This window comes from Paenibacillus sp. J31R30 (assembly GCF_059692115.1).
Map to the genome: position 1 here is coordinate 346,028 of NZ_JCAUAV010000004.1, position 57,671 is coordinate 403,698.

51 protein-coding genes and 1 pseudogene (2 of these 52 running past the window's edge) are annotated in these 57,671 nt (G+C 45.6%); 20 read left to right on the forward strand and 32 right to left on the reverse strand.

Annotated features, from left to right (window positions below):
• On the reverse strand, positions 1-134 hold the 5' end (the start) of the coding sequence (locus tag AC58QO_RS18430; protein WP_497268037.1) for a DEAD/DEAH box helicase. It extends 1,312 nt beyond the left edge of the window; only the first 134 of its 1,446 coding nucleotides appear in the window; it begins with the start codon at positions 132-134; its stop codon lies off the left edge, out of view.
• Between the two features lie 227 nt (positions 135-361).
• Here AC58QO_RS18430 and AC58QO_RS18435 point away from each other — a divergent pair, with 227 nt between their 5' ends.
• Positions 362-1,108: an ABC transporter ATP-binding protein gene (locus AC58QO_RS18435; protein WP_497268039.1), complete on the forward strand. Its 747-nt coding sequence runs from the start codon at positions 362-364 to the stop codon at positions 1,106-1,108.
• Positions 1,105-3,072, forward strand: a complete 1,968-nt coding sequence (locus AC58QO_RS18440; RefSeq protein WP_497268040.1) for an FtsX-like permease family protein — start codon at positions 1,105-1,107, stop codon at positions 3,070-3,072. Before AC58QO_RS18435 ends, AC58QO_RS18440 begins: the two co-directional genes overlap by 4 nt.
• A gap of 5 nt (positions 3,073-3,077) precedes the next feature.
• Here AC58QO_RS18440 and AC58QO_RS18445 read toward each other — a convergent pair whose 3' ends face one another.
• The 4 genes from AC58QO_RS18445 to AC58QO_RS18460 all read right to left on the reverse strand — a co-directional run bounded on the left by AC58QO_RS18445 (position 3,078) and on the right by AC58QO_RS18460 (position 5,964).
• Complete coding sequence (locus AC58QO_RS18445; RefSeq protein ID WP_497268042.1) at positions 3,078-4,070, reverse strand: sensor histidine kinase; 993 nt, start codon at positions 4,068-4,070, stop codon at positions 3,078-3,080.
• On the reverse strand, positions 4,067-4,741 hold the full coding sequence (locus AC58QO_RS18450; RefSeq protein ID WP_497268044.1) for a response regulator transcription factor: 675 nt from the start codon (positions 4,739-4,741) through the stop codon (positions 4,067-4,069). The genes AC58QO_RS18445 and AC58QO_RS18450 overlap by 4 nt, the downstream gene beginning before the upstream one ends.
• Positions 4,742-4,898: 157 nt before the next feature.
• Entirely contained in the window at positions 4,899-5,534 is a 636-nt protein-coding gene (locus AC58QO_RS18455; RefSeq protein WP_497268046.1) for a histidine phosphatase family protein, read from the reverse strand.
• On the reverse strand, positions 5,527-5,964 hold the full coding sequence (locus AC58QO_RS18460; RefSeq protein WP_497268048.1) for a GNAT family N-acetyltransferase: 438 nt from the start codon (positions 5,962-5,964) through the stop codon (positions 5,527-5,529). The genes AC58QO_RS18455 and AC58QO_RS18460 overlap by 8 nt, the downstream gene beginning before the upstream one ends.
• 169 nt (positions 5,965-6,133) lie before the next feature.
• On the opposite strand from AC58QO_RS18460, the gene AC58QO_RS18465 reads away from it, so the two are divergent.
• Positions 6,134-7,006, forward strand: coding sequence for an AraC family transcriptional regulator (locus tag AC58QO_RS18465; RefSeq protein WP_497268050.1), 873 nt, complete (start codon positions 6,134-6,136; stop codon positions 7,004-7,006).
• A gap of 466 nt (positions 7,007-7,472) precedes the next feature.
• Here the strand turns inward: AC58QO_RS18465 and AC58QO_RS18470 are convergent.
• From AC58QO_RS18470 to AC58QO_RS18485, 4 genes and pseudogenes are all read right to left on the reverse strand, one after another.
• Positions 7,473-7,589 (reverse strand): annotated as a pseudogene (locus AC58QO_RS18470) (SDR family NAD(P)-dependent oxidoreductase); the annotation flags it as partial.
• A gap of 8 nt (positions 7,590-7,597) precedes the next feature.
• The gene (locus AC58QO_RS18475) at positions 7,598-8,470 is read right to left on the reverse strand and encodes an alpha/beta hydrolase (RefSeq protein WP_497268052.1); all 873 of its coding nucleotides are present in this window, start codon (positions 8,468-8,470) and stop codon (positions 7,598-7,600) included.
• A 219-nt stretch (positions 8,471-8,689) separates the two neighbouring features.
• Complete coding sequence (locus tag AC58QO_RS18480; RefSeq protein WP_497268054.1) at positions 8,690-10,762, reverse strand: Tat pathway signal sequence domain protein; 2,073 nt, start codon at positions 10,760-10,762, stop codon at positions 8,690-8,692.
• 16 nt (positions 10,763-10,778) lie between these two features.
• Entirely contained in the window at positions 10,779-12,242 is a 1,464-nt protein-coding gene (locus AC58QO_RS18485) for an MFS transporter (protein WP_497268056.1), read from the reverse strand.
• Between the two features lie 116 nt (positions 12,243-12,358).
• Between AC58QO_RS18485 and AC58QO_RS18490 the strand changes: the two genes are divergently transcribed.
• Entirely contained in the window at positions 12,359-13,597 is a 1,239-nt protein-coding gene (locus tag AC58QO_RS18490) for a helix-turn-helix domain-containing protein (protein WP_497268058.1), read from the forward strand.
• 45 nt (positions 13,598-13,642) lie between these two features.
• Here AC58QO_RS18490 and AC58QO_RS18495 read toward each other — a convergent pair whose 3' ends face one another.
• The 5 genes from AC58QO_RS18495 to AC58QO_RS18515 form a co-directional block, all read right to left on the reverse strand.
• Positions 13,643-14,671, reverse strand: coding sequence for a FecCD family ABC transporter permease (locus AC58QO_RS18495; protein ID WP_497268158.1), 1,029 nt, complete (start codon positions 14,669-14,671; stop codon positions 13,643-13,645).
• Positions 14,664-15,671, reverse strand: a complete 1,008-nt coding sequence (locus AC58QO_RS18500; RefSeq protein ID WP_497268060.1) for a FecCD family ABC transporter permease — start codon at positions 15,669-15,671, stop codon at positions 14,664-14,666. The genes AC58QO_RS18495 and AC58QO_RS18500 overlap by 8 nt, the downstream gene beginning before the upstream one ends.
• A 10-nt stretch (positions 15,672-15,681) precedes the next feature.
• Positions 15,682-16,689, reverse strand: a complete 1,008-nt coding sequence (locus tag AC58QO_RS18505; RefSeq protein WP_497268062.1) for an ABC transporter substrate-binding protein — start codon at positions 16,687-16,689, stop codon at positions 15,682-15,684.
• Between the two features lie 100 nt (positions 16,690-16,789).
• The gene (locus AC58QO_RS18510; RefSeq protein ID WP_497268159.1) at positions 16,790-18,385 is read right to left on the reverse strand and encodes an ABC transporter substrate-binding protein; all 1,596 of its coding nucleotides are present in this window, start codon (positions 18,383-18,385) and stop codon (positions 16,790-16,792) included.
• 343 nt (positions 18,386-18,728) lie between these two features.
• Positions 18,729-19,850 carry a serine hydrolase domain-containing protein gene (locus tag AC58QO_RS18515; RefSeq protein WP_497268064.1) on the reverse strand — a complete coding sequence of 374 codons (1,122 nt, stop codon included), beginning with the start codon at positions 19,848-19,850 and terminating at the stop codon, positions 18,729-18,731.
• A gap of 214 nt (positions 19,851-20,064) precedes the next feature.
• Between AC58QO_RS18515 and AC58QO_RS18520 the strand changes: the two genes are divergently transcribed.
• Positions 20,065-20,649 carry a P-loop nucleotide/nucleoside kinase family protein gene (locus AC58QO_RS18520; RefSeq protein ID WP_497268066.1) on the forward strand — a complete coding sequence of 195 codons (585 nt, stop codon included), beginning with the start codon at positions 20,065-20,067 and terminating at the stop codon, positions 20,647-20,649.
• 132 nt (positions 20,650-20,781) lie between these two features.
• On the opposite strand, the gene AC58QO_RS18525 is transcribed toward AC58QO_RS18520, so the two are convergent.
• Complete coding sequence (locus tag AC58QO_RS18525; protein WP_497268068.1) at positions 20,782-24,954, reverse strand: S-layer homology domain-containing protein; 4,173 nt, start codon at positions 24,952-24,954, stop codon at positions 20,782-20,784.
• Between the two features lie 87 nt (positions 24,955-25,041).
• Positions 25,042-26,580 (reverse strand): O-antigen ligase family protein, encoded by a 1,539-nt coding sequence (locus AC58QO_RS18530; RefSeq protein WP_497268070.1) that lies wholly within the window; start codon positions 26,578-26,580, stop codon positions 25,042-25,044.
• Between the two features lie 136 nt (positions 26,581-26,716).
• Between AC58QO_RS18530 and AC58QO_RS18535 the strand changes: the two genes are divergently transcribed.
• Positions 26,717-28,342 carry a DUF2339 domain-containing protein gene (locus tag AC58QO_RS18535; protein ID WP_497268072.1) on the forward strand — a complete coding sequence of 542 codons (1,626 nt, stop codon included), beginning with the start codon at positions 26,717-26,719 and terminating at the stop codon, positions 28,340-28,342.
• On the opposite strand, the gene AC58QO_RS18540 is transcribed toward AC58QO_RS18535, so the two are convergent.
• Complete coding sequence (locus AC58QO_RS18540) at positions 28,299-29,393, reverse strand: acyltransferase domain-containing protein (protein WP_497268074.1); 1,095 nt, start codon at positions 29,391-29,393, stop codon at positions 28,299-28,301. The genes AC58QO_RS18535 and AC58QO_RS18540 overlap by 44 nt on opposite strands.
• A gap of 220 nt (positions 29,394-29,613) precedes the next feature.
• Between AC58QO_RS18540 and AC58QO_RS18545 the strand changes: the two genes are divergently transcribed.
• Entirely contained in the window at positions 29,614-30,069 is a 456-nt protein-coding gene (locus AC58QO_RS18545; protein ID WP_497268076.1) for a putative endonuclease domain-containing protein, read from the forward strand.
• Positions 30,070-30,673: 604 nt separating this feature from the next.
• Positions 30,674-31,582 carry an ArsR/SmtB family transcription factor gene (locus tag AC58QO_RS18550; RefSeq protein WP_497268078.1) on the forward strand — a complete coding sequence of 303 codons (909 nt, stop codon included), beginning with the start codon at positions 30,674-30,676 and terminating at the stop codon, positions 31,580-31,582.
• A 73-nt stretch (positions 31,583-31,655) separates the two neighbouring features.
• Here AC58QO_RS18550 and AC58QO_RS18555 read toward each other — a convergent pair whose 3' ends face one another.
• From AC58QO_RS18555 to AC58QO_RS18570, 4 genes are all read right to left on the reverse strand, one after another.
• On the reverse strand, positions 31,656-32,837 hold the full coding sequence (locus AC58QO_RS18555; protein ID WP_497268080.1) for an MGDG synthase family glycosyltransferase: 1,182 nt from the start codon (positions 32,835-32,837) through the stop codon (positions 31,656-31,658).
• The gene (locus AC58QO_RS18560; RefSeq protein WP_497268082.1) at positions 32,834-33,508 is read right to left on the reverse strand and encodes a phosphatase PAP2 family protein; all 675 of its coding nucleotides are present in this window, start codon (positions 33,506-33,508) and stop codon (positions 32,834-32,836) included. Before AC58QO_RS18560 ends, AC58QO_RS18555 begins: the two co-directional genes overlap by 4 nt.
• Positions 33,509-34,176: 668 nt before the next feature.
• On the reverse strand, positions 34,177-34,938 hold the full coding sequence (locus AC58QO_RS18565; protein ID WP_497268084.1) for a hypothetical protein: 762 nt from the start codon (positions 34,936-34,938) through the stop codon (positions 34,177-34,179).
• 54 nt (positions 34,939-34,992) lie between these two features.
• Positions 34,993-35,847, reverse strand: a complete 855-nt coding sequence (locus tag AC58QO_RS18570) for a hypothetical protein (protein WP_497268086.1) — start codon at positions 35,845-35,847, stop codon at positions 34,993-34,995.
• Between the two features lie 144 nt (positions 35,848-35,991).
• Between AC58QO_RS18570 and AC58QO_RS18575 the strand changes: the two genes are divergently transcribed.
• Positions 35,992-37,977 carry a hypothetical protein gene (locus tag AC58QO_RS18575; RefSeq protein ID WP_497268088.1) on the forward strand — a complete coding sequence of 662 codons (1,986 nt, stop codon included), beginning with the start codon at positions 35,992-35,994 and terminating at the stop codon, positions 37,975-37,977.
• A gap of 74 nt (positions 37,978-38,051) precedes the next feature.
• Here the strand turns inward: AC58QO_RS18575 and AC58QO_RS18580 are convergent, their stop codons facing one another.
• Complete coding sequence (locus tag AC58QO_RS18580; protein WP_497268090.1) at positions 38,052-38,435, reverse strand: winged helix-turn-helix transcriptional regulator; 384 nt, start codon at positions 38,433-38,435, stop codon at positions 38,052-38,054.
• Between the two features lie 129 nt (positions 38,436-38,564).
• Here AC58QO_RS18580 and AC58QO_RS18585 point away from each other — a divergent pair, with 129 nt between their 5' ends.
• The 3 genes from AC58QO_RS18585 (at position 38,565) to AC58QO_RS18595 (ending at position 40,346) form a co-directional block, all read left to right on the forward strand.
• A complete protein-coding gene (locus AC58QO_RS18585; protein WP_497268092.1) occupies positions 38,565-38,918 on the forward strand; it encodes a DoxX family protein in 354 nt (117 codons plus the stop codon).
• A gap of 157 nt (positions 38,919-39,075) precedes the next feature.
• Positions 39,076-39,651: a DODA-type extradiol aromatic ring-opening family dioxygenase gene (locus AC58QO_RS18590; RefSeq protein ID WP_497268094.1), complete on the forward strand. Its 576-nt coding sequence runs from the start codon at positions 39,076-39,078 to the stop codon at positions 39,649-39,651.
• A 194-nt stretch (positions 39,652-39,845) separates the two neighbouring features.
• Positions 39,846-40,346 (forward strand): pentapeptide repeat-containing protein, encoded by a 501-nt coding sequence (locus AC58QO_RS18595; protein WP_497268095.1) that lies wholly within the window; start codon positions 39,846-39,848, stop codon positions 40,344-40,346.
• A gap of 72 nt (positions 40,347-40,418) precedes the next feature.
• On the opposite strand, the gene rpmF is transcribed toward AC58QO_RS18595, so the two are convergent.
• The 3 genes from rpmF to AC58QO_RS18610 form a co-directional block, all read right to left on the reverse strand.
• Entirely contained in the window at positions 40,419-40,595 is a 177-nt protein-coding gene (gene rpmF / locus AC58QO_RS18600) for a 50S ribosomal protein L32 (RefSeq protein WP_047680282.1), read from the reverse strand.
• 108 nt (positions 40,596-40,703) lie between these two features.
• Entirely contained in the window at positions 40,704-41,324 is a 621-nt protein-coding gene (locus tag AC58QO_RS18605) for a hypothetical protein (RefSeq protein WP_497268097.1), read from the reverse strand.
• A gap of 31 nt (positions 41,325-41,355) precedes the next feature.
• Positions 41,356-42,090, reverse strand: a complete 735-nt coding sequence (locus AC58QO_RS18610) for a class I SAM-dependent methyltransferase (protein WP_497268099.1) — start codon at positions 42,088-42,090, stop codon at positions 41,356-41,358.
• Between the two features lie 146 nt (positions 42,091-42,236).
• Here AC58QO_RS18610 and AC58QO_RS18615 point away from each other — a divergent pair, with 146 nt between their 5' ends.
• From AC58QO_RS18615 to AC58QO_RS18630, 4 genes are all read left to right on the forward strand, one after another.
• Positions 42,237-42,932, forward strand: a complete 696-nt coding sequence (locus AC58QO_RS18615) for a response regulator transcription factor (protein ID WP_497268101.1) — start codon at positions 42,237-42,239, stop codon at positions 42,930-42,932.
• Positions 42,925-43,935: a sensor histidine kinase gene (locus AC58QO_RS18620; protein ID WP_497268102.1), complete on the forward strand. Its 1,011-nt coding sequence runs from the start codon at positions 42,925-42,927 to the stop codon at positions 43,933-43,935. The genes AC58QO_RS18615 and AC58QO_RS18620 overlap by 8 nt, the downstream gene beginning before the upstream one ends.
• Positions 43,936-44,036: 101 nt before the next feature.
• Complete coding sequence (locus AC58QO_RS18625) at positions 44,037-44,798, forward strand: ABC transporter ATP-binding protein (protein ID WP_497268104.1); 762 nt, start codon at positions 44,037-44,039, stop codon at positions 44,796-44,798.
• Positions 44,788-46,731 (forward strand): FtsX-like permease family protein, encoded by a 1,944-nt coding sequence (locus tag AC58QO_RS18630; protein ID WP_497268105.1) that lies wholly within the window; start codon positions 44,788-44,790, stop codon positions 46,729-46,731. The genes AC58QO_RS18625 and AC58QO_RS18630 overlap by 11 nt, the downstream gene beginning before the upstream one ends.
• Before the next feature lie 176 nt (positions 46,732-46,907).
• On the opposite strand, the gene AC58QO_RS18635 is transcribed toward AC58QO_RS18630, so the two are convergent.
• The 3 genes from AC58QO_RS18635 to AC58QO_RS18645 all read right to left on the reverse strand — a co-directional run bounded on the left by AC58QO_RS18635 (position 46,908) and on the right by AC58QO_RS18645 (position 50,524).
• Positions 46,908-47,729: a squalene/phytoene synthase family protein gene (locus tag AC58QO_RS18635; RefSeq protein ID WP_497268107.1), complete on the reverse strand. Its 822-nt coding sequence runs from the start codon at positions 47,727-47,729 to the stop codon at positions 46,908-46,910.
• A gap of 290 nt (positions 47,730-48,019) precedes the next feature.
• The gene (locus AC58QO_RS18640) at positions 48,020-48,712 is read right to left on the reverse strand and encodes a hypothetical protein (RefSeq protein ID WP_497268109.1); all 693 of its coding nucleotides are present in this window, start codon (positions 48,710-48,712) and stop codon (positions 48,020-48,022) included.
• Between the two features lie 33 nt (positions 48,713-48,745).
• Positions 48,746-50,524 (reverse strand): hypothetical protein, encoded by a 1,779-nt coding sequence (locus AC58QO_RS18645; protein ID WP_497268111.1) that lies wholly within the window; start codon positions 50,522-50,524, stop codon positions 48,746-48,748.
• 201 nt (positions 50,525-50,725) lie between these two features.
• Here AC58QO_RS18645 and AC58QO_RS18650 point away from each other — a divergent pair, with 201 nt between their 5' ends.
• Complete coding sequence (locus AC58QO_RS18650; protein ID WP_497268113.1) at positions 50,726-51,052, forward strand: YnfA family protein; 327 nt, start codon at positions 50,726-50,728, stop codon at positions 51,050-51,052.
• Between the two features lie 8 nt (positions 51,053-51,060).
• On the opposite strand, the gene AC58QO_RS18655 is transcribed toward AC58QO_RS18650, so the two are convergent.
• The 3 genes from AC58QO_RS18655 to AC58QO_RS18665 all read right to left on the reverse strand — a co-directional run bounded on the left by AC58QO_RS18655 (position 51,061) and on the right by AC58QO_RS18665 (position 53,547).
• A complete protein-coding gene (locus AC58QO_RS18655; RefSeq protein ID WP_497268115.1) occupies positions 51,061-51,474 on the reverse strand; it encodes a hypothetical protein in 414 nt (137 codons plus the stop codon).
• Between the two features lie 435 nt (positions 51,475-51,909).
• Positions 51,910-52,947, reverse strand: coding sequence for a S66 peptidase family protein (locus AC58QO_RS18660; RefSeq protein WP_497268117.1), 1,038 nt, complete (start codon positions 52,945-52,947; stop codon positions 51,910-51,912).
• 42 nt (positions 52,948-52,989) lie between these two features.
• Entirely contained in the window at positions 52,990-53,547 is a 558-nt protein-coding gene (locus tag AC58QO_RS18665; RefSeq protein WP_497268119.1) for a TetR/AcrR family transcriptional regulator, read from the reverse strand.
• 252 nt (positions 53,548-53,799) lie between these two features.
• Between AC58QO_RS18665 and AC58QO_RS18670 the strand changes: the two genes are divergently transcribed.
• Positions 53,800-54,231 carry a hypothetical protein gene (locus AC58QO_RS18670; protein WP_497268121.1) on the forward strand — a complete coding sequence of 144 codons (432 nt, stop codon included), beginning with the start codon at positions 53,800-53,802 and terminating at the stop codon, positions 54,229-54,231.
• A 4-nt stretch (positions 54,232-54,235) separates the two neighbouring features.
• Here AC58QO_RS18670 and AC58QO_RS18675 read toward each other — a convergent pair whose 3' ends face one another.
• On the reverse strand, positions 54,236-55,201 hold the full coding sequence (locus AC58QO_RS18675) for an MBL fold metallo-hydrolase (RefSeq protein WP_497268123.1): 966 nt from the start codon (positions 55,199-55,201) through the stop codon (positions 54,236-54,238).
• A gap of 349 nt (positions 55,202-55,550) precedes the next feature.
• Between AC58QO_RS18675 and AC58QO_RS18680 the strand changes: the two genes are divergently transcribed.
• Together AC58QO_RS18680 and AC58QO_RS18685 are read left to right on the forward strand one after the other, a co-directional pair.
• Positions 55,551-56,810, forward strand: coding sequence for an amidohydrolase family protein (locus tag AC58QO_RS18680; RefSeq protein ID WP_497268125.1), 1,260 nt, complete (start codon positions 55,551-55,553; stop codon positions 56,808-56,810).
• A 20-nt stretch (positions 56,811-56,830) separates the two neighbouring features.
• A protein-coding gene (locus tag AC58QO_RS18685; protein WP_497268127.1) for a PucR family transcriptional regulator crosses the window boundary here: on the forward strand, positions 56,831-57,671 show its 5' portion. It continues 740 nt past the right edge of the window; 841 of the gene's 1,581 nt are visible here — the first part of the coding sequence; it begins with the start codon at positions 56,831-56,833; its stop codon lies off the right edge, out of view.

The following is a 57,671-nucleotide window of genomic DNA, read 5'->3' on the forward strand; positions in this document are numbered from 1 at the left end:
GTGAGGTCCCGCTCTTGCAGCGCGATTGGAATTACCTTATGCTGCACATCCGTCGGCTGCGTGTAACCTAGTGTGGTTAGCGCGCGAGTAATATCCTCACTTAGTTGATAATCATTAAAACTTCTTGTCGTCACGATTTGACTCCCCTTCTTGTTGCTGTGGCTCTATTCTACTACATCTTGAGACGGAAAAGAAAAAAACGACACATTCTTGTTCCTCATCTCCCTTATAAGAAAGGATTCTTGTTGGTCATGGCTGCGTCTCCAGCAACATGACAAAATTGTCACTTTAGACGTTGATATATCGATGGTTAGCTCACACATTAATCGGTATATTAAGGTCATGAAGGGATGGCGAAACGATGACTACTACTATTCAAACGAAGAACTTATCGAAGTCTTACGGAAAAACACAAATCCTAAAAAATATTGATTTGACCATCGAACAAGGGGAATTCACTGCGATTATGGGGCCATCTGGCTCCGGGAAAACGACATTAATGAATATGCTCTCCACGATCGATGCCTTTACCGGTGGGGAAGTATGGATCGAGGGAAAATCGCTGCTAGATTTGAAAAAGAAGGACCTCAGACAATTCCGCCAAAAACGAATGGGATTCCTTTTTCAAGATTACAACTTACTGGATACCCTAACGGTGAAAGAGAATATTTTGCTGCCGCTTTCGTTGCAAAAAACACCGGTCGCGGAAATGGAGCAGCGACTAGCCAAATTGATTGAAGCGTTAAATATCGAATCGATCCTGCATCAATATCCGTCTGAAATATCCGGCGGACAAAAACAGCGCACGGCTGCCGCACGGGCGATCATTACCAATCCTGCGATTGTGTTTGCCGATGAGCCTACGGGTGCACTTGATTCCCGATCCGCTACCCAGCTGCTGGAACAAATCCAGTTGCTCAATCAAACCTTTAAGGCAACGGTTCTGATGATTACGCACGATCCGTATGCAGCAAGTTATTGCAGGCGCGTGGTTTTTCTCCGTGATGGCAAAATCGTCAATGAAATGTTCAAAGGAGAACAGTCGGAAAAAGATTTCTTCGACCGAATCCTGACGATTCAAAGTGCCATAGGGGGCGATCGGCGATGAGCTTGTTTCAATTATCATGGCGCAACATTAAACGTGATTTCCGGCTGTATGCGATCTATTTTATCTCCATGCTGATCGGGGTTATCATTCACTTTACGTTCTCAGCGTTAACGTTCAATGCCGATATTTTAGCAGCCATTGAACAAAAGCGGAATTTCCAGCTCGGCGTGTCCATTGCATCTGTCGTCATATTTGTGTTCATTATTTTCTTCATTCTTTATGCGAATTCGTTTTTTATGAAACAGCGAAAAAAGGAATTTGGCATGTATTTGCTCTACGGCATGAGTGAACGGCAAATTACCTTCATGATTTTTCTCGAGACATGTTTTCTCAGCGCGATTTCAGTCGTCAGCGGGGTTTTGGTCGGGGGGCTGCTATCCAAATTCTTTGGCATGCTGCTCATGAATCTGATGCAATATGATGATGTGATTTCCTTTTCCTTCCCGATGGAGTCAGTAGGATCAACCATTCTTTTATTCGTCATCCTCATTGGTATCATTAGTGTGCAATGCTACCTCAGTGTACGCCGGGTACAATTGGTGGATTTATTTCATGCAGTGGCAAAAAAGGACAAGCCGCTTTCGTTTTCCACATCGCTTGCGTTACTATCTATCTTGCTCTTAGGCGTAGCCTATTTTCTCATTAGTCAGAAGGGCGACTCGGTTTTCTGGAAAGACTACCTCCTGGCTAGCATGATTGCCGTAACCGTAGGAATCATCGGTGGGACGTACTTATTTTTTCGCCAATTTCTTGGCTGGGTACTGGAGAAAATTAGCCGCGGGAAAACCTATCCTGTGGGCAACAAGATGCTGTGGATTTCCTCGTTGCGTTTTTCAATTCGTGGAAATACGTTGAATCTTACCTTCATTTCCTTATTTAGTACGGTGGTCATTTTCTTGGTTGGGTTCGTATCAATTAACTATACCGTTCAATTTTACTCAGCGGGTAAAGAATTTCCGAACCATATAGCCTTTGCCACGCAGGATGCAAACACGCAAAGGCAAATTGAACAATTGATCGAGGAAAATCATCCGATTACCTGGCATAAAAGGATCGAGGGACTATCTGTAAAGCCGATTACAGACCAGGCCAATACCTCTGGCAGTGCAGGTTCGTCTAAGTCTATAGAAGGAACCCTTCTGTTCCCAGAGTCACAATTTAATGACATCGTCCATATGCGCGGTGTTGAAGAGCAAGTGCATTTGCAGGATCAAAAAGCGGTAATTCTTGCACAAGGGGCTACACCGATCACGTTTACAGAAAGCAACCAGCCCCAACTAACGTTTAAACTCAAGGAAGAAACGACTTTCCAAGTTATTGAAAAGAAAGATATCGCTTTGCTTAGTAAAGCTACAGACGCAAGAGGCGACGTAGGTCCGAAACCTTCCGTCGTGATCATTTCGGATGAAGCCTTCGAAAAGCTAAAACAAGGGGAAGCCCTTGCCTCGTTCGACATCTATCAAATCAAAGATGCCAAAAATTCGAATGAGTTATCACATCAAGTTCATGCCATTGTTTCAAAAACGCCAGGAACGTACTATGCTGCGTTCGTCGATCTCTATTCCATTGATAGAGAAACTTCATCCTTACTGCTATTTTCAGCCGCTTTTCTTGCCGCCATCGCCGTATTCGCCTTGGGGAGCATCATCTATTTCAAACAATTGCGAGAAGCGATGGAAGAACAACGACACTACGCGATTTTACGAAAACTTGGCGTCGATGACAATGAACTGAAATGGGTCATTCGCAAACAATTGCTGTTTGTGTTCTTGCCTCCGCTCCTATTGGGCATGCTGCACAGCTGGTTTTTTACGTATTATCCAACCTTGCATGAGGTGAAAAATTTCCCGCAGCTAACATCCATTATTTCTGCGATATTGATCCTGTATTTAGTCATTTACTTCCTGTTTTATGTGTCATCCACGAGTGTGTACTATAAAATAGTGAACAAAAAAACGCAATGAGCTAATCATTGCGTTTTTTGCTGCACAAATAAGTAGGGATCATGATCCTTCGGAAAATGAATGATAAATTGGGTATATACGCCGACTTCGGACGTGCAAGTAATATAATGACCAAGCTTATTCGATAGTTGCTGCGCCAAATATAAACCCATTCCCGTCGACAACGCGAACGTTCGCCCCGTATCTCCCGTAAACCCGCGATTGAAAATTCGCGGAAGGTCTTTTTGGCTAATGCCAATCCCGCTGTCCCGTATCAGCAGCTGTTTTTCTTGCGGCGTTTCGAATACGGAAATCGTAATCTCGCCGCCGTGTTCTGTATATTTCAAACTATTCGTCACAAGCTGATTGACGATAAATTGCAGCCATTTCGGATCACTTTGAACCACAAGCGTTTCTGCTTGTAGGCCAATGCGAATTTTTTTGGAGAAAAAAGTTTTCGAATGTGCCTTCACGATCTCTTTAGAAATATGGATCATGTCACAATTTTGAATATCATAATCCTGATTAAAACTATCAAGCTTGGCGTAATAGAGCGCTTGATCGACGTAATTTTCAATCTTCGCAATCTCTTCCCTTAAACTATTAGCGTCCATATCGGTTTGCTGCAATAAACGAAGCACTGCGATCGGTGTTTTGATCTCATGGAACCAAGATACGATAAAATCATAATGCTCATGCTGCCTCTCCTGAACTTGATTCATTTCATGGATATGCTGCGTTTTGAGCTCCTCGATGTACTGCTGGGCGAATTCTCCTTCCAGCGACAAGCACTCATATTCCCCACTATTCATCTGTCGGATCACACGTACGTGCTGTTGGTAGCGAAATAATAAAAATCCCAATAACACAATAGCGGACAAGGCGAAGGCATAGAAGAAGGTCCCCCATGCCCAGTCGCCATGGCTATCGGTATAAAATACAGCAGCCGGGATTAGGAACCCAGCCAGATAGAGATACAAATAAGACTTTTCATAGGCGAGATAGCGCAGGAAGGTCATTCGATCAAATACCCCATTCCTTTCCGGGTGACGATGAATTCCTCCAGTCCAAGCGCTGCGATTTTCCTTCGCATCCGGTTCACGTTCACGGTCAGTGTGTTATCATCGACGAACTGCTCTTCATTCCATAAGACCTGCATCATGTCCTCGCGTGAAATAATTTTCCCGATATTACGCATGATCAACTGTAAAAGAATGAATTCATTCCGGCTTAATTCCGTCACTTGTCCTTTATATTCAATCGTGGAATTGGTTACATGTAATTTCAAACCCCTATGGACGAATTTAGGGCTCTCATCTTCCTGATAGGTATATTTCCGGCGGATCAGCGCACTGATTTTGGCGACAAGGATATCCAAATCAAAGGGCTTCTGGATAAAATCATCCCCGCCCATATTAATCGCCATAATGATATCCATATTCTGATTTCTGGAAGACAAGAAGATAATCGGCACCTTGGAAATCGCGCGTATTTGCTGACACCAGTAATATCCATCAAACACGGGAAGATTAATATCTACTAAAACGAGGTGCGGATCTGTCTGCTGAAACTCCTTGAGAACCTGGTCAAATTGCGTGACTTCCACCACATCATATTGCCACTTCTTCAACGTATCCGCGACAATCCGTCTAATCTTTTCATCGTCCTCAATGATCATGATTCGATACATACAATCCCTCATTATTTACAAAAGTGATCTACCTGCTTATAGCGTTACTATTACAGCTTTTTGCGCATGACATACCAACTATCTGTCTGTTCCGGATAAAACTTATGCTCAATGACTTCGTAATGCAACCGCTCATATAGCTTAGCTTCATCTTATTTTAGTCGATCGTCGGCGCTTCCTGATAATGACTAACGTCTGCATGCAGCATGATCTGGGTGCCGTTTGCGTTAGTGACAATTTTACTCAAACAAGTTGGATGAATATATGGTGGCTGCCAAATCTCTTGCATCAACCTTTGCTCAAAAAATGCCATCATCAATTTCACAACCACCGTATGAGTCACAATGGCAATTGTTTTCCCAGCGTGAGCTTCTTGGATGCGTTGCAGCATGGTGATAGCACGAACTGACACTTCCGCGAATGTTTCACTCTGAGGGACACGGAACTGATCTGGATCATTCCAAAAATGGTCAAATTGATCCGGGTATCCTTCCTTCGCGTCCTGTTGCAGCTTACCTTCCCAGTCGCCAAGGTTAATCTCTTTCAACTCATCACTTTCGATGATAGCAATGTCGCGATGACCACGAACGATTTCGGCTGTTTTAACCGCTCTAGCGCTTGAACTTGCGTACATCACATCGATCTCTTCATTCTGAAGAGAATCGCTTAACCACTGAGCCTGCTTAATGCCTAGTTCCGTTAGCGGTGAATCTTGATGACCTTGTAAGCGACGCTCTACATTCCAAGTTGTCTGTCCATGTCTTATGATATAAATCGTGGTTGATTCATTCATGCCGCTTCATATTCCTTACGTAATCCGGCATCCTACGCATAAACCGCTCCGCATCCGGCTCAAAATCATACTGCTTGTACAGCTCATGCGCATCCTTCGTGCCCAGCAGGCCCATGAGATCCTTATATTCATCAGAGTTGGCTAAACTTTCAACTAGTTTCTTGCCGATCCCCATTCCCCTATAGTCTTCATCGATAAATACATCGCATAAATAATACATCGTCGCATGGTCAGTGACGACTCTCGCGTAGCCCACCTGTTTGCGCCCCTCATACACGCCATAACATACGGAGTTCTCGATGGAGCGTAATGTCCGTTCCTCCGGGCGCTTATTCGCCCAATAGCTTCGCGAGAGGAATCCTTTGATAACATCTAAATCTAACAATTCTTTATTATCGCTAATGACAAATTGGTTCCACGTAATCTCCATCGGTTCTGCTCCTCTTCTTCATAGGGTTAATTATTTCCAACTATACTACATTCCATGGAATACCAGTATTCCTTTTTCGTCGCCCCTGAAAGTCCTGCATACTTGTGCACGAAATGTCGGATAGTCACCTGCAATTACTGCTATTCTATGAATATAGGAGGTCAGAACGATGGATTTGCTTAAAAACATGAACAGCGCGATCAAGTACATTGAAGAGAACCTGACGGATACGATTGACACGAAAGAAGTAGCGCGGCTAGCTTTATGCTCGGAATATCATTTTAAACGAATGTTTTCCTTCCTAGCAGGCATTCCACTCTCGGAATATATCCGCCGCAGGCGGTTAAGCCTTGCCGCTTTTGAGCTGAGGGACAGCAACGTGAAAGTTATTGATCTTGCGATCAAATACGGGTATAACTCGCCCGATTCGTTTACAAGGTCTTTTCAGAGTTTACATGGCGTGACACCATCAGAGGCTAGGCATAATGGGCAATCCTTAAAAGCCTATCCGCCCATGACCTTCCAAATCACCATTCAAGGGGGAAATGAAATGAATTATCGGATTGAGGAAAAAGAAGCGTTTCACATTGTCGGCATTCACAAACGAGTGCCCATTATCTTTAACGGCGTTAATCCTGAAATCGCCGCGATGTGGCAAAGTTTAAATATGGACTTAATTAACACCCTTAAACAACTTTCCAATGTCGAGCCCAATGGGCTGCTAAGCGCCTCCACCAACTTCTCAGAAGGCCGTATGGAGGAAAAAGGAGAGCTCGATCACTATATTGGCGTCGCCACAACGAACCCGTGTCCCGAAAATCTAACACAGCTTGATGTGCCTGCCTCAACGTGGGCGGTTTTCGAAGCCATTGGACCTTTCCCAGAAACGTTGCAAAACGTATGGGGACGCATCTACTCCGAGTGGTTCCCCTCCTCGGGCTATGAACAAATCGCAGGTCCAGAGATGCTGTGGAATGCCGATAAGGATACGACTTCGCCTACGTTTAGAAGTGAGATTTGGATACCGGTGTTGCGGAAGTAGGTACCTCTAACCGCAACTCTCCCTCGCTCCCCTAGATACGGAACGTGGTTCCCTTATTCGGGCTAAAATTAGTAATATCCGCGATAAGCGGAACAAGAGTGCGCTATTTTCTTCAAAACAGCTATTTTAGAGCTGATTTAGGCTGAATAGAGGAACGTCGTTCCGTATCTCGTGGCTTAGGGACTGACACTGCCTAATGAATGACTAAAAACCTCCTAATTCCAGCACTTTCGCAGGAATTAGGAGGTTTTTGATAAGTCAACAGCTAGATGCTGGCCGTCGCTTTCTCTTTACCAGCGCTTGGCAGCGCGACCCGATACGCCAGCAGGCTGCCGAGCAAGGCCACACCCAACGCAGAACCTAGTCGGTTCTGCACCTGAAAAAGCGTCGCCGCCTGCCCCATCTGGGGCGGCTCGATACGGGCAAAGGCCAGGAGCTGGATCGCTCCGACCGCATGCTTTAGCATATCGACGGCTGCAACTCTCGCGCCTTGCTCGGCAAAGGATCGGGCGATTGCCGCCCCAATGCCTTGAGCGGCTCCGGTTACGAGCACGATTTTGCCCTTAATTTCGTTAGGGATCATAAGCGCAATCATCCTCTTCGCAGGAAGCGAACGGCACGACTGACCAGTGCTGGAAGCACAGAAACATGCCCTTCGCCTTCGAACTCAATTAACTCAGCGTGAAGTTTCTCTCTTGGAACCAGCGCCAAACGCTCATACAACTCTCTCGCATTCTCGCTCATATTGCTCGGGTGCCCCTTCTCCTGCTCACCTATGGTCATCAGCAGCTTATGCGTGCTTTGTGCCGTCTGGAGTCCAGACACATACTGATCTTCCTGCTCGCGAAGCATCGCTTTGTTCCAATGTACAGATGGGCTGCCTGCGATATAGGTTTGAAACGTATGGGGCTGCGTGAACAAGGTTTGCAGTACGAACAGTCCACCCAGCGAATGCCCAAAAATCGCTTGCTGCTTCGTATTAATCGAATAATCGCGTTCGATACGCGGTTTAAGCTCCCCTTCGATGAAGGCTCGAAAGGCATCTGCACCTCCAACCTGTGGTCTAACGGCATCCTTGTTGCGTACCGGTAAAGCATCAAGCACCTCTTGTGGTGTCGGCATCGTAAAATCATAAAACCGCGAGGAGTCGAACGGCGCCTCTGTCGGATAACCGATGCCGACTACGACTGCCGGATAGACGCCCGTCTTCTCGGGGACGCGTGATTGTACGCGCAGGGCTTCAACCATCGTCGCAAAAAGCGCATTCGCATCCAGCAAATAAATGACTGGAAATCCTTCTGGCGGCGCTTCCTGTGATGGTCTGTAAACATAAATTTGATAGGGCTGCTGCCTACCTGCGCTATGAAGGAGATACTGCTCTGCATTCGGTAATGTAAAGGCCTGACGGTCAACTTCCGCCGAAGGCACAGTAATCTTAGTGGGTGGATGGGGTAAATGGGTCATTTGGTTTCCTCTCTTCTGACACCGATAATGATTCTCATTATTAATTATATGGGAATGTAACCCCCCCGACCATGAACAATATCCACATAATGAAATGGAGAATGTACAGATTTTGGATAGACGGCTAGTTTGTGGCGAGAATCCAGAATCCAGACCGTGTGATAGGCCAGAATAAATGAAAAAGAAGCCCGCAAAATTGCGTAGCTTCTTTTTCTTGAACTATTTAACCACAACACGTACGCGGCATAAGTTCAAAACTTGTGTATACAAGTCACTGCTATCGCCTTCTCTGTTTGACGCTGCGCGCAATACAGGGAAGTATGTGCCGGGTTTAGCGAATGTACAGGTCGCCTCGACAACCGCTTGTGCTCGCTCTTCGTTGAGGTAGCTGAGGGTCGCCTCGATCGGGAAAGTAGCATCCCCTTCAAAATCCCATTGAGCGGATACAATTTTTCCTGTATTCGGTGGGACTTCGATTTCTGCTATGAAGTTGACCGTTTCGCCAACCGAAGCTTCTGCCCGCTCGCCGCCGTCCACTTTCAGCGTAATAACGGGCTGAATGCCCTTACGTTCCGCAGCGTTGGACGGTACGACAACCTGACCGTCGATAACTTCGTAGCTGGTATTGGCAGGTGGGGCAATACCTTTTTCTACCCATGTGCTTAAATCGCGAAGCGCCTGATGCAAGGCAGGAATGTAAGATACAATATGGAGCCCATCCAATTCATTGTTCGAACTTGTATCCGCGTGCAAGGCGTGATCCACATACCAAAGTCTAAACCGATCATCTAGCTCTTCTCCTAGGGATTCCTTAACTTTGGTTCGATACCAATCGGCTTGCCATGGGAACGCACTCTCGTCCATCAACGTCTGAACGACAATCATCTTCCCTTCATATCTGCCGCTTTGAACGGACCCAGCCCCACCGAAGGCAACGGCAGGCCCTACCAATAAAGGACGCTGCGGATACAACGGTTGCCCGTCGTCGTCCCGGTACTGATCCCATACGGCGTAATCGCGAGTGGGAACCTGGTGCCGGTGATAGGTTTGAAGCGCAATATAATCCGAGTTGTCCAGCACGATCTCGTCGCCTGGCTTAACGACATCCAAGCCCTGAGCAGATGTGAAAAATCCGAATGCTGACCCGACAGTGACGATGTCTTCTTTAATCTGGCCAAGCGGGATTTTCAGACCTGCAGCTTCGCCACTGGTAATCTTGATAAAGGCTCCATCCAGGTAGGCATCATCAGGAGGAAAATGATCCAATTGGAAGGCAATCAGATTCCCTTCACCCTCCGTAAGCATTTTCCAAGCATCATCGACGCCCATATTCATTGATTTATCCGTTTCCGAAGCGCCTTGCGTTCTGGGACGAATCACCTCTTTGATCGCGCTTTTGAATGTGAGACGTGCCCGTGAAGCTGAACTTTCGGGATCATGGCCTAGGTAGCCAGGAAGCGTCCAGAAATCTTCAAAATAGGAGGGATCCATCATCATCACAGCGGGAGCCAGTACCGTAAGCGCGCCATCACCAATTTCTTTATGGGCAAACCATGCCTTCGGCGGGAAACCCATTCGGGTCACTTCTTGAAGTGCTTGTCTTTCTTCTTCATTTAACCCAGCATACAAATCGCCACTGCCGCCCGGCTCAATCGCATCCAGGATTGCTGGGAACTTATCCTTCAGGAGTCGCATTGCGTGAACGCGCACTGTGAACACATTCGGAATCGCCATGGGCGATCCGATGACAAAAGGCACCGCGCCGTCCCATACGCCTGTCGTGTTCTCAATGAAGCTGATGGTTTTGAAACCACCACCGCTTCCGCCGTAAATATAACCATAAGGGCGGTGCTGCCCATATAACTCCGCTGCTTTAACTCGCGAGTACTGCGCTACCGCAGCGCTCGCTCGATACACAAGGGTCGGATCAGACGACATTCCGCCCATATTGGTTTCTACCAAATAGGCGCCGCTCGCAATGGCAAAGCCAATTTTGTTATCCACACCGTCGGTGTGGCTTTGGGCAGCATTTTCACTGCCTTGGACAGGATAGACAGGTTGGAAAAAGCGTCCCTCATACCCCTCTTTGGCTGGGAAATAAAAAGAAAAGCGGTTATCGTTCCCCTGAAATCCACCGTGAATGTATCGATGACGCACAGGCTCATCTCGCCACTCATCGAGGTCCACATAGGGTTGTTGGAACTGTGGATCTTGTACCTGCTGATCTTGTACCCCATCACGGTTCGTGCTCGCATTTACTGGTTGTGTATGTTCGGTTTCATGAATAGACATGGAATCTGCCTCCGCTTCAAATTGTGATTCTATGTTTTCTTGTCTCTTCTATGACGATATCTCCATCACCATCGCCAACAAGGGCAGTTTTCCTTCTAGCTTCCAGATCGCTAGCGATTTGGGCTTGTTTTGCTTCGGTAAGATCAAACCAAATGACGCATAAGGTAAGTGCACCGAAAACAGCAGGAAGTACGCCGATGATTAACCGAAGCCCAAAAAGAGTTGAACTGCTTTGCTCTACGCCTGGTACGTATCCAATAAGACTTAGCGCACCTGCCGCTATTGCACCTGAAAGTGCTGTTGCAAGCGTTTGAGCAAATCCATTAAAGGAGCTCATAAAGGCATTCAAGTTCATCCCCGTTTTCCATTCGGTATAATCGATAGCAGCCGGCATCATAGCTCCTTGAGCAGGGCTGCCAAATCCACCGACTATACAAGTGATGACGGTTACCACGATATGAATAATGAGTCCCGTGTTATTGGCTGGAATAACTAACATAATGGGACATGTTGCTAAATTTACGATTACACCAGCGATTAGGGTGGTTTTTAGTCCAAATCGCTTGATAATCGGTTGACTGAAGGCTACGCCAATCAGTGTTGGAAGCAAGGCAACGATCCCCATAATCGTCATTAAGCCCTCATTGTTGAAAAAATATTTATAAAAATGAATTTGAACACCAGCTCGGATCCCTGAGGATAGCGCAGTTGCAAACAAAAATACATAGACGATGACAGCGGCTTTATTGGTAAAAGTAGCGGAGACCATTTGTTTGACTGAAGGTCTCTTCTCATCTTTATTTTTTTCTACGACGTGTCTTTCCTTCACTTTGATCCATTGATAGATGGATATTAGGACGGTAAGGACAGCGGCCGCGGCCATAAATAAGGAGAAGCCTCTAGCATCATTCCCTCCACCTAAAGCTTTGTATATAGGCACTGTGCCTACTTGAACGATCAAAGCGCCTACGAGAATAAAAAGGAAACTTAACTGACCTATGGATATTCTTTCGTCCATTCTTTTGGTAACGGCTGGTATGGCTGCATTGCCTGGTATTGTGATAATTGAGGAGAAAATACTATAAACCGTATAGGTGACAACCGCATAGACTAACTTTCCTGTGGAGCTTAGATCAGGAACTGTGAAGGTTAGCCATCCGAAAATGCCAAATGGTACGCCTAAGATGACGAACCAGGGTGTGTATTTCCCCCATGGTGTCTTAACCTTATCCATCAAAGCTCCAAAGAACGGCGCAGCGAAAGCATCGACAATACGAACAACTAGAAATAACCCCGCTACAAACGCTGGATTTAATTTCATAAAGTCTGTGTAAAAAAATAACAAATACACTTGAATAATTTGATAATGAAGTGTATTGGGCGCGTTCCCGATGACTAGAGCTAGCTTTTCACCTAATTTAAGCTTTGGATGTTCGTTCTCTGTGGCGACCATCTGTGGGACCGCGACTTTAGTTGCCATACTATCTCCCCTAGCTAACCGTAGTTTGTAAGCACTTACATCTGTATTATGACATACACTCACATCTAATTATGGTATGATATTTAGAAAAATTGTATGGAATCGAGTTGCGAGAAATGTTCACGACGACTGAGTATCCTAATTTGTCTTATTTATGTAAATTGGTTCATGAAAGTCTTCAATTGCCGGTTTTCTGCAAAACGGAAGGGGATTCCCAGGAAGAATGGATCTGGAAAACGGGCCTGCCGATGCATCCCCTCGTTTCTGACGCCTATGAGCTTTTCCGTTCCGTCATTAGTCAAGAGAAGGAAATAAAGGGTCCTGTTCTTCACGAATCCAATTTCATGGAACAGTTTATCGTTGTGCCCGTAAGTCGAAACGGCCTGCGCCAAGCCGTCATTGTCATTGGCCCTGTTACCCGTCAAAAGCTGAACGATCAGTTGTTCACCGAATTCTTGAATGATTTTCCAGGTGAGGAACGGTCGAAATGGAAGGCGTACTGGGACAACTTGCCTTATATCAACCATCTCCGATTACTCCATATCTGTGTTTCGGCAAACTGGATGATTAATCAGGAGATTCTGGAGATAACGGACGTGTTCGAATCGAGCTTGAAAAGTGGACTGGCTATTCAAAAAAAGGAGAACGATCTTGCGCTTACAGAACGGCGAGAGTATGCCATCTTCCATGAAGGCACGGAGGATGCAAATCACATGCTTTTTTTAATCCGCAATGGGGATAAAACCGAGTTGATGAAGATGCTAGCCAACGTTAGGGATCATAGTCAAGCCGAGGGACAGTCAAGAAAGAGCTACATTCGAGGCGTGAAGAATCTGGCTATAGGCGGCATTACCTTAAGTAGTCATGTGGCCAAAGAGGGTGGCTTACATGAGGAGGTTGCTGCTACGTTGTGTGACTTGCACATTCAACACATTGAAGAGTTGAACGAACTAACAATGATACAGGCTGCCTCATATGGCGCATTTGTGGATTTTGCTGATCGTGTCGACCAGGCCCGCAAGGACAGATCTTCCAAACCGATTCAAGCATGCAAGGAGTTTATTTATCTTCATCTGTTCGAAGAAATTAAGCTGGAACAGCTTTCGGTGGTGGCTGGACTCAACACTAGCTATTTATCCCAATTGTTCAAAAAAGAAACCGGATTGACTTTAATGAACTATATCCAATGGGAACGCATCGAAGAGGCCAAGAAGCTGCTCGACCAATCCAATGACACGATTTCCATGATCGGTGCGAGACTCACCTTCTATGACCAAGCCCATTTCGTTAAAGTATTCAAGAAACACGCGGGCGTAACGCCCAAGCAATATCGAAACCGTAGTCGATGGATATGATGATAAAAAAGCCGCCCCCTTCCAAGGGGCGACCCGACCAGCATCTTATCTGCGATGCTTATTCCGATACAACAACCAAACAAAATACGGCACACCAATAATGGCGATGACGACGCCGACAGGCATCTCCACTGGCGCGAACGCCATCTTGGCGATGAAATCGGAGATCATCACCAGCAACGCGCCGACAATAGCGCTGACAGGCAGCAGCCGGCGATGCGTCCCGCCAACGAGTCGGCGAGCGATATGCGGCGCCATGAGGCCAATAAAGCCGATGCCGCCCGAGACGGATACGCAGGCACTGACAATACCGATACTACTCAGCAGCAGGATCGCTTTCTCTTTGTCCACGGCTGCGCCAAGCCCGCGGACGCTCTCTTCGCCCAGCTGGAACACATCCAGCACAAGGGATCGCCAGACAAGAACTGGTGTCAGCACAATCAACCATGGCAGCATGGAGACGATGTACTTCCAGTTCGCGTTATAAATACTGCCGGATACCCAGACGGCGGCCATCTCGAAATCTTTGGCATTCATTTTGAGCGTAATGAACACCGTTACTGCGGATAAGCCCGAGGCAATCGCGATACCCGTGAGCAGAAGTCGCTGCGAATCTAATCTTCCGTCCTTTTGAGAGAAAATATAGATCAACAGCGCCGCGCCAAGCCCGCCGACTAAACCCACGACAGGCATAGCCAGAATCGCCGCCCAACCGGTTCCTTTCACTTTCCCTTGAAAGAAGAATAGGAAGATGACCATCGCCATACCCGCTCCCGCGTTGATGCCAAGGATGCCGGGATCGGCCAAGTTGTTCCTAGTCAAGCTCTGCACGACCGTTCCCGCCATCCCTAATCCCATGCCCACCAGCAGGGCAATGACAATCCGCGGGAGCCGGAACTCTAAGATGACCAGATCATGATCATGCTGCGGATCTATCCGCAATAAGGTTTTAAACACATCCTTCAACGTAATGTCGAAGGCACCATTCGTCAGAGAGATATAGGCCGTTAATAACAAGAGGCCGATCCCGCAGGCTACATACAGCGCATAACTTCGATCACTTCTCTTATCGATGAGACTCCCCTCCTCGCGTGCGAATGAGATAGAGGAAGAACGGAACGCCGAGTATCGCGGTGACGACCCCGATCGGCATCTCAAACGGATAGTTGAGGAATCGACTCAGCACATCACACAGTCCCAAGAATACGGCACCGATAACTGCCGAACAAGGGATAATCCATTTGTAATCGATCCCCGTTAGAAACCGTGTAATATGAGGCACGAGTAAGCCAACGAATCCTATTTTACCTGCAATGGCAACAGATATCCCCGTTAGCAAGACGACACTTAATGTCGTTAATATTTTCACCTGCGTTGTTTTCTGCCCTAGTGATACGGCGATTTCATCTCCTAGAGAGAAGATCGTCACCGACTTGGACATCCATATGGCGAGTCCCAAGCCCACAACGGCAAAAGGAACCGCCAGCATAATCAGCTTCGGGTCCAATTGATGTAGACGTGCGTTATACCAGAAGCTAATATTTTGGGAAACTTGAAAATACATCGCAATCGCCGCAGACACACTACTCAGGAACGTCCCGATCAAGGTGCCTAGAATCGCCAATCGCACGGGTGTCAATCCCCCTGGCAATAGCGAAACCAGCCCGAATACAATGACAATGCTAAGAGCCGAGCCTGCAAAAGACGCCACGATCATCGCCATCATAGAGGAATAGGGGGCCATCACCATACACACGGTTACTGCGAAAGCTGAGCCATCGGATATGCCCATGATTGAAGGGGATGCCAGATAATTCCTGGTCATCCCCTGCATGAGAGCGCCCGACACCGCCAGGAAAGCGCCGACGAGCAGCGCCCCAATAACCCTGGGTAGTCTAGCATGCCTAATAATTTGATGATCAACATTGTTCGGATCAAAATGCACAAATGCCTCAATGATACGGCTAATATCAATACTTTTTGCCCCATACGTAATGGACAGCACGATCGTAAAAAGCACGGCGAATGGAGCTGCCAATAAGATGATGGTTGGTGCGGGAACTCTCCATTTCATAGCGTTACACTCACTTTGCTCCAACTAATTTAGAGCCATTAATCGCTTCTAGGAATTTAATTTTGCTGTAAGCTGTACCACCTTGTAAAAGCGGGTCTACGAGATTGGTATACAATTGGCCATTCTTAACGGCATTAATGTTTTTGAAAATAGGGTTGTTCTTCAGATCTTCAAACACCTTTGGTGTATCCTTGTTTTCTTCCTCAGAGAATTCAACGATCAAGTAATCCGGATTCATCTCAGAGAGCTTCTCAAGTGAAATATTGGCCTGTGCTTTCGCTGCTTTTACTTCCGCTGGAACCGTTGCACCTAATTCGGCATAAATGGATGGATTAAAGAAGACATCCTCCGGATAGATGAACAGGCTGCCTGAACGAACGCGAATAGCCAATACTTTTTTATCTTTGAAAATAGGACCGATTTTCGCTTTTAAAGCGGCAGCATCCGTTTTGTACTTATCCAGCACTTGTTTCGCTTTATCTTGCTTACCTGTCAACTCACCAAGTAAAGTCAAGTTATTCTCCCAATCTGTTGCGATATGGGAAACTGGAATGGTTGGCCCGATTTTAGAAATTTTCTCAATGGTCTCTGCTGGGAATTTCGTACTCATTAGAATAACATCCGGCTTCAGCTTCAAAATCGTTTCAAGGTTCGGCTGCGTTTTCTCGCCTACGCCTTCGGCTTTATCCGTGATTGGCGCGAATACCGCCGGGAAATTGCCACCAACCGTTAGCGCACCTACTGGCTTCACATCTAGAAGCAAAGCATCTTCCAAGGACTCAAGCGCGCCCGTAATAACGAGCTTATCCGCTTTAGCAGGAACCGTGTACTCTTTGCCAACGTATTTGATGACTCTTGGTCCTGAAGGTGTTGCTGCGGGAGCAGCTGTAGGTGCGGCTGTGGCAGTTGGAGATGTTGTGCCTGCTGCTGCAGGAGCCGTTTCTGTTTTCCCCCCGCCACATGCCGTCAACCCTAATAGAACCAATGTCGTAATACCGATTGTTGCTAACTTTTTCATTTTTATTAAATCCCCTCTCTATCCGTTAAAAATGATAATCATTCTCATCAAATTATAAAAGAAGATGCCCATGGCGAACATGGACAATATACGGAAGTTGTCATGTACGATTGTCAGATAGGAGTTCATGAATATCATGAACCATGCGCTCCATGGCATAAGCTGAGTACTCTCGCCACGGATCCGAGGAAATGAGATGAACGCGATTTCTCCGCACCACTTTCAAGTCCTGCCATAACGTAGAGTTTCTGATTCGTTCCCAATGCTGTAATGTCTCGGATTCCTGCCGTATATTGAGCAGCAAGTGATCCGCATCGAGATGCGCCAGCTGCTCCAGCGTCAAGCTTTGGTTAACAGGATATTGCTCTATCCCAAGAGGCGGCTGCAAGCCCAGGTCTAAGAACACATCTCTCATCCCGCGCGTCGGAAATAGGAAAAAGCTATCGCCCAATTGGCTGACCATAAGTACTTTGTCATTCTGAAGCTCATCTTGCAGTCGTTCCCGTACGAGTTTTACTTTGCGGTTGTAGCCGTCAATCCACACAACAGCTTCATCTAAAGCACCCACAATCTCCGCCGTAGCGTGCAGCTGTTCCTGCCAGCTTTTATCATAAAGAGGGACAATATGAACCGGAGCAATTTGCGCCAAGCGCTCCTTCTCCTTGGTTTCCAGTTGGTCCGTACTAATGATGAAATCCACCTGACTGTGCGCCAGGGCGTCCACGTTCGTCTCCCAATCCTCATTAAAACGGTAGCCGCTCAAGTGCAACGGAATATCCGTGCGATACTTGTTGTAGTAGTAGGTGCTCCATTTGGGGTGTAGAGGGGCAGCGTAGGGCATGATTTTGAGCGCCAGCAATTGTCCAAGTACCGCCACGGAATAAGCAATGATGCGTTGGCGGCGATTTTTCAAATAAACAGTCGGCGAGACACCAACCTCTTTCTTAAACATGCGGCTAAAATAAAACTCATCATTGTAGCCCACTTGATAGGCAACATCCTTCAAACGCACATCGGCTTGCAGCATAAGCTGCTTCGCCATGTTAACCCTTACTTCCGTCAAATAGTCGATGGCGGTTTTACCGTACGTTTTCTTGAATAAACTCACGTAATATTTCGGACTAATTTCGGCCATGCGTGCGAGCTGTTCAATCGTCATACTTTCCCGATAATGGGCTTCGATATAGCTCTTGGTGCGATCCATCGCGGCGCGTGAGTCGGATTTGGGATGCTGACGAATATGTGTCATCACCCAGTAAATCATTTCTAGAAATAACGACTGTCCCCGAAATCGCTCCAAGGCGCTTTCATTGCGGCTGCACAGACAGAGCTGCTCACAGTGCTGGGTCAACGTATTCTCAACATGAACTGACAACTCGCCTAGAAGTGGAAAATTCACCACACCTGCAGGATCACCATGAATATCAAAAGCAATCATATACAGCTCTGGCTTCTCTCCCGTTTCCTCACAAATCCCAACCGTTTGGCCAGGGGTCACAACATGAACTATATCTGGCTGCATGCGGTAGGTTTGCAAATCTATTCTTAATTGGCCTTCACCTTGCTTGACAACGAGCATGCAATAGGAAGAAATAAACTGCTGTGCCAATTTCCCCTCTTGAACGAGCTGCGCAGTACGGAATTTAAGCCATATATGGTCAAGGCAAAGGAACGTGTCGTCATCTTTAGCAAGCACTTCAGACAAGGTAGCAGGCTCCTTCCATTTTATGAAAATGAGAATCATTATCAATATAAAATTTAGCACACAAAGAGAAGACCTGTCAACGATTTACAGGTCTTAGCGTTGCTAAGATATGGCTTGGAGATACGCGTACTTGCTCTCAGAGACGGCTTCTGGGGGAATCGACGTAATAGGTAAACCATATGAACGCGCGATGGCGGTCACCTCATTTGTCATTCAAATTATCCATGTTACCCCACTCTCATTTCGGCCCACAGCCAATAATTCCTCCTTCTCCACACACACAAGAAAAAGCTGCCATCTCGCGATGTGCAGCTTCTCCTTGATCATCCATCCATTAGCAAAGTGGTGTTGCTCTGAATAATTGAATGGCTTGCTTCAATTGCATATAAGCACTCGGATTCTCAGCAACCATTTTGTCTGATCGAATAGCCTGTACAACATGGTACAACAGACTTTCTGGCAAATCGACATCCTCCGAATTGGCTGTCATCGCAACAATCAGATTCAAGTTCGGTATGACGAATACACGTTTACCGCCAGCACCAGAAGCATAGAAAACATCCATTTCTTTGCGATTTCCTCTAACCATGCCTTTGGCAAGTGTCTTGGACCACCAACAATAACCGTAGTTGCCTTGTGTACCGTTGCTATAATTCAAGACAACCCGCTTCGCCAATGATGTGCGGATCCAAGATTGGGGAATGATCTGCGTCCCCTCCCATTGTCCTTCTTTGAGATAAAGCAAGCCTAGCTTCGCCATATCCTCAAGTGTTAATGCCAATGCCCACGCACCAATTGTGATGCCTTGGTGATCATCGTTCCAGTTCACATTCGTAATACCAAGCGGTTCGAATAACCGGGACTTCGCATAATCGAACATGGACATGCCAGTAACCTTCTCAATTACAGCCGAGAGCAAATGCGCGTCTCCATTGCTATAATTAAACACATCACCAGGCTCATGCTGAGCTGGACGGTCAAGGATATAACGAACCCAATCCGATGCATGCATCATCTCATTTGTTGATTGTTCCTGATAATTATCCCATAAAAGGCCTGAAGTCATGCTAAGCAGATGCTTTAATCGGATCTTGGATTTTAAGGAATCCTTCTCTAACTCTGGGAAAAATGCTGCCAAACGCTGTTCCGGACTCTTTAACTTACCCTCCGCTAAAGCAATACCGATTAATGCGGATGTCACGCTTTTGGTCACAGATTTCATATCTTGCGGAACTCCCGCTGGAATACCTTCTTTATAGGCATCCGCCACCCATGTACCATTACGGATAATCGCTATGCTGTGAACACCTTGCATATGGAAAACTTCAAAAGTTTTAGCTAATGTAGCTGAGTATATACCTTGTGCCTCCGGCGTTGATGTTGGCCAGCCATGCGTAGGCCATTGAGCTGATGATTCGGACGCTGCTCCATTACCACTTCGAAGTGGTCTAGTCATATTTGTTAACACATGATCGATCCTTCCAGTATGGTTTAACCCCTCTTTATTAGTAATATACTGGAAAATTGTGAAGCAAATGTGGTGGGAATCTTAAAGGAATCTTAAAGAATCCTTAAGCAATCTGAAAGTTTCCTGAAAATCAGAGTTGTAACCGCTCTTATGTTACAATCTTATGAACGTCATATTTCGTCATGAAATTGGAGGTACCACGATGCGCAAATTAATCTTTTTTATCGGCCCTGCAGGTGCAGGCAAAACAACCTTAGCGAAGGCTTGGGTGCGCCGACATGGCGGGGCTTTTTTAGATATGGACACTTTGCTGCGGCCAGCCGCAGAAGCAATCATGACCCTTGCCGAGCAAGATCCGAGCGATCGGGATTCCCCTTTTTACAAGGCACATTGCCGCGATTTGGGTTATCGCATCACGATGGACGCGGCGCTGGAGCAGCTTGCTTTGGATCAGGATGCCATTGTGATCGGGCCTTTCACTAAGGAGCAGGGGGATCCGCTGTGGCTTGACGGAGAGTTAGCTCGAATTGGAGCTACGATACATGATGTTAGCGTTAGGGTGATTTATGTGTATTTACCGAGTGAGGAAGCTTACAAGGAGCGTATTCGTGTGAGAGGGTCGGCTTTGGATGTTTGGAAGCTGGAGAATTGGCAGCAATTTCGTTCCTCACTGCAGCGCAGAGAGGTCACTTGGCGGGTGGAGTCATCGTCACTGCTGTATTGGGATAATTCGGAGCCGTTATCGGATGCCAGGGAGGCAGAGTTAGCGAGTTTTATTCTAGCTTGATAGGAATCTACTGTGGAGGCTATACCCCTCGAATTTGGTCAGCGAGGTCAAAGATTCGTATTAAAAAAGGATCGCACAAAAAAAGGTGTCTCCAAATTGGAGACACCTTTTCATTTATCATTTTTGTTCCACTTAATTCACTGGCCACTCCGCATTTTGAAGCAGCTTATTAATCAATAGAGCGGTTTGCCCGCGCGTAGTCTTGGCATCCTTTTCAAAGGAGAATCCATTACTTGCATTCAAAATATTTCGTTTCAAAGTCAACGCTGCATCATCACTTGCCCACGCATCCACTTGCCAGGATAATTCTCTCATGCGTTTTACATATTGTGCACGCTCAGAATCAGCCAACTTCGTATCTGCATTAATAAATGTCAACGCATTGCTAATCATCTTAATTGCTTCTTGATGCGTAATACTTTGTGTAGGACGGAAAGTTCCGTCTTCATAACCACTAATGAGGCCAGAGCCTACTGCCGTATTGACAGCTTGGCTAAACCAATCTTTAGTGTTCACATCCGAGAATCCTTTATTCGTACCACTGACCGTCTTTATGCCTAATCCTCTAACTAAAAGAGTTGCAAACTCTGCACGGGTTACACTCGCATCTGCACGGAAAGAGCCATCTTCAAAGCCTTGAATCACATTGCTAGCTGCTAAAGATTCAATGTCCGCTTTGGCAAAGTAATCATCTTTTACATCGGCAAACTGTTTCTGTGATGTGTACACGGTATAAATCGAGTTTCCTTTTCTCCACAGTGTTGCATAGGATGGCTTACCGTCTTTATCCAAAGTAATCGTTAAAGGGACAGAAATCAACGTTTTGGAGGCAGGGTCCCATACGGCTCCATTCAGCTTTTCACCTGGTTTTAATTTAAAATCTTTAGGTAGAAGGATCACATGTCCAATAAATTCGGAAAATGAATCAATGGCTGCAACGGTTTTATTATTATCCACGAGAGAGAGCTCGTAGGAGAGTGCTTTACCTACACTTTCTCCCCCATTTGAAGCAATCGTTTTCTCCAGATTCAATTGGTCTGCCGCAGGCAGCTTATCAATGCTAATGAGTAGCCCCATTGAATCCTTTCCGCCGTTTGCTTTCACAGCTTCTTGCAGCACATCAAACGGGATTCGTGTGGTTCCTAATGTTGTATTGAAAACTAAAACAGCATCTTCTACCTTGTTTCCAATCTCATCTAGTATACCGGCATTGATTTGGAGGTCATAGCCTTCCGCATTCGTCTTTAAATCGATCGGAATTTCATTGTTGCCAGCTTTGGCTTGCTCTTCCACTAGCTTCTTCATCTGATCCGGATCGATGCTGGATACGATACGGATCGTGCCATTTTGATTGACGATGTCCCATTTGAACGACTCGGCAGGGCCCATCGGGCCGCCACCACCGCCGCCGACTACTACAGGCTCTTTGTCATAAGCTTTTTGCACTCTCAGGCTTGGGATAATATTGTTTCGCTGAAGCGTGAAATACAAACTCCCTGCTTCTTGGCCTAGTTGCGGAACATTGAAGGATATGGAGGTAGCATTGCCTTGCACTGAACCAGCTAAGATGGTAGTTGACGTATTAGCATCACGGTATACACTAACCACATCATTTGTCTGCAATCCGGTTATTGTGATGGTGTCTGCAGTGCCTGATTTATTATTCGTAATACTGATCTGGCTAGTAAGTAGTGATGGGCTGTAAGTTCCATCAGATAAATCCATTGTTGCCGGTACACTCTCTCCTGATGGCGTAATTCCATAGACAGCAAGCTTGGTTGCACCACTTGGCACCTTGGTATTCATAGGAATACTGGTTTGGTACTGTCCAAAATTGTTCTTAGACAAGCTCAAGATCGGCTTGATTTTCTGTAATTGATCATTAACAAAATAAACATGATAGTGTGAAATGAGTGAATTCCTTGCACTATAATCAGCAAAGAAAACAAGGTCCCCCCCTACTTCTCCCACTTCACCATCTAGATCTATATACCTGCTATGAACAAACCCTGGGAGTTGCTGATCAATGGGTACGGAACTAGCCACTTCCCCAAGAATATTGTCCGATAAATTATAAAGCTCCAGATCCAAAAAATTATTTTCTGCATTCACGGCCCGTAGTGCAATAAATTTAGTATTCGCTGGAATTTGATCATCTTGAATAGACACACTATAGCGCTGCTGCCCTTTATTAATTTGTGTCAAACTGCTTTCAAAATTGTCCCCAACGAATTGCACAACATAACCTACAATATTGCTTTCATTAAGCATAGGCTTCCAGTTTAAAGCACCATTGATATGGCCAGCACGCGTATCGGCATCTTCAAAATAATCATTCCCTAAAGTACCCGCGATTTGATCCCAGAATCCGAAATAATACCCCTGTGTACTTTCTCCTTCAGCGTTCTTGCCAAAAACACCTATTCTATGAGCCCCGCTTGGCATGACATAGCCCATAGGCAATATGACTTCATAGCTCGGCAGGTCAACACCTTGATAAATGCGTCTGAAGTCATTTATCGGTATTTCCGCAATGGGTTTCAACTTTGTATTGTTTGCATCGACAAAATAAATGCTGTAAGACGTAGCAGGTGAAGATGCAGTTGACGCATCATACCACAGGAGCGATCCACCTAGGCCCCAGAGTGTAGTATCTTGATCTTTGAACTGCATATCCCGAATGACGGGTGCCGGAATTGCCGCATTGTTTGTTGAATCAACAGGGCTATTGGTTGTATTATCATAAATTTGTGTACGCCACATTTCTGTCCCTGTATGACCGGCTAAATCTTTAGGATAGAGGTCAATATATTCAGCACCTGCTGGTAATGAATGACTCGGGATATCCACTTTATAGATAATATTTGTTGCTTCCTGCTTCGGAACGTCAATAGTTCGTCCTACTGCTGTGCCATTTGCATCAGAAAAGGTTAGTTGATATCCGGAGTAGTCCGGTTCTGAAGATGTCATCCAAGTTATTTTCGGAGAGATTTGTCCGCGAATTGGGTCTTGATCTTCAAAGATGTACTGAAAGTAACCCCCAGCGCCAGCTCCTGCTCCAGGGCCTACGCTTCCTCCTCCACCACCCGTTGCGACAGCTGTAACAATAATCGTATAAGTATAATGCATGCCATTATATTTTAATACAAATGTTGCTGCACCTGGATTAAGGGCTGTAATTATCTTAGTTGAGTGATCAAAAGAAATTGCTTTATGTCCTGCATCAGAAAATGTCAATGCTGCAATCTCATAATCCGTACGTTCCTCAGTCATCCCATCATCGTACTGTTGGAATAATTTTAATTCTTTCTCTACTCCGACAACCATCGAACTAGGATTCATCTTTAACTGCGAAGCAGTCCTAATCTGCACATTATTAAAGTAAGACGCACTATGACCTTCAAAATAATAAAAAATTGTTTGATCTACGAATTCACCCTTCACGATACCCAGCTCTACGCTAAAAGAATAAGTTCCGCTTACAGGCAGCTTTATCTCATCACTATTACTTGATAAAGATAAGCTCAATTCATAGTTATGACCCTCAATTAGCGTTTCTGAAGATTCTAGTGTTATGACACTGTTAAAATAACTATTAGGGTGTTGTTGTAGTGATTCATAGCCACTTAAATTATTCAGACTAGTTAATGTTACGGCAGCCCCCGCGGTAACATCTTTCAATACAAAGTCCGAAAGTGCAAGATGACTAGTATCTATTGCAGGCAAGTTACTATCAGTTGGCATATATAGCTGTATTGCGTTTGAATTGTTACTAGCAGGTATGAAACTCACAAGCCGTTTTTCTCTAGGAATGTATGTATTAGCACCTACATTAGAAATATTTTGCTCGCCTACTATACGATATAAACCAAGTCTAGTATTCTCAGCCAAATAACGAACATTTCCATCTGAGTCGGTTTCTTTGGTGAAACTCTGCATGGTCTGGCCATCAAAAGCTACAATCTCACTAGGTGCTGTATTAGCTGTATAGTCAAATACATTAAAATTAACATTCTTCATCTTACGATTAGCATTATCATAGCCATAGTAAATGCTATCATGATATGTTAATTTATCCTTGTCGTGATCATAAGTTATGGATGTTACGGATCCATTATTCGTTATGTCTACCTTAACCTTCGTCGGATCCTGCACATACACAAATCCTCTTAACTTCTTATCATCGGGTGTATACATAAAAAAACCGTTAAAAGCATATGAAACCGTGGGCAAACTAATTTGGAGAATAAATACAACAATCAAAGCTAAACTAATCTTTCGGAAAATATCTTTCCAATTTTTCATGCTACCGAGCCACCCTCTTCATGTATGATGCGATAAAAGCCAAAAATGATTATACCATAAAAGATATAATCATCTATTAAATCCAATTTATTCCTTCACTAATTTTTGATAAAGTTCGACATTTAACTGTTGATATAACTTCTCCTTAGGTACGCGATGTACAGCTTGTTCAACTTGTCCCTTGCCTTTCAGATAGTCATTTCGATTTCCTGTCTGGTTTCCAAGTAAAACATACACTTTAGCCTTGTCATAATAGGCAGATGCGGCCCATGGCATCCATTTTTGAGCAACTGAATACTCTTCTATGGCCGACTCCAGATCACCAGTAGCAACACTGTTCTGACCTTTCATCTGATAGTATTTCCCTACCTCCACCCAGCTTGTGAAAAATAACAAAACCGCTATACAAGTAGCTAGAATTGTTTTTACAAGCTTGTTGTGATGAATAACTATAGTGGCTTTATCGGGACTCTCCACCATAGTGAACTCAACAAACATAAGAAACACAGCGAATAAGAAGAGAAAACTAAAATCGAAATCAAATCCTGCATGCAGCAGGACAACTGTGCTCGCAAGCAAGACACCTTTTATCCATATCAATGAAGGTTCATCAAGTGTTGTTTGTACGGATCTAATTAATACAACGCTGCGATAATACAACAATACGGCTATGACAATAAACAGCAGTGGCCCAAAAACACCGATATCTAATGCCAATTGAAGATAATGATTATGCACAAATCGAACAAAATAATCCTCTGATTGATAATGTGATTGCAGTACACTCCACCCGCCGCCACCAGTTCCAAGCCACCAATGATCAGCAATCATAGATAAACTATCTTTCCAATAAATGAGTCTCATTCGAAACTCAGAGGTCTCTGGCTGGATGGTTTTAAGCCTTGACCAAAAAAAGAGAATATCTCTTTTTAATAGAGCCGTCACGACAAAACTAGTCAGGTGAGCAGAACCTATTCTGAGCCACATGTCTCTCTTTCGAAACTCGTGAAAAAATGTCAAAGCTGCTATGGATACAAGCCATAGTACCCAGACTGATCTGGAAAAGGTGAGCAAGAGACCTGTTCCTTGAATAATCATAAGAACGAAGTCAACCTTATTCGGTTTTCTTTGATAAAAGAAGACCGTCAACAATAGCGTAATCAACAAAAAAATAGCTAGTGCATTTGCATAGCCAAGGGTTGATTCTAGGCGATTCTGCCTTTCCATTTGAAACACGATGCCTACAACAGCAATGAAACTGCCTATGTACGGGAACCATCGAAATAGTTTCATAAATTGATCTTTGGTCAAGGTTGAAATCATAATTAAAAACGGAAGCAGCGCTGTTATTTTAATCGCTTCGAATATAGATTTTTCTAGATCAACCGCGACTAACGTACTTGCCCAGTACAATAAAATGAGTAGAAATAAAAGAAGATGTACCCGATGCAAGCGCACTTGCTTGAGAGTTAGGCTAAATACCAAAAATCCAAGCATGATCAAGCTATTAGCGAACAAATAATTCATTTCATATAGATAGCCTTGTTTTAGGGCACCAACCCCAAAAAAGAGTAGGATGACGAAATAAACAAATTGGTGAATAAACCTGTCCTCCGTTCGGTTCATTATGGTTCCATCTCATCATAAAGGTACTACAACAGATTAGTACTTAATGAAACCATCATAAACTGTTATCCTGAATTTATAAAACATTTGATCGAAAATGTCACTGAACTTAGGGGAATTAAGGGGAGATTTGGTTATGGACATGAATACTCGATTTGAGGATTTAGAAAAGAGAGTTATCGAGCTTGAGAAAGAAATCGCCATTTTAAAGCAAAGCAAACCAACTGAAAATAAAGCACGTCATCCAATTCCGGTTCACCAGATTGCACCCCCAAAACAAGAAGTAATCAAAGAAGAAACCGACTGGGAGCACTTGATTGCAAGGGTATGGCTGCCGAGGATTTTTATGTTTGTACTACTTATCGGTATCGTATGGGGATTCAAAGCGGCGGTTGACAGCGGATTCCTAACAGAGCCTATGCGCTGTGCGATTGGTTATTTGGTTGGCGTAGCCTTTGTCTTCCTCGGTTTCAAACAACATCAGGCCAATCGACCCTTGCTGTCACAGGTTTTATTAGGCGGCTCCATCGGATTGTTCATGCTAACTACCTTTGCGTGCCATCAATTATATGAACTCATTCCTGCACCGGCTGCGTTTACCCTGAATGTGGTATGGGTAGGTTTGGGTTTATGGTTTTCACACAAATTAAAGTCACAATCATTAGCCATCTTAGCAAGTGCCGCAGGCGTATTGACGCCCTTCTTATTGAATAGTGACAATCCATCAACGGTATTTTTTGTGAGTTATGAGACGATCTTGTTTATAAGTTTTATGATGTACGCGGTAAGAAATAAATTTGTCGCTTTATTTTACACTTCGTTCGGCTTGCTGCAATTGGCATTGTTCCTTTATGTCATCAGTGTAAATGGGGATGAAAAAGTTGCAGCTATTGGCGTGTTAGCACAACAAATCATTTTGCTCGCTTCTATATTTATAAAAAGCCCTACGATGCATCACCAACTTAGAATGCTGATTCCAAGCTTCGCATTTACAGCTATTTGGTTGAAAGTGGCCTACACGGACGCTCAATTCAATGTGTTGATGGTTGCAATTTTTATTGCGTACGCCTTGATTTCCTACTGGTTCAGCAGAAAAGCGCAAGAGAAGTTGCCCTTTACAATGACATTAGCATCCTATGCATTGTTGTTCTACACAGCTAACTACTTCAGCGCTGATGCTTTACCAGGTTTCTTGTTAGTTGAGGGAATGATTGCGTTGTTTCTTGGATTCGTAGTGAAGTCGTTCTTGCAAAAAATCAACGGCGCCATCATCTATCTACTCGCCTTCGCAACGGCATTAAATACAATCACAGAGGGTATGAGCACCATCATTTCAGTTGAAATGTTAGTATGGATACTATTATTAGGAACCCTGTCGTGTATGATCCGAATGGTTTCCCACTATGGAGTGGGCAGCACAACCAAGAACACGTTAGTCATTCTTAAATACGGACTTGGTCTATTGTTCTTGTTTTTCATTACGGAAGTCACACGAACACTCGCACACGATTTAAGCTCAAATATCCAACATCTACTTGTTTCGACGGCGTGGGTCGTATACGCGATTGGTGTAATTGCCTACGGTCTGAAGAAAGAAATCAAACAAGTAAGACTTACGGGTATCGCCTTGTTATTCCTAACTTTATTGAAGGTCATCTACATGGACTTGCCCAATGTCTCCTTGATCATCAAAGCCGTTTTATTTATCGGTCTTGGTTTCATCGGTATTTTGTTATCTCGCTTCTTCTATCAATCAAAATAAAACCATTCATTACACATAAATCTTTATTACTCTTTAGATGGTTGTAAACGGCTTGTTGCAGGCTGCTTTGTCTCGGCAGTTTCTCTAAATCAGGATTCGTGGTTCTGAACACAAAGAACAAAAATGACGAGTTTCTCACAACACCGCTTACGAGCTCAAACATGGAGCTGAATTTATTAATGTTGCTGTCAGCAGGCAATATTTCCTTGAAATGCGGCGTAAGAAGCCAGGAGTCACAAATGAATGCCTTATAGGTATAATCGTTAAAATACGTTTGGTAGAACACCAAAGCCTGATCAAAGGATTCCTTGCATTTCTCCGCGTTTAGCGGCTCGTAACCAGGTATGTGCACGTCCAAGACGTTATCGTTTTCACCCAAAACAAGCTCGTAATCTTCCTTGGCAATGGTTACATTTTTCTTAATCATGACTCCATTTTCAAGAATGCAATTCGAAGTAATAGCCTTATCGGTTTCCAGTAATTCAGATGCGAAGCTGCCAGGGAGCGCGGTAGTAAACCCTTCATCGTCAAACTGCACCTGATCATGCGGGATAATGACCATTTCACTAGTCACTTTATGTCTATAGACCCTCGCCTTCATATAATTTTTCTTATAAATAAATTGCAAACGCCCTACTCTGAAAATTTCATTTTTAAAATGGATTTTCAACCAACGAAGTTCTTCAAATCCATCCTTCTGATGTCTATCTTTATAGCCTCGAATCCACAAATTCACATCGCTAAACGTGTGCAGCAGAATCTCCTTGGGCAACTTGTGTTTTTCATAAAACGTTAGAACGTCATCGAATTTCTCCAACAGCACAATAAGTGGGAAAAAGTTTGCACCTTGCAAATGGTTTGCCACATTGGCTTTGACGTCTTCGGATAAATCATATAGGTTCTCTACAAAGATTTGATTCCGTGCGATTTCCAATTGCTCTTTCAAAAATTCGGAGCTTTGAATCTCATCAAAGCACTGTAGAATCAAATTCAAGTTATACTCATCAATTTGCAAATATTCGTTGATTTTTAAGATATATGTTCGATCCATGTGTGATTCCTCCTAGTGACTCTTCGAGCTAACTTTTTTTGTATGCCTAGTATACCATAGTTTTTCTAACTCGATTAATTAGCGAAATCTGGCTGTTAGCTACTAATAGCGTATATCACTTCCATTGTGATACACTATTTGGTAGACGAAGAACGTCCTTTTGCCAATTTGGCAGGGGACGTTTTTTTGTTTTTATGCAAAAGGAGGCGACGACTGCAATATGTCATTTGCTCATGCTCATAAGGCGTTTTTGGAGGATCACCTGACTCGTCGACACGGAGAACGTAAAGGGCGATTGCTCCGTGGGCACAACTATGCTGAGAAGCTGTTCCTTCAGCAAGTGTGGTGGCCTTTATTCGAAAACTTGGACAACCTGCACCCCGAATATGAGATTTATGACTGGAATCGAAAATCCCAATTCATTGACTTCGCTTACCTCACTCCGTCGGGGCGTTTCGGGATAGAATGTGACGGGTTCCAGAGTCACATCAAAGAGATGGATCGCGAAAAGTTTAACTATTCGCTGAACCGCGATACGTTCCTCACTGGGATGGGTTGGAGAATGGTTCATTTCTCCTTCGACGATATCCAGAACCGACCCGAAGTGTGCCAAATGTTGCTGCAACTAGTGATTGACCCCATCTCATTCGAAGCCATACTTCTACAACGAGGCTGACTTCGGAGGAAAAAGAAGTACTTAGGCTAGCCATCAACATTAGCAGACCAATCCGCCCGAAAGATGTCATTAGTCGTTTCGAGGTTAATTTTCGTACAGCTCGTAACTGGCTAAGTAGCCTTGTTACGAAGGGCGTCCTTCAGAAGAAAGCAGGTGATGGTGCCTATACGCGATATTATGAGCTGAGTGATGGCGCTTGGCAGCGATTGTTGTGAAGGGAAGTGGCCGACGCCCGTGAAGGGGGAGTTACTCCGCTACTGGGTGTTAACCCTCCTCTTCTCGTGGGAGCAAGTTGCACTTCGTACAACATTATTGCACGGAATAGCCGTTTTAGAGCCTCTATGTTGCATTTCATGCAACAATATTGGCGGTTTTGGTCTCGTTTCAGGTAACTGCCCTAGTATGTTGTATGAAATACAACATTGGGGTTATTTGTGCCTAAAATCACTTTTAATGTTGCATTTTATACAACATCGGCGGTTAATCACCTGAGGAACTAAGGGTATTCTTACAGAAATCCATTATTCCCTCACAATCAGGTTGTTTAAATAACCTACAGGTTATACAATAAAGAAAACTATGCCTGCAAAGTCGAGGTCCCCCTATGCAAATTGAGGTTTCATCCAAAAATATGTCCTTCCTGGAATGCTTCTCCTCGGAGACTCGCGTGAAGATGATTGAACTGCTCAGCGAAGCGCCGTTAAATATCAAACAGCTGTCCCAGCGGTTGGAGATTTCGTCGGCGATCGTGACGAAGCATATCCAGAAGCTGGAACAAGCTGGCATCGTACGTTCGGAGAACGTGACCGGTGTGCGCGGCACGCAAAAGATCTGCTACCTGCAGCTTGAACAAGCCACGCTTCAGTTTAAGTCGAAGAAGCCCTATGAGCATCCGACAACGACGGTTGCGATTCCGATCGGCCAATACTCGGCCTTCGACGTGAACCCAACGTGTGGATTGGCTTCTCCGACGCAGCTGATTGGCGTGCTGGATGATCCGCGGTATTTTGCGGATCCGCAGCATGTACAAGCTGGCATTCTCTGGTTCGGCAGCGGTTATGTCGAGTACCGCATCCCGAATTTCTTCCATAGCAACCAGAAGCTTCGCACGATGGAGATTTCATTTGAAATCTGCTCGGAAGCTCCTGGCTATAACGAGAACTGGCCTTCGGATATTTCCTTTTCGATCAACGACAAGCCACTCGGTCAATGGACCTGCCCTGGCGATTTCGGCAAGCACAGAGGCGTACTCTCCCCCGATTGGTGGGGAAATAGCAACACGCAGCATGGTCTGCTGAAAATTATTACGGTGAATCCACAGGGTTCCTTTCTAGATGGCACGCAAATATCGACCACCACAATTCATGACCTGAACATCCTATTCTCGCAAGATATTCATTTCCGCATTGCCTCTTTAGAGACAGCGACGAATTGTGGCGGTGTTACGCTGTTTGGCAAACAATTCGGCAACTACGCACAGGATATCATCGTGACGATGCAGGAGGATAAATAAGCTTATATGGTCAAAAAAGAAGACCCATTCTATCCTTGAAAAAGAGGTAGAAGGGTCTTCTTTTTATTTGCCACTAAACATTAGCATAGGAGAATTGCACGCCATCCTGAACAGGAAGGTAATGATGCTCCGTTTCCAGAATCGCATCCACCGTGCGGAGCACATCGGGCTGACGATGACTCAGCTGTGCATTCTTTTTCAGCTTGAGCAGAACGGATTGGTTCGCGATGACCTCGAGCAATTGGCTTTTCATCTCCGCTGCGTTCTTTACTTCAACAGCAGCGCCAATGCCCACTAGATAAGCGGCGTTCGCCTGCTCTTGGCCAGGGATCGGCTTGTACAGCATCATCGGTAGCTCTAACGCTAGCGCTTCGGACACGGTGAGCCCGCCTGGCTTCGTGACGATCAGATCGGACAGCGCCATCAGCTCATGCACATGATCGACGAACCCCGTCACCAGCACATGATGATGCGTATTCGAGCCGCCTAGCTCCTCTTCCAAATGCTGCTTCAGCTTCTCGTTGCGACCGCAGACGAAAACAAATTGCACAGGCACCGCCAATTCATCCGATTGCAGCACAGATTTGAACGACCTTCCGATCAGGCCATGTCCCCCGCCCATCACAAGCACGGTTGGCATGTCACGGTGCAAGCCGTATTTATCACGAAGCTCTGCACGATTGTACGTCTGTGTGAAGGGCATCCGAATCGGAATCCCCGTCACGACGATACGCTGCTCAGGGATCGCATACTTCAGAAGCGCCTGCTTCACATGCTCTGCCCCAACCAGATACTTATCCGTCCCCGGATGAATCCAGTAGCTGTGATCGGTGTAGTCGGTGATGACCGTCACGGTCGGCACGATTGTAAGGCCGTTACATTTTAGATAAGACATCGCTGCCGCAGCACCTGGGAACGTACACACGACTTCCGTGGGCGCTTCCTCTTCTAACAAATCCAGCATCCGGTCGGTGCTGAAGGACTTCATTCTTTTGAACATATGGGATAACGCGGTATCATGTCTTGTCTTGTGGTACAGGAAACCATACACCGATGGCAGGCTTTTCACCCATTGCATATAGCAGTATTTGCCCACCCCATGCAGGTACGGATGCGTCCACGCCAAATAATCGACCACTTTCACTTCCATATCCGGCCTATACATGCGCACGGCTTCAAGTATCGCTTGTGCTGCTTTATTATGCCCATCGCCAAGACTGCCCGTCAGTATCAAAAGCTTCCCTTTTCGTCTCATTGCTTTAGTCCCCTTTCGAGCTTATCCTGCCGCGCACCAGCAGTTATCGATCCTGTTAACCATGCTCTTCTACATCTCTCCACTACATAGACGACTCCTTCAGCAACAAGCACTGCACCTGCAATATCCATTAGCACATGCTGCTTCACGAACAATGTCGATACGATGATTAAAATGGACATACCCGCCGCTATGATTTTGTATCGCACCGCAATCCGTGTAGATCGAAGATATACCCTCATCATGAGATAGGCTGTTAACACGTGTGTACTTGGGAAACAGTTAAACGGTTGATCCGAGCGATACACCCACTGGACCGTCCGCAGCAGCCAATCACTGCCTACAATGTCTGGCCGCGGCACGGTCGTCTGATATATAGCATATACGCCATAGCACAAAAGCAAACCTATGATAAATTCCACGAGTGTTTGGATGTAGTTCACGCGATCTCGATACGCTAAGTACAGGAATCCTACGGCAAGGAAGCCGTACCAGGCTAAATACGGGACCACGAAGCCTTTGATAAAAGGAATCTGTCGATCCAGATCCGTCATTAAGCTGTACGCTGTTCCTGAATCTTGATTTAAATGTATATAAATGAGCCCTACCAATGGGATCAAAAGTAGTCCGCTGCAAGCCAGCAAATAGGACACCCAAGCTTTCGTTCTCATGCCAAATCCTCGCTCTCCTCTACGCTACCTCTATCATAAAGGAGTTAGGCCTTTTGCTGAACGCACCAAGGTACTGTCTTTCGTTAGCCAAAGGTCGTGAAAAAAACTAGACCAAAGGCGGAGTTGTCCACATCCTGAGGCGCATATAGATGATGTGTTACAAATATATTACGACAATGTTACAACATAATACAGCATACCAAATCGCACGAGGAAAAGCATCTCTTGGTCATTTCGGAGGGTTGCCACATTTCAGTGTTTTGCTTAGAGGGGCTTCTCTCTCCACCTGTGGATAAGATCGACTGTGGATATGTGCATAAAGATTGCAAAATATTATGCACAGCCTGATTTGTGGACATGTTGATACTGTGGGTAACTTTGGGGATAAGTGGGTGAGGTCTGGATTAGGACGGTGACAATGGTGGGTAAAAAGAGGGAGAGAGGGTTGGAGACGTAGATGGAAGGGATGAGGATGGAATGGTGTGGGCGAGGATTTGCGGTAGATAAGAGAAGCGTGGAAGACGAATGATGGAACTGAGGATGGTAGGTAGCTGGTGAGATGGAAATACGATAGTTGGATGGCGGGTGGACGAAATGAGGATGGAGAGGTAGATAGCTCCAGTCCCCAGCAAACTAACTGGATTTTCTCCATCGGCCGCGCACTCTGACTATTTTAAAAACTGATCCGTTGACCCTGTCGCCACAAAATCCTTCAACTTCAGAAGCTTCTTCTTCCCCATGTTGCCTTTTATCATGTGTGACGTGGGCTTCTCGGCCTTCGGATCGTCGACGATTCGTTTGACATAATCACCTGTGAGCAGGTTATAGTCTTCTTCGTCACCCGTCGTTTCTGTCATCGTACCCGTAAAGAAAGAGCCAACCGTGGCACCGATCAGGTACCAGTCATCATCTTGAAATCTGAACCGGTAATTCCCGTACCATCTGTAGTTACTTCCCCCATAAAAACGAACAACAACAGAGCCTCTGTCGATGGAAATACCAGCTAGTGGATCGCCCCAAACCCCGCCTTCGTCGGCTTTTAGAATCGCCTTATCAGCCATAGTGGAGAGCGTATAGGTATGATCTTTATTCCCAAAAGCAATGAGAAGTCCCCGTTCCGATGCCTCGCCTTGCTTGGCTTCTACTTTTTCGACGACAACGGCGACGTCAGGGATACCGTCATTATTCAAGTCACCTTCTACCTTGTCAGGGCCACCCTGCCGAGCGAGCTGCCTCCACCCCTTAGGAATAAGGGACGTTAGATCCTTAACCTCATTAACATTTGGGGTCGCTAACTCTTTTTTCACAACTATAGGAGCCGTTGTCTCTTCTGACATGGCACTCGAAACAACCGCTGTAGACTCAGTCTCTTGGCACGCAGACAATCCTACCAGTAAAGTTAATAGCATTACATAGTATGAAAACTTCAACAGAATTTACTCCTTTCAGCGGCTCACCTTCCGCATTCGTTTCACTTCGAGATATTATTGTGGAAATGTGCGAAATCCCTTCACTAGCCCGATGATAACGAAAATAAGTCCTACTAAGGCTGTGCCGAACGGGTACGCTATGGGGAAAAAGAGGGATGGCCAGCCGAGCAATATGTCGCTATGATATCCTACGTAACTCGGTGCAGTTGTCGTTATATTTATCATATTCACCCTCTGCGGAACCTCCCCCAGCTCATCAAATGTGAAGCTGTCCTCTTGAACCTGCCCCTTCTGATCCACATACAGGATGCGCCATGACAAATTCTGATTCGGAGTAAACGCCGTTCCGGAGACTCGTTGAATGACTGCGAACTTCTCTATCCCTTTCTCTACGACTGTCAAAATGCCAAAGTATCCATGGTACCGATTATCATCCAAGAAGTTCGGCCTAACTAACACAGGTCCTTCCACAGACCAATCCTTCTGATTGACCTTCACTTTTAAATTCGCTTCCTCACGGCTGCCTTCATTGAAAACACCTGCTTGGAATTGATCTGCAATTTCAATCGTCTGACCTGCCCACTTATACGTTCTAGTGTAAGTAAGTGGACTCGAATTGGCTTGTTGATTTATGCTCACGTACTCCGCCATCGTATGAATGGCTTTTGGGTCGCTGTCAGCAGATAGATAATTCTCAACTGAAATACGATCCACTGGAATCGGCGTACCTCTCCCTAGGATCTCCACTTTGCCTAATTCCATGAAATTTACATAAATATGATCAAATGTGAATGCACGGCCGACTCGGTTTCCGTAGACCATCTCTTTCCCCATCGTAAACAAAGGCTTTGCCGAGAACAGCAAAAGCATAGCACCTATACATAGTGGGATTAGTTTGAATAGTTTCATAAGACGGACGCCTCCCTTTACTTCCAAAAGGTTTCTCATTACCCCTTTCCCATATGTTACACCTATTTCAGAAACTTTTTGCCCGCACTTTACGTCTAATAATTGAAATATTTACCACAAATGGTGACGGGAAGTGGTTAAGAAATGAAATGGCGTGCAAGTTGGATGGTAACTTTGTTAGTGGTAACACTAGCGGGACTATTAGGTAAGCCTGCAGGAACCTCAGCGGATTTCATGGCTCAGGGACCCTATCCCCCTGATGGTTTACGTATTCCTAGATCGATTGAACTGTTGTCTGATACAGCGTACTATCCTGCAGCAGATACACCTGCCGATCAGCCCGAGGGATGGTTTTCTCCACAAAACGTCAACGTCATCGAGACGAATGGCGCTTGGTCTATTGGCGCAGCTACCTGGAAAATCGAAACGATGTTCGGCCCTCGTTGGATACGTCCAAACCCGTGGGAGATTGATATCGCTCCACCCGATCACATTTTGCTTTCCTCGGATACACCGCTTTATAGCAAAATGAACGAACGAGGCGGTTCAGTAGCAGTCCTCGCCCCGCAGGAAGTGAAGGTTGTGAGCGCAGAGAAGCAATGGTTCTACACGAACGACTCGTCCAGTAAAGCATGGATTCAAATCCATACTACCTGGCTGGGAGACTTGTGGGCGCACATCCCGGTGAAGCAGATTGGCACCATTCAAGACGTCAGCAAGCCTGTGTATTATCAAAGTATTTACGGCAATAAGGAACTCTTGCCCCTATTACAACAGGAGCATACTTCGATGGAATCCGCGTCTGCTGGCGAAACACACATCATCAAAGAGCATACAACGATTTATGATCGTTATTTCTTAGTTGAAACGGACGCGGGCCCCCTGTGGACTTGGCAAGCAGGTGTGACCATCGTCCCTTCCGATGAAACGCTAAATCTGACTACGGAGATTCCGCTATTCAATGACCCAGCGAACAAAGAAATTGCAGTACTCTCTGGCGAGAAGGTCACTGCCTTCGAAAAAATCACCCAGCCGTTATGGTACGGCAGAGGTCCTTACGATGTTTGGCATTTCTCTACTTGGTACCATGTTAAATCAACAAAAGGAACAGGATGGATTAATCTCTCGTATGGGGAGCCTGCGGACGCGGTGAACGTTCATTGGAAGGTATCTATTCGCGGTGACCGTGAGTTATTGCGTTATCCTGATGTGCACTATACGTCTTCTGTCCTTTTGCTGCGGAATCAGGATGTGGATGTCACCGCGGTATGGAGCCTTCCGAATGGCGCCACTTGGCTCAAGGTGAGTGCAGAAGGACATGCGGGGTGGATCCCTTTACAATCATGGAACCAAGACCGATTCTGGGACCTGGATACGGGTACTGAGCTACAGATTGAAACCCAATATCCACAGCAAGTTATTCTTAAGCCTGATAGCCAAGGCAATCTGAAGTGGAACGAGGAAGTTGACGCAGGCTATGTAAAAGAAGGCCTGGACGTTCTGAAGCTGGCGTTATTAGCCGAGCAATTGAAATACAAACAAGCGGATGTCGTAGGGGACAGCAACGCTGTTCGTTATTCGAAAGGCGACTATGCCTTCGTTCTACACAAAGGGGAACAGCATGCTGATATCTACTGGAAAGATATTTTAACCAAGTCCGTTGCCCTTAGCGGCATCCCCCAGCAACAAGAAGGGGAGTGGTACTTGGAACAGCCCGATGCGAAGCAGCTATTCGGCCTTTCCCCTATTCCTTGGTATGAAGGGCACGCCTACTATGAAGGAGCCTACAAGGTTGAACTCGGGAAGCTCCCTGACAAAATAGCTGGAACAACGGCTAAACTAGATGCTTTCCTTTACGATACACAGGTACAATGGACACAGAAAAATCTCAAAGACGCCATACAACCACGGTTATCTCTGGAAGAAAAGAATGATCTTGGCGGTAAGGATGCCGTCTCATCGATCGCGGTTGCACCCGCCAGTAAGACGGTTACCGCTGATACGGTCACGCCATTGTACCACTTGAGCACGTCAAGATCCCTCTCTCCTGGCCCTCACGACTTGAACATCATTCTTCGTGTAGGTGAGCGAATCGTGTGGATGCAGCCTTGGCATGTGGTGATGGAATAGTTGATTCACGGGAATGAACGCAAGAAGAAGCCTTGGGAAAGGCTTCTTCTTTTTGACTTCCTAGATATTTGCTTCTAGCTTCCTGTCACTTCATCCAATTTACTTTCGAAGGATTCCACGGATCTGTCTTCCCCGTATAACTCATTCAAATGGTTAACATGGGCCATTCCCCAGTCATTCATTGCCTGCAGGACCGTTGCCATACCTTTGCCGTATTCTGTAATGGAATATTCGACTTTAGGCGGGATTTGGTGATAAATCTCACGATGAACAATATCATGATACTCTAATTCCCTTAATTGCTGGGTAAGCATTTTCTTTGTTATATCTGGAATCGCTTTTTGAAGTTCACTGAACCTCATCGTGCCGTTTGAAAAAAGGTGAAACAAAACGACAGGCTTCCATTTGCCCACTAGGATTTCTAACACGGTTTCAAATTTACAATGGGGTGAGGACAATTTGTTCCCCTCCTTGTTAAGGTATCTTTTTAGATACTAGGTATATTATTAGTAACTACTTCTCATATGCGATCCTAGGGATTATTATACGTCTATATACTTACTTAATTCAAGGAGGTAATTTATTTTATGAATATCGCATTGTGGATCGCGCAAAGTGTTTTGGCATTAGCTTTTATTATGGCTGGTACTATGAAAGCATTTCAGTATGAGAAAGCCAAAGCTAGCATGCCTTGGGTAAAAGATGTTTCGAAAGGCATGGTAACGTTCATTGGGCTGTCGGAGCTGCTTGGGGGACTAGGCTTGATTTTACCTTATGCCACAGGAATTGCACCTATTTTGACACCAATTGCCGCATATGCGCTTGGTCTAATCATGGTTTTAGCTGCTATACTTCACGCGAAAAGAAAAGAAAATCAGGCGATCGGGATGAACCTCCTTTTCTTGGCGATATTACTATTTGTAGCTATCGGACGTTGGTAAGTTGTTAGCGCTTACCAAACCTAACGAATAAGAATAGGAGGTCCCCTTATGCTTTCACCTGTCTTTTTGCCCCACGGCTCGCCCTATACCATTTTCGAAAAATCCGAATTTACTGAGTTCCTGAACCGTTTCGGCAAAGAAAACCGCCCAAGAGCCATTGTCATTTTCTCGGCGCATTTTGAAAGCGAAATCACCCGCAAGAGGCTCAACGATCGTTGCTTCCATCGTAGAAGAGCGCCTGCGCCGACATCACATTCCGGTTAGGCAGGCGTATCGCGGCTTAGATCATGGCGTATTCCCTATCATGATGCATGCATATCCGGAAGCCGACATTCCCATCGTCCCCGTTTCAGTCAATCCGTTCTTGCCGGCTAGGCAGCAGATTGCCATTGGCGAAGCGTTGCAGGGACTTGAGCAAGATGGCGTTCTCGTCATCGGAAGCGGTTTTTTGACACACAATTTCAATGAAATTGACCGTGATAAAGACGCGCCTCCACGTGAATGGACCGTTCAATTCAGAGATTGGATTCGGGAGAAAGTGCTCGCCAGAGATATCGAATCCCTAAGCCAATACGAAACGCTAGCCCCGCATGCAGCAATTGGAGTACCACGTGCCGAGCACTTCGTGCCTTTGCTCATTGCGCTTGGCAGCGGAAGCCCTGGGCGAGATATTCGTGTATTACACGACACCATCGAACATGGTTCGTTAAGTACGCTGAGCTTTAAATTTTAATCTTATCGAGGTGAAGAAAACCCTGATCGGCAGTTGCTGATCAGGGTATTTAGGTATCTAATTTATTTTGCATTCGTTAATGCTCCATTTTCCGGTTGCAATAGGTTGGTTCCGTTCCACATCCCTTATGTCTACTACTTAATCTTCCATACTATTAAATTCAATTTTATGGTAAATTTAGGAGGCAATCAATCATGGGAGGGATACCAATGGCTGGGTGGACAACTGATACATTCGATTTGCAGAAAACTGATATTTCTGGTTCCAAATTTCAAGAGGTTAGAGCTGAAAAGTTAGATTTCGATAACGTGAGTCTAGCAGGAACGAAATTTAACAATGCTAACTTAGGCGGGCTGTTGTTCAACAATGTGAATTTATCTGGCTCCCAAATCAACGATGCGAATTTAAGCAGTGTCAAAATAACGAATGCCAACTTTAGCGAAGCTGTCATTGAGCACGTCCTTTTATACGGTACTCAATTTCGCAACGTCATGCTTCCCATGGAAGGCGATGCCAAATATAAGGAAAATCAAGATTATGAGCCCATTCAGTTCGATCATTGCGTACTAAGTAACAGCGTGATAACGAATTGTGACTTATCCAATGTCGACATCTCTAACTGCACGATCACTGGTTTGAAAATTAACGGCATCTTAATCGAGGATTTGCTGAAGAAATATGCTAGCAACGATTAAATAGATATTTAATCAGATAAAAAAAAATGACACTCCCTAAGGAGTGTCATTTTCATTGCAAGATTCATATGATTATTGAGCTTGTACGATCTCTCTACCCTTATATGAACCGCAGTTTTTGCAAACATGATGCGCTTTTTTAAGTTCAGCACATTGTTCACACTTCACCATTCCTGGCACAGCCAGTTTAAAGTGAGTACGGCGCTTATCGCGACGTGTTTTGGACGTTCTCCGTTGAGGAACTGCCATAGTCAAAACACCTCCAGTTACTTTTCTAAACAACAAGAGATATCATAGCGTTCTGGAAGCCATTTGTCAATGCTGGAACCTATCGACCTCGTAATCCATGCAGTATAGTTATGATTTTATTCTCATCCTGAACACTAGCAACCCTACTCCGATAGTTATAATTAACGCAACCGCAATGAGTTCACGGAGATGATGGTTAATTATCCGATGATAGACAGCCTCGAGATAAGCCCGTTTATTCGTATACGCCATCTGATCCATCGTTTCTTGCAACCTCTCTATGTTCGTTGGCTTTACACCTTGTCCCATCTCAGCTAGTTCCGCAGTCGCAACTGAGAGCTTCTTGGTTAATGAGCAAGAGCTTGTTTCCAGCATATTCTCCTTAAAATCATAGTCATACGCAAAAACAAGATAGGATTCCCCCACTTCAAAAGGATAGCCACATGCAGCTTCACCCAAGTTATTAAGTACAATGACCTCTGTTTGAGAAATCCCTTTCCAAGAATCCTCTACTTCGAAATGAACGGCGATTTTATAATCGAGAATACCATTGATATCTAGCACTTGTGATTTGATTCCAAGAACCTTACCAGAGAATACTGCCTTAGATCGTTCTACAGCCTTGATGGGATCCGGTTGAATCACGCAACTGCAAGCATAGCCTTTACTGGGCAGGATGAGGCTCATAATCATAATCACAACTGATAGAGCCATTACGTACTTTTTCACAAGCTTCATCCTTTCATTGCAAATCCATCCACTAATCCTTAACCGCTGATATCAAAAGAAAAATAGGACGACGCGTCTCATCTTTCATTTCGGGAATCGTATCCAAAGCTTCTTGTGTCGGTTGTGGCTCGGCAACTTGCGTAATACGGAATCCAGCCTCCATTAAGGCATTCATATAGGTAGCGATCGTCCGATGATATTTGACGACATCATGATCTAGAAATCTCGCTAGCCGCATTCCTTCCTTCTGGTAGTCATCGACAGGCCAGTGCAATCGCTCGCCTTCCGGACCATAATGCCAGTCTTGCGCCGCGCGTGAGGTAAAGACAGGATGTTCTACCGAGAGTACAAAAGTTCCTCCAGCAGCCAAACTATGATGCACCTTCTGGCAAACAACATCAAATTGCTCAATGTAGTGAAGAGCCAATGAGCTGATCACAACGTCAAATTCACCCGCTGCGAAGTCGATGTCTTCAATCGCCAGTCTTCGATACGTGATCGCGGAATCGTTATGATTCGTTCTGGCATACGCCAGCATTTTCTCCGAGAGATCTACCCCAACTACAGACGCAGCGCCTTGCTCGCGGGCATACTTGCAATGCCAACCGTAACCGCATCCAAGGTCAAGAACACGTTTCCCTTGAAGCAGAGGCAGCATCGTACGTTGTACGGGCCATTCGCCTGCGGCATTGAGGCCTCCAATGGATCGAGGCATCTCGCTATATTTTGCATAAAAGTCAAGATCATCATATTTGTTCTGTTTCATCGCATCCATGACTCCTCATTTGTATTTATGTTATGATTTGCTAAAATGGTCGAACGAGAATAGATCACCTGATAATACTACTCATCACCAGTTTACCTTATAATGAAGCTTAGCTTCAAAGAATGACCAGAAGTGGGTGATTTTGCTTGTTTAAAATCTTACTTATTGAAGATGATGCGACCCTGTTCGCAGAGATCAAAGAACGCTTGGCCCAATGGTCCTACGAGGTCCATGGCATTGCTGATTTTAATAAAGTGGTTGAGACATTTATTGCGTTGAAGCCTGATCTCGTCATTATTGATATTCAACTCCCCAAATTCGATGGGTTTCATTGGTGTCGCATGATTCGGACGCATTCCAACGTGCCTATCGTATTCCTCTCTTCGCGCGACCATCCTACGGATATGGTGATGTCTATGCAGCTTGGAGCGGATGACTTCATCCAGAAGCCATTTCATTTTGACGTGCTGATCGCGAAAATCCATGCCATTCTCCGCCGCGTGTATAACTACAATACGGAACAAATGAAATTGAAAACTTGGTCCGGTGCTACGATAGATTTTGAAAAGAATATCGTTATTAATTCTGCTGGATCCATTGAGTTAACCAAGAATGAAATCTATATTTTGAAGCTCCTCATCGAGCATAAAAACACAATTGTCAGTCGGGAAGCCATGATCAACAGCTTATGGAATGACCAGCGTTTTGTCAGCGATAATACGTTAACGGTGAACGTGAATCGGCTCAGAAAGAAGCTGGACGAGCTGGATTTAGGGCGTTTTATCGAGACAAAGGTCGGGCAAGGTTACATCGCAACGGAAGAGACCCCTCATTATGATTAAGGCTTATCTCAGAGAGCGAATCAGCTGGCTCGGGATGTTCCTCTTCGGACAAGCCCTCCTGCTGCTAATTGCCTATCTCGACCACTCGATTCCATTCCGATCCGTTCTGTATATTGTTTTCTTATCTTCGATGCTGTTCGTGATCTTCTTGATCTTTCGCTATCACAAAGAAACGGCTTTTATCAAGCGGTTAAATGACTGGGAAACCAGTCTCGATGTATCCGGTTTCGCTGATGCGGCAAGTCCTTTTGAGAAAGTCATGGAAGCAGCCTTGGTCAATCAGACCGAGCAGCTCCACCAGACGGCCTCGCGGCAGCAAATCGCTTTGGAACAAGAGAAAGACGAGTTGCTGTCTTGGATTCATGAAGTGAAGACGCCTCTCACCGCCATGCATTTGATGATTGGCCGTTTGGAGAACGAAGCGACGAAAGCCTCTCTAACCTTCGAATGGCTGCGCATCCATCATCTCTTGGACCAACAGCTTCACCAGCTGCGCCTCCCCTCGATTGAGAATGATCTCTACATGGATAAGGTAGACATCGAAGACCTCCTCTATATGGAGATTAAATCGCTGCAATCTTGGTGCATTCAAAAGGGCATGGGGTTTGACGTTCTTTTGGACGCCACCCAAGTCCTCAGTGATGCCAAATGGCTCGCGTTTATTCTACGGCAGATCTTAACGAATGCCGTGAAATACAGCGCAAGTCACTCCTCCGATATCATCGTGAAGAGCTTCTTGGATCAGGAGCGTACTATCCTAGAAGTAACGGACTTCGGGCGTGGCATAGAGGCCAAGGATCTCCCCCGTATCTTCGATAAGGGCTTTACTTCAACGACCTGGCATCAGGACAGCGCGGCGACAGGCATGGGCTTATATCTGGCTCGCAAAGCAGCAGACACCCTGCACATCCAGATCACTGTGCGTTCCGAAGTTAGCGTAGGGAGCACCTTCACCCTCATCTTCCCACAGCCGAATGAACTCGTGCGGATTACAAGCATGTGACAATAATGTCACATGCTTATCTACTTTGTTCGTCCAATCGAAGGATAAATGCGGTCCAGCTTTTTATAATAAAGCTAATCGTGTAAAGGAGTGTGTGATTCATGTCCATCTTACAAGCCGTTAAAATCCATAAAAGCTTCGGCAATAAACATAACAAACAAGAGGTACTTCGAGGCCTTGATATTACTATCGAAAAAGGGGAATTTGTCAGCATCATGGGACCTTCCGGCTCTGGGAAAACAACGCTGCTCAACGTGCTTTCCTCCATCGACAAAGTGAGTCATGGTTCCATTCAGATTAACAAAGCAGAAACGACGAGCATGAAAGAAAAGCAATTGGCTGAGTTTCGGAAGCATCATCTCGGCTTTATTTTTCAGGATTATAATTTGCTGGATACGCTGACTGTGAAAGAAAACATCCTGCTTCCGTTATCGATTACGAAGATATCCAAGACAGAAGCTAACCAGAAGTTTCATGACCTTGCGACAGAGCTCGGTATTTATGAGCTGAAGGATAAGTATCCGAACGAAATATCCGGTGGGCAGAAACAGCGAACGTCCGCTGCTAGAGCGTTCATTCATGATCCTGATATTATTTTCGCAGATGAACCTACGGGTGCACTCGATTCCAAATCGGCGTCAGACTTGCTGAATAAACTCAGTGAAATGAATGTCAGTCGTCAAGCGAGCATTGTGATGGTCACGCATGACCCGGTTGCCGCTAGCTACAGCAGCAGAGTGATCTTCATTAAAGACGGGCAGATTTATTCCCAAATCTATAAAGGGCAAGAGACGAGACAAGCCTTCTTTCAAGACATTATGAAGACCCAAGGCGTCCTTGGCGGTGTGCAATATGAGTATTAATCAGCTCATCCTCCAAAACCTGAAGGCCAATATCAAGCATTACTACTTGTATGTGTTCGCATTAATGTTCAGCGTTGCGCTCTATTTCGCTTTTGTCACGTTGCAGTACGACCCTGCGCTAGATGCAGCCAAGGGGACTATTAAAGGAGCCGCTGCGCTGAAATCTGCATCGATCCTGCTTATCGCCATTGTTGCTATCTTCAACTTATATGCCAATAACATTTTCGTGAAAAGACGCAGTAAAGAAATCGGTCTTCTGCAGCTTATCGGCATGACGAAAGGACGAATCTTTCGCATCCTTAGTACCGAGAATTTCATCCTTTACTTCGGCTCGCTAGTCGTTGGGACGTTTATCGGATTCTCCGTGTCTAAGCTCTTTCTGATGATCCTATTCAGAATTACTGGGGTTAAAGCAATTGCAACGCTCCACTTTTCGGTACAAGCGTTCATCCAAACAATTGTTGTTTTCAGTGCGGTCTACTTTTTTATTCTAATGGTCAATTATTTTTTTATTCAAAAGCAGACGATTCTTTCATTGTTCCATGTGGCCACCTCCACCGAAGCCAAAGTGAAGCAAATGTCAAACGCAGAAGCGATCCTTGGATTCATTGGCATATGTCTCGTTCTAATAGGCTACTATGTATCTTCTAGATTGTTTTCAGGCAGCATTGCGTCAGTAGCAGGATTATTGAGCAGCATGCTGTTAATTCTTGCCTCGGTGATCATCGGTACTTATCTGTTCTATAAAGGGTCTGTGCGCTTGATTTTAAATCTCGTCCGTAAAAAGAAAAACGGCTATTTGAACGTGCAAGAGGTGCTTTCCCTCGGTTCCATCATGTATCGGATGAAATCCAATGCGTTGCTTTTGATGGTGATTACGACGGTATCTGCCTTAGCGATTGGCTTGCTGTCCTTGAGCTATATTACGTACTATTCTGCTGAAAAAACAGCCGAAATGAACATTCCTGCTCACTTTGCAGTGACGGAACGTCAATATGCTGAGCGCTTTACGAAAGCCTTAGATGAGAGTGGCATTGAACACCGCGATACAACGATTGAGGTTATTCAAATCAAGGCTGATCTTAGCCAAGTGCTGAAAACGAAAAGTGAACTTTATATGAGCCCAGATGCCAATCAGGTGGCCGTTATTAGCGATACCGCTGCAGGATCCATCGACTTGAAGGCGGACCAAGCCTTTTTTACCGGGGCTAACGATGAAATGCAAAAATTTCTTCAGTTCAAAACGAACAGCCCGCTTCAACTAAGCAGCCAGCATATCACCATCCCGCTAACGTATATCGGCATCGAGGAACGCTCCTACATTACAAGGCGCTTCTCGATGGGCAGCCTGCCTGTTGCTGTCGTAGACGATTCAGTTTTCCAGCGTCTAAAACAAGATCTCGACCCTCGAATTCAAGGAACCTCATCGCTGTATCTCGGTATTGATATCGTAGATGAGAAGGAATGTGAGAAAGCGAATCAACTTTTTCATGAAGTCGAATTTAATGAACGAGCCTCCCGTGATTCTCGCCAAGATATGGCTAGTGAAGCGAAAAATCGCATGGGATTGACCATGTTCATCGTCGGCTTCCTAGGACTCACCTTCCTGATCACGTCGGGCTGCATTCTTTACTTCAAGCAAATGGATGAGAGTGAAGAGGAACAGTCTTCGTATACGATTCTACGAAAGCTTGGTTTTACCCAAGGCGATCTGTTAAAGGGGATTAAGGTTAAACAGCTATTTAATTTTGGCATTCCCTTAGTCGTGGGACTGCTTCACAGCTACTTCGCCGTTCAATCGGGATGGTTCTTGTTTGGAACGGAGCTGTGGACGCCGATGATGATCGTTATGGGGCTGTACACGGCACTCTACTCGGTCTTCGGCGTGCTCTCTGTCCAGCATTATCGGAAGGTGATTAAGCGGGCATTGTGAATATGCACCTAACATGAAGTGTTCCTTAAGGCTGTCCCAAGTAGATTCTTCTACTTGAGGAGAGCCTTTTCCCTATTTAAATGTACCTAACGCATCTTAGTTCCCCTTCTCTAAACAAAAAGAAGCCTACAGACCAGCTGTAGACTTCCCTTCAATCTCCTATGTAAATCTCACACTTACGTTACTTTACTCACAATTTTCATAACCGCATCGCGGGTCAACTTGTTGCCGCCAGCAGCAAGCAGATTAACCGTAGCATGCGCTAGCGCTAATGGAACCTTGCAAAACTTCAACGCTGGACCCTGCTTCAGATCGGCGATATAGCTATCCGCCAGTTGCAGATTGCGACGCGTGTATTGCTGCATTTCCTTGAATCCCCAACCATCCGGGAAAAAGTTCACGCCGCGCTTCGCATCCTCCAATTTATTGCGGAGAATATTCACCGCCTGCAGTCCTCTGCCGAAGGCAATAGCTTTATCACGATCGGATTGTGTACCATCATGCCACAGCCACAGATCGGACAGCATCTCGCCAACCATACCAGCTACGCTATACGTATAGCGATCCAAATCCTCTTCCGTATGGATGTTCCAACCATTTTGAACCCATTCTGACATTTCCAATGACATTTTCGCAATATACTGCTCAATGATTGGCATTGCAGTGGGTGGACAGAGTGCTAGCCATTCATCCAGTCGCATCGAGACTTCCGGCAAAACCTCCCGATGAGGCGCTAACAAGCTCTGTATCGAGCCCTTAATATCGGAGGATTGGAAAGCTTCATACACCCCGGATAAAAGCTCTATTTTCAACGGGTCCGCGAGATCCTCATGATCCTCGATTTCATCGATGGCCCGCATACATAAATAGGCAGATGTGACCGCCTCTTTTAATCCGAAGTCCAAGTTGCTGATCGGGATATAAAAGGTTCGGCTCGTTTCTTTCAACATCAGCATTGCATCATTCAGCATATCGGTATTAATGGTAATTACCTCCAAGTATTAACGTACCTTTTCGTCTAGTAATATTGTAATCTCATGATAACATACTTTATGAAAGTTAATCCAAAGCAAACAACCAATAGTTGTCCAAACTGCGCTTCATTACACAAAAGTGTCAAACTTTCAGAGCTCTAATTGTCATATGTATCTTACTAGTCACAGACTAAATAATGACACCCTTTTCTGGATATTATGTCCAAATTACAAAGAAATAAAATAATTCGCTCAAATTCCATCCTCGGTTTATACAAAAAAAGCCACCGATTCCTCCTATCGGCAGCCTGCTTTTACGTATTATTGCTCGTTCGAGCATCCAAGATATAGTCGACACGATCCTCACAGGACGAAATGAAGTCAGGTGCCCCATCCTCCGACATGCCACATACAGATAGCCAATAGCCTTCTACTGGAAGCTGTTCGTTAAGAATTTCTTGGACGTGATCCTTGACTATGCGGTATTTCATTGGATCCTTCATGGCGTAATTAACACGTGTGCCACTCATATGGACCCTCATTTGGCGTATCGGATCGTCGTTGTTTGGTACAAGTACTGTCAAATCCATTTCATCCAATCGCTCAAAAAAATAGCTTGCTGCAATCGAACGATCATATTGAATCCATGGGCCATCTAGCTTGTGCTGCTTAACAATCGCTTTACTCGCTGCACGGTCATAATCAACATAATAATAAATGAAATCATCCTTGCTACGTCCCACTACTTCGTAAGATAGCTTTTGAAATTCCCCCTGCTTGTTATAAAACAGATGAAAATCTTCCAGCTTTGCTTGTTCATCCATCTCCAGCTTTGAGGCAATCTCTTGCCAGTGCTTGGCGTAGTTATGCTCGCTCATCAGTGAGATATTCACCGGAATTCCGCGCTCTCTCTCGGTAACCAAGGTTTCAGCGATCAGATACATGAAAAATGTGAATCCGCCCATGATGATGATACCTAACGTCATTCGATAAAGTCGATTCAACATGAGACTCCCCCTCACTCATGGTTTCCCGATTGGCTACTCCATTCTGGCGCGGTACAAGCCATCTTTCCCCCGAACAGGCTCAGCCACTTTCTCCCCAGTTGGCGCCTGCCAGTCAACCCATTTATTTCGCGGAAGATCATATTTCACATATCTATTGTCATCTTGCTTTGTAAATAAGTCCGTCCCGCTAGCAAAGGTAATGCTGCCTTCTGGCGGGTTAGCGATTTCTTTTGCGGCTTTGCCTGGTTGCCACAATCTCCACCCTGAGGCTTGCAGCTGAAATTCTCCCTTTTCATATTGCTGCAGGTAGACGCCTTGGTTCGTGACGAGCCTAGCAATCCCTTTGGCGGTAAACGTTGCCCCGGAATTGCTCACAAAATCCGTGTAGGGAACGCCATCTTGTATTCGTGTCCAATAGGTGCCATCCGGCGTAGGGGTAATGGTCATATCCAATTCGGAGTATTTGCCAACCAGTACGCTTGTCGTGTAGGATTGTGTTCTTTGAGGCATAGAATCTCCTGACGCGTAGGTGATCCGTTCCAATTGGCTCGTTTCATGCCGGTTCTCATAGGCCAAAAGGTGAAGCAACCCTCTCGTCGTATCATACGAAGCATAATTGATATTATGATCCTCTTGAGGATCAGCTGTATGAAGAATCCGCTTCTCACCTTTCTCAATATCATAGGCATACACGCCATAGTAGGACGCATAAATGAGCGTCTTCGCATCCATCCATTGGATGGGCTGCTGATCTGGCTCTATCGTGGAATAGAACACATTCTCAATGACAACAGGGTCCTTCCCCTTTTGCTCCAAAATAAACGAATAGCTGGTTCCGTCCCCATCTCCCATGGACCCACCAAGGCGAACAATCCCGATATAGCTTTGTTTATCCGCAGATAAAACCAATTGATCATAGAATAGATCCCTCGGGCCTCCCCCAGCCAACTCACCTGATTCGACATAGCGCCATACATGCCTCGGCATTTGTTGAACCCAGACTCCCTGGAGACCACCACCCAAGCGATTGCCGCTTACATCCACCAAGTTATCCATTCGCAGATACTGTTCCCTTATTCCATGCTCTCCGGCCCCCATATTGTCCAGTTGGACCAAGAGGTGTTTGGCATCTATCCATTTGGCTGCTAAAGGCACACCCTCTATCGTCGTAGGCAGATCATTTCGCATCTCATTAGAGAAGACTAATTCTACCGAGCTTTCCCCCTCGGGGGTACGCAGTCGTGGTCCATATTCCTGTGCCATTACCAAAAGGTGTGGAACATCGCGACCTGCGCCTGGGCTGAATGTAAAACTCACCGGTTCTTTTCGAATGAACGTCATGGCAGGCAGATCCCCAAAGCGTAGGTCGAACGATGAACTCGCATGATGAAATTGAATCCTCACCTGGTAGATGGGATTTTCACTTACTTCAATTTCCCAATCCACATCGCCGTCAACCTTAATCTGTTTTGTTAGCAACCGTCGTTCTTCTTCACTCATGTTCGCAAACGTCGCATTCACACTGACATCCTCTAGATGATACACAACTTGGAAAGGTTCCTGGGGGACATCCGTAGCCTTCCATTGCTGGAATACCCTCCCCTCAGAACTATTTCGTTCACCGAAAATAAGGCTTTGCAGCTTGCTGCGGATTGAAATTATCGAGGCAACTGGAGCAGTCGTTATCCGTGCCGAAGCTTCAGGAGAGCTCATTGGTGATGATTCGACAGGACTCTGGGTACTCTCTTCACATGCATTCAGCAGCAGCATGACACCTATAAGCAAACTACTACCTACCAATCTGATCGTCACACACACCAGTCCTATTCAAATATGATAATATTTCCCATATGAAATTAGACGTATGGAACTGACAGAAAGTTGCCGGCTGGAGCGCTACTGGGATCGGAAATGCAAAAAAGACTGCTTTCCAAGCAGCTCCTTATACATCTATACTTTTATCATAAAATCATCGTTACAATTTACACCAAGCAATCAAAGGAGGCATCTCACTTGTTATTAGCCATCGTTCTTTTCATCGCCGCGGGGCTCGCCGAAATTGGCGGAGGCTACCTAGTCTGGCTTTGGCTGCGCGAATCGAAACCACTATGGTATGGGATCGTCGGAAGCCTCATCCTCGTCTTATATGGCATCGTGCCGACCTTGCAGAGCTTTCCATCGTTTGGTCGCGTCTACGCGGCTTATGGCGGTGTTTTCATAGTTCTAGCCGTTTTATGGGGCTGGTTCGTCGACAAAAAGACACCGGATCTGTATGATTGGATCGGTGCCGCGCTATGCGTTATTGGTGTTTCCATTATGCTTTGGGCGCCTAGGAGCTAGGAAGCGAACTATTTCGATTGAAAAAGCTCGCTAATTTGCTTTACCAATTCCTCCGAGTGCAAATAATAATTCCCCGCAATCCCACCAGGAGTAAATACAAGTTTGTTTTCCTTACCTTCAAATAGGACAACCGAGTATAGAAAACCTGCCCTGCCTTCTTGATTCGGGTCTGGCGTAAGCTTCAAATGACGCACTTTACTAATCCAATCTTGAACTACTTGTTGATCATTAAATGTCTTAAGCTCCCCCGTGGAGCCGCTTCTAATTTCAATATGATCCACCTTCGAAATGTCGCCCGGGTAAAACTCTTCTAGCTGTTTCACTGTAAGGTTAGGTTTTACCGCCGTTTCTTCCTTTCCACACCCTACACATGCCAAAATAATGACCATCGTCAGCGTTAAAAGAAGCCACTTTTTACTCATTGGCCGCCCCTCCTATCCGTTCCATCCCGCACGTTGTAGGACCCCTGTGACATAGTCACTTTTGCCCTCGGAATATGCCGAACGATCATTGCCGAGCGGGGAGCACAAAGTCTCTTATTTGTTCAAAAATCCGAACCCATTCGGGATCATAATCTGCGATGATAATAGGGGAAACCATGGGAAATCCCTCCATTTTTCCGTCGAAATCACTCTGTAATTGGCTTCAAATCACTGAACTTTAGCAAAACCTCTCTACTCGTATCGAGGTAGATCACCCTAATATCTAATTCCTCTTCGTTAAGCTCGAAAGAAAGAATCATACATTTTCTACCTCGATTTTTGGTCTTTCTGGGGTTGTCTGGAGCTACTACATAAGAGCCTCCAAGACTTAGGCTTACTGTTTCATTCATATTTATCTGCTACCCTCTCATGTTGTTATTCAAAAGGACTTTCCAACAATACAACCTCATTCGTCCTTGGATTCAATTCCACCCTCCCACCGAGGGGCAGAATCAATTTCGGATCCGTATGCCCAAAGTCAAAATCAACAACAATCGGCACATGACCCGCTCCAAACTCTTTGGCAATAATATTCACCAGGATCTCTCTAAGCTCTACATTCTCAGCTGCGCTATAATCCTTCGCCCTACCTAATATGACGCCTCTAATATGTGAAAAGATACCTTGCATCCCATAATTCCGTAGCATATAGCCCACTTGCATGGGCAAGGGTTTATCTTCCGACGTTTCGAAAAACAAGATCTTATCCTGCCAGAAATCACCCTTCGGCCAGTAGATCGTCGATTTCATAAACTCTAAAACTTCGATACATCCGCCCCACAAATACCCTTGCTCAATCGATTCTCCCTGTATAAAAGTCCACCCATTCTCGTTCTCTACAAACGGCTGACACTCGCCCAATGTCTCTAGTTGGCTCCAGTCTTTATAGCCATTCGTCCACGCTTGATAGGGCGCATATCGATATGGGAATTGCTCTTCAACCAATATCGCGTTAAGATGCTCGGTAAATGCTTCAGGGAGATTTCTCAATTGCGCGAATCCCGCCATAATAGATGGGCCATAGAATGTTACCATCCCCAAATTATTTAAGTACGTTAAGAATGTCGTCGCATCCGAAAAGCCCATGATGAACTTAGGGTGATTATGTATCATTTCCGTATCTAAAAAAGGCAGAATCCTCACCGATTCATAACCACCGATCGAGGTAATGATTCCTTCTATTTCGTCATTTTCAAAACAATGATTGATATCCTGCGCACGCAGGTGTGGATACTTATACAGCTCATCTGGAGACATCCTTGCCGATGGCATCTCAACAACTTCCCAGCCAAAGACTTCTTGCAAGTGCTTCAAGCCAAGCTCATAAATATCTGGGAACAAATAGGGTAAACCGCTAGATGGTGAAATAATGGCTACTTTAGAGCCAGGCTTTAATCTTTTGGGTTTGATCATACGATCCCTCCAAGCAACAACTGCCAGACATTTTCAAAATCCTCATCCATGCTGCTCCCCACTCCCCACTCCCCACTCCTCCGCATGCGCCGGATGATGGAAGCGCGAGGTAGCCAAGAAGAGGGCTCTGGCAAGTGATTCCGAATCCCCTTGCCTGAACACTTTGCTCGCCATCCCCTGTTCGAGAATCTGTGTAAGCTGCTGAATCAAGCGATATACATGCGTGCTGATCATTTCATATTCAATGTGCGTAACATTAGCATACATGGCAAACATTTCAGTATCCTCAGCGGCGAATTTCCGCATAGTTTGAATCAATGTTACTAGCCACATACGCAAACGCTCAACGGCACTAGCGCCAGTCTCATCACTTGCAATAGCCTCCAAAGGAATCGCCACACTCGTATGCAACCACCGCGAAGTCACGGCTTCTCGCAGCGCTGCTTTGCTTTCAAAATGCCGATACAACGTCCCATGACTCACTTGCAGTACCTTGGCAATGTCCACGACGGACGTTTTGTCCGGACCATACCGCCGAAGCAATTGCTCGGCTGTATCGAGAATCTCATTTTTCGATAATGGCAACTCATTCTTCGTCATGTTATACAAACCCGCCTTATCCAATGAAGTAAGCAGCCTTTCCCGCCGCCTACTATATTACTTTATTATAAAAACGAAAATGACAACTATCAAATGACATTTTTACGATTTTGTCACTCGCGATTTTAATAAAACAATATAGCGCCCCTGCGAGACCTCCTAAAAAATCCCACATCATCCCCCGTGCAACTAAATTGAAACACTTTCCGTCTGTCTTGCCATAGAGAATCTATTAGATGAGGTGGTGGACAGATGAAAATAACACGCTATACCTTACTTGGTCTACTAAGCGCTACGCTGCTCCTAACAGGATGCTCAAGGACCGAGCTTGTACAAGAAAGATCCACGAAAGCAGTGGGGGGATCATCGCCAAAGGCGGAAAACCCAACAACGATGATGGGCTCTGCGATGGTAGACAACGGAGACAAAGCGACGAAGGTGACCTATACATTCACAAATCAGACTAATAAAACGATCACCGTCATCGGCGGAGCAAAGTATACGCTATTGAAGGATCAAACGATAGTCGAACAAGGCGCCGTTCCGATCAAGGATTATTTGGATTTACAGCGGGGACAATCCTATACGGATTCGAAGACTTTTACGAATTTACCTACAGGGGATTATCTCATCGAAGTCGAGTGGAACAAAACGAAGGTGACGGCGGCAATTAAAAGAAACTAACATCCTAATCCCCAGTTGGCTCGGCCACCAAGGTTTCTCCGTGCTTTAGCAAACGCAGCAAGCTCCGGTCATGCCCTCTCCGCTGCCAATCCGCCAGCAACCGATCGAGCGCCTCCTTAGGCGTATCATCGGCAAGCCGAAATGCTCCATAGTGCATCGGTATGAATTGCTTGGCGCCGACGTCAAGGAACGCTTGCACCGCTTCCTCTGGGGTTACGTGCTGCATCCCCATAAACCACTCCGGCTCATAGGCGCCAATCGGCATCAATGCATAGTTAATGCCCGGAAATCTCGCCCCGATCTCTCGGAACCCTTCAAAATACCCGCTATCGCCAGCGAAGTATATCACATGAGGATCCTGTTCCCCTGCTGGCAAAGACGCCGCAGTCCGCTTCATTACCCATCCGCCCCAATGCGATGTATTCGTATCGGTTAGCGTACGCCTTGTCCAATGCTGCGCTGGGACAAAGTGAAACTCCAGCTGACCAATGGTCTGACTCCCCCACCATGGCAATTCATAAACCGTGCTGAACCCCAGCTTCCGCAGCTTCGGGCCAAGCCCTTCTGGCACAAGCACGTATGGCGTTCCTCTCAGCTTTTTCAACGAACCCACATGCAGGTGATCATAATGCGCATGGGATAGCAAAATAACATCCACTGGCGGCAGCTCTTCTATAGAAAGACCAGGTGCTTCAAGCCTCTCGCTGAAACCCATCCGAGTGGCCCAGACCGGGTCGGTTACAATTGTCAAACCCGCTGCTTGCAGCAAAAAGGTTGCATGCCCGATCCAGGTAATCGTAACTTCACTCTGATTATTCTTCAGCAGCTCCTGCTGCTTATGTTCGGATTGGCCAATTCGGAAGCTCAGATCTTTGACTTTGCCCTTCCGCTCCTTTTGCCAGCGACGTACTTCTTTCCACGTTTTCGTCGTTGCCTTTGGATCCATATTGCTGTACCGCTGCCGTGTCATACGTTCATCCCCATTCATCTTCTAACCTTTTATATGTGTTATAACAAATCTTCAGCTCTTGCAAAACTACTCATCTTTAGTATAACAAATGACATCAGGGTATTGAACTTTTTGCCATTGCTTTCGGCATCACGTATTTAAGTGCCATCCCTAGAGGCCTGTTTATACCGGATCCTATATGTTATATTAACCCACACGTTTATTTACATTTTCACAATTCACCTACCTCTTTTAATGAAAAACACAATCCATCTGCCAGATCATTGACTCTTTTAAGAGAACAGACCTATAATTCAGTTAACAAAACGAAATTACGTTAGATTACCTTACACAAAAGAGGTGCAGCGGTATGGAGCCCGATTTGATCATCGCATGCTTCTCCAACCCCCACTTCGGCACCTTGATGGATGTCGGCATACGGGATGGGAAAATTATATCCCTTCAAGAGCATCTCCCTAATGACCCTAACGCTCTCAGCGCTGGTCAACGTATAGAAGCCAATGGGCGAGTCCTTCTCCCTGGTTTGATAGAACCGCATATTCATCTCGATAAAGCCTTTCTTCTGAATCAAATGACGAAGGACGCCTGCTCCATTGAGCAAGCAATCGCCTCCACCTTGGAGTTGAAACGCTCCTTCACCAAAACAGATATCGAAGCTCGTTCGATTCAAGTGATCCAACAAGCTATTGCTCATGGTGTGACTCACATGCGATGTCACGTTGAAATCGATCCCATCGTCGGCCTCATCGGCCTCGAAGTGATGCTTGATTTGAAAAAGTACTACAGTGACCAAGTCACCCTGCAGATCGTCGCCTTCCCTCAAGAAGGCATTGCCCAGCAGCCTGGTACTGAGGAGCTGCTTAAGGAAGCCCTTCAACTTGGTGCCGACGTCGTCGGCGGCATTACCTATCAGGATGAGGATCTGCACGCGCATCTCAGTACCGTTTTCAACCTAGCTCGCGCCTTCAACAAGCCCTTGGACTTACACGTCGATTTCTCCGATAATCCGGCTATGCTAGCCATTCTCACTATCATCCGTATGACGCACGAATATGGCATGCAGGGGCGCGTAAGCGTCGGACACCTCACTTCACTCGGTTCACTCCCTTATGAAGAAGCCAAAGCCATCTGCACAGCCATTGCGGAAGCCGGCATTCACGTCATGTCCTTGCCAGTAACCGACTTGTATCTGAACGGACGTGGGGATGACCATCGTCACCGACGGGGACTTACCCCAGTGACTCTCCTACTAGAGCAGGGCGCCAATGTTATTTATGGCAGCAATAATATCCAAAATCCTTTTACACCCTTTGGCACAGCAGATCCCCTGGACACAGGCATGCTCCTTGCACAAACCGCGTATATGGGCTCCAAGCAAGATGTCATCACGCTCATGGAGATGGCGACGACCCGCGCGGCGAAGGCACTCGAGCTTGAGAATTACGGACTGTATATCGGAGCCGATGCCGATCTCGTTTTATTCGAGGCAGCAAGCTTGCGCAGCGCCTTTTACGAACGTGCACCCAGACGCTATGTCTGGAAGCGAGGACAGCTGGTAGCTTCAACTGTGAAACAGACTACCTTTTACACTGAGAAAATCAGCTTCTAATGAGGGAAAGGCGGGATTAGATGCACCTGACCGTTGAAGAAGCGTTAACCATTTACCCTTTGTCACGTGCCAAATTAGTCGCTGGAGAGAAAGGTTTGTCCCGCATTTTACGATCCGTCAATGTCATGGACGCTCCTGATGCCGGCGATTGGATCAAATCCGGTGAGATGCTGTTTACAACCGCTTTTGTCATGAAAGATCACTTGGATATGGCCCTTTCCACCTTACGGATGCTGGATGAACGAGGCGGTGCAGGACTGGGGATCAAAGTAGGGCGCTATTGGGATCAAATTCCGCAGGAGTTGTACGACGAGGCGAATCGGCTTGAAATGCCAATCCTGGAGCTGCCTTTCGAATTCACTTTCTCCGATCAAATGGATGCCCTGTTCAACGCCGAACACACGAAGACGACCAAGAAGCTGCAAACTGTCCTAGAAAAGCAAAAGCAGCTCATGCAATTCGCACTGCGCAATAAGGAATCTTCAGATATTTTCCATATGATTTCAGGCATCCTGGGGCAGCCTATCGCCGTGTTCGGTCAAGGGGGCAACGTCCTCTTCCATAACACCTCGTGGTCAGAAGATGTCATCCTGCACCAATGGCCATGGACGAAGTCGCCGCAGTGGGAAGGCTTCGGAGACACCAGATGCTTCCGCATCCCGCTGATGGATGCACTTGGCTGCACAGGCTTTTTCAAAGTATATGTGAACTCACCCTTGATGCTAAAGGAAGAAGAGGCCTTGTTTCACCAAGCCGCGGAAATCTTAACCTATCATCTCGGTCTCGATATTCAAAAAGGCAAAGACCCCTCGCGCCAGCACGCGCTAAGTCAAGTGTTTACAGATTTTTTCCAGCGGGAAC

Coding starts and splice junctions, on each gene's coding strand:
- AC58QO_RS18555 (WP_497268080.1), bottom strand. CDS start 32,837: ATGAGACGAAAAGGGAAGCTTTTGATACTGACGGGCAGTCTTGGCGAT.
- AC58QO_RS18595 (WP_497268095.1), top strand. CDS start 39,846: ATGGGAGGGATACCAATGGCTGGGTGGACAACTGATACATTCGATTTG.
- AC58QO_RS18540 (WP_497268074.1), bottom strand. CDS start 29,393: ATGGATCGAACATATATCTTAAAAATCAACGAATATTTGCAAATTGAT.
- AC58QO_RS18675 (WP_497268123.1), bottom strand. CDS start 55,201: ATGACACGGCAGCGGTACAGCAATATGGATCCAAAGGCAACGACGAAA.
- AC58QO_RS18485 (WP_497268056.1), bottom strand. CDS start 12,242: ATGGCAACTAAAGTCGCGGTCCCACAGATGGTCGCCACAGAGAACGAA.
- AC58QO_RS18620 (WP_497268102.1), top strand. CDS start 42,925: ATGATTAAGGCTTATCTCAGAGAGCGAATCAGCTGGCTCGGGATGTTC.
- AC58QO_RS18435 (WP_497268039.1), top strand. CDS start 362: ATGACTACTACTATTCAAACGAAGAACTTATCGAAGTCTTACGGAAAA.
- AC58QO_RS18465 (WP_497268050.1), top strand. CDS start 6,134: ATGGATTTGCTTAAAAACATGAACAGCGCGATCAAGTACATTGAAGAG.
- AC58QO_RS18575 (WP_497268088.1), top strand. CDS start 35,992: ATGAAATGGCGTGCAAGTTGGATGGTAACTTTGTTAGTGGTAACACTA.
- AC58QO_RS18525 (WP_497268068.1), bottom strand. CDS start 24,954: ATGAAAAATTGGAAAGATATTTTCCGAAAGATTAGTTTAGCTTTGATT.
- AC58QO_RS18535 (WP_497268072.1), top strand. CDS start 26,717: ATGGACATGAATACTCGATTTGAGGATTTAGAAAAGAGAGTTATCGAG.
- AC58QO_RS18440 (WP_497268040.1), top strand. CDS start 1,105: ATGAGCTTGTTTCAATTATCATGGCGCAACATTAAACGTGATTTCCGG.
- AC58QO_RS18670 (WP_497268121.1), top strand. CDS start 53,800: ATGAAAATAACACGCTATACCTTACTTGGTCTACTAAGCGCTACGCTG.
- AC58QO_RS18570 (WP_497268086.1), bottom strand. CDS start 35,847: ATGAAACTATTCAAACTAATCCCACTATGTATAGGTGCTATGCTTTTG.
- AC58QO_RS18625 (WP_497268104.1), top strand. CDS start 44,037: ATGTCCATCTTACAAGCCGTTAAAATCCATAAAAGCTTCGGCAATAAA.
- AC58QO_RS18610 (WP_497268099.1), bottom strand. CDS start 42,090: ATGAAACAGAACAAATATGATGATCTTGACTTTTATGCAAAATATAGC.
- rpmF (WP_047680282.1), bottom strand. CDS start 40,595: ATGGCAGTTCCTCAACGGAGAACGTCCAAAACACGTCGCGATAAGCGC.
- AC58QO_RS18450 (WP_497268044.1), bottom strand. CDS start 4,741: ATGTATCGAATCATGATCATTGAGGACGATGAAAAGATTAGACGGATT.
- AC58QO_RS18480 (WP_497268054.1), bottom strand. CDS start 10,762: ATGTCTATTCATGAAACCGAACATACACAACCAGTAAATGCGAGCACG.
- AC58QO_RS18560 (WP_497268082.1), bottom strand. CDS start 33,508: ATGAGAACGAAAGCTTGGGTGTCCTATTTGCTGGCTTGCAGCGGACTA.
- AC58QO_RS18500 (WP_497268060.1), bottom strand. CDS start 15,671: ATGAAATGGAGAGTTCCCGCACCAACCATCATCTTATTGGCAGCTCCA.
- AC58QO_RS18655 (WP_497268115.1), bottom strand. CDS start 51,474: ATGAGTAAAAAGTGGCTTCTTTTAACGCTGACGATGGTCATTATTTTG.
- AC58QO_RS18520 (WP_497268066.1), top strand. CDS start 20,065: ATGCGCAAATTAATCTTTTTTATCGGCCCTGCAGGTGCAGGCAAAACA.
- AC58QO_RS18490 (WP_497268058.1), top strand. CDS start 12,359: ATGTTCACGACGACTGAGTATCCTAATTTGTCTTATTTATGTAAATTG.
- AC58QO_RS18665 (WP_497268119.1), bottom strand. CDS start 53,547: ATGACGAAGAATGAGTTGCCATTATCGAAAAATGAGATTCTCGATACA.
- AC58QO_RS18550 (WP_497268078.1), top strand. CDS start 30,674: ATGCAAATTGAGGTTTCATCCAAAAATATGTCCTTCCTGGAATGCTTC.
- AC58QO_RS18585 (WP_497268092.1), top strand. CDS start 38,565: ATGAATATCGCATTGTGGATCGCGCAAAGTGTTTTGGCATTAGCTTTT.
- AC58QO_RS18680 (WP_497268125.1), top strand. CDS start 55,551: ATGGAGCCCGATTTGATCATCGCATGCTTCTCCAACCCCCACTTCGGC.
- AC58QO_RS18660 (WP_497268117.1), bottom strand. CDS start 52,947: ATGATCAAACCCAAAAGATTAAAGCCTGGCTCTAAAGTAGCCATTATT.
- AC58QO_RS18545 (WP_497268076.1), top strand. CDS start 29,614: ATGTCATTTGCTCATGCTCATAAGGCGTTTTTGGAGGATCACCTGACT.
- AC58QO_RS18630 (WP_497268105.1), top strand. CDS start 44,788: ATGAGTATTAATCAGCTCATCCTCCAAAACCTGAAGGCCAATATCAAG.
- AC58QO_RS18475 (WP_497268052.1), bottom strand. CDS start 8,470: ATGACCCATTTACCCCATCCACCCACTAAGATTACTGTGCCTTCGGCG.
- AC58QO_RS18515 (WP_497268064.1), bottom strand. CDS start 19,850: ATGACTAGACCACTTCGAAGTGGTAATGGAGCAGCGTCCGAATCATCA.
- AC58QO_RS18530 (WP_497268070.1), bottom strand. CDS start 26,580: ATGAACCGAACGGAGGACAGGTTTATTCACCAATTTGTTTATTTCGTC.
- AC58QO_RS18505 (WP_497268062.1), bottom strand. CDS start 16,689: ATGAAAAAGTTAGCAACAATCGGTATTACGACATTGGTTCTATTAGGG.
- AC58QO_RS18445 (WP_497268042.1), bottom strand. CDS start 4,070: ATGACCTTCCTGCGCTATCTCGCCTATGAAAAGTCTTATTTGTATCTC.
- AC58QO_RS18640 (WP_497268109.1), bottom strand. CDS start 48,712: ATGTTGAATCGACTTTATCGAATGACGTTAGGTATCATCATCATGGGC.
- AC58QO_RS18460 (WP_497268048.1), bottom strand. CDS start 5,964: ATGGAGATTACGTGGAACCAATTTGTCATTAGCGATAATAAAGAATTG.
- AC58QO_RS18455 (WP_497268046.1), bottom strand. CDS start 5,534: ATGAATGAATCAACCACGATTTATATCATAAGACATGGACAGACAACT.